Raw genomic sequence first — 57,671 nt, 5'->3', positions numbered from 1 at the left:
TAATTTTAATACAGCAAAAATTTAAATTCAATGGATTATTACTATTTCTTCTCTTCTTCTCCCTCTGAACTAGTTATTTTTTTTGTGCAATTTTCTGATCCCTTATTCTCTTTCAATTCTACCTTATCAGGATTAGGATTATTTAATATTCCTCCCATAACTAATATTGATAAAAATAAAGTTACTATTTCATTATAATTTGACGGCAAAATGCTCAAATTGAACCCTTCAAGTATTAAAGGTATTAAAGCAAAGATAGCTAACCATAATCTATAGTTCTTTAACATACTCCAATCATGCATATAATCGCTTCCTTTTATAATATTCTACAATTTATTATATTCTTAGCATGATTTTATGGTTATTATCTAAAAAATAAGAAAAATCTTTTTCTAACAAAAAAATCACCTTAATTTTATATCAAATTATACCATGATTAAATATGTAATCATGATGTTAGATTAACAAAATTAGGTGATTTAGCTTTATTTTTACTAAATATCAGCCATTATAAGCTTAGCGCTTTCTGTATTTGTAGCTAGTGGAACCTTGTAAACATCACAAAGTCTAAGTAATGCACTAATATCTGGTTCATGAGGTTGAGCTGTTAATGGATCTCTTAAGAAAATTACCATATCAACATCATGGTTTGCTACCATCGCTCCTATTTCTTGATCTCCCCCTAGTGGGCCACTTTTACATCTTTTAACGTCTAAAGATGTATTTTGCATAACTTTAAGTCCTGTAGTACCTGTTGCAACAAGTATATGTTTACTTAACTTATCTTCAAAATCTTTTGCAAGCTCTATCATTTCTTCTTTTTTCTTATCATGTGCTATTAATGCTATTTTCATTTGACTCTCCCCTTTTTTTCCCTAAACAAACAAAGTAACTATGTTTATTTTCGTAAAATTTCCTTTCTTTTTTAAACATTTACACAATTAATTATATCCTAAATAAGAACATATTGAAATAATAACTTAAATTAAACAATAAATTAACTTTTATAAATTTAAATAATCCTATATTGATATACTTACACCTAAATTATTTACATATTCTAAGAACTCTTTTTCATTTAATGCTTTTGAAAAATAAAAACCCTGAATAACATCAAAATCTAATAACTTAAAAAAATCATAGTATTCTTTGCTTTCAACACCTTCAATAACAAGTTCAGCTCCTAAAGTCTTAGCAAAATTTGAAATTGAATTTATTATGGCTATATATTTACTATTAGGTATATCTGATATAAAGTCCTTTGGTATTTTTATTTGATCAAAAGGTATCTTTAATACTCTATTTATAGATGAATATCCCTTTCCAAAATCATCTATAGATATTTTAAATCCATATTTTTTAAGCTTAATAATTTCATTTATAGCATTTCCGCTAACCTCTAAATCAGAATTCTCTAAAATCTCTAAGGTAATATTTTCTGGTTTAAGGTTATAATTTTTACTTATCTTATAAAGATTAGATCCTACCCCTCTATGTTTTAAGGTGTTTATTGATATGTTAACTGAACATTGTAACTCAATATTATTTTGAATTAACCTACTTTGAAATTCACAGGTTGATTCAAAAACATATAAATCTAAATCCTTAATAGCATCTATTTCTTCTAAGGTTTTAACTATATCACTAGCTGATATAGAGCCTAGAGTTTCATGATTCCATCTTATTAGAGTCTCATAACCTTTTATTTTATCATCTAAGGATGATATTTGAGGTTGATAAACAGTATATAACTTTTTATTTATCAATGAATCCTTAATATCTCTTATTATTAAATTATTCTTTTTTCTTATGCCCTTTAGTTCTTCTGTATATTCTATGACAGATATAAAAGCTTCTTTTTTAGCTCTTTCCTTAGCAAAAAACACTTCTTCAATTATTTCTTCAAAACTCTTATTTCCTAAATTTATAGAATATCCTATATTAAATTCCATTTTAATTTCTTTATTAAGGCTATTTAATCTTATTTTTTTCAAATTATCTAGCTTATTTAAAACTTCTATTATATCTTCTTTATTTCTACTATTAATTGCAACTAAAAATTCTTCTCCTCCATATACTCCATATAAATTTTTAGAAGCTAAGCTTTTTGATATATTATTTAATCCCTTACCAAACTCCCTTAAAACTTCATCTCCTTTATCTCTGCCTAAAGCATCATTTATCAAACTAAATTTTCTTAAATCAATTAGGAAAAGTGTATATTCTCCTTTCCACATTTCAATATTATTTTTAAATTCAAATCTAGTAAATACATTGCTTAGAGGGTCTAATTTCTCCTCTAACAAAACTTTATTAATAAATTTATTTTTATTCTTGTGTTCTCTACTAAAAATACTCCTATTTTTTATAGCTTGACCTAAGTTTATGTATTTAAGAAATTCCCTTGTTATAAATATTATTTCAAGATAAAAAATCAAACTTAAAATTAAAAGAACATTTTCACCATTATATCTTTCTATAAAAATTAATGTTACTAACAATATAAAACTTAAAAAAATTAAATTCCCCTTTAATACTTTATTCATATATAAATCCTTATCAAACAAATTATTTTAATATAAAAAGGACTGTACCATAAATATATCTAATATACTCTAAATCATATATATTAGATTAGATATTTTGATACAGCCTTTCTTAACTGATTAATTATGCTTCTTCAAAAAATGCCTTATAACATTTTTTAGTTTCATATAAATCTGCTTTAGATGCTACTTCTAAAGGCGCATGCATATTTTGTAATGCTACTCCACAATCTATAACTTCCATATTGTATTGAGCTAATATATAAGCGATTGTACCACCGCCACCTTGGTCTACTTTTCCAAGCTCTCCAGTTTGCCATACAACACCATTCTTATCCATTATATTTCTTAAATGAGCTATATATTCTGCATTAGCATCATTGCAACCTGCTTTTCCTCTAGCTCCTGTATATTTGCTAAATACTACTCCATGTCCAAAATAAGCTGTGTTTTTCTTTTCACATACAGAAGGATAGTTTGGATCAAAAGCTGCAGTAACATCAGCTGATAACATCATTGAATTTTGAAGACATCTTCTAAGTTTTAATTCAGAATATTCTCCTTTTCTATCCATAAGTTCTGCAATTATATTTTCAAAGAATCTTGATTGCATTCCTGTAGCTCCCACACTACCTATCTCTTCTTTATCAACTAATAATGCTACACATGTTTTATCAACATTTTCTAAATCCATTAAAGCCTCTGCTGAAGTATATGCACATATTTTATCATCGTGACCATATGCTAAAATCATACTTCTATCTAATCCATAATCTCTTGCCTTACCAGCAGGAACTACTTCTAACTCAGCTGATACAAAATCTTCCTCAGTTATGCCATATTTTTCATTTAATAAAACTAATATATTAGCTTTAACAGCCTCTTTTTCCTCAGTTCCTTTTAATGGCATACTTCCAACTAAAATATTTAGGTCTTCTCCTTCTACTACTTTAGCTCCTTTTTTATCTAATTGATCTGCTGATAAATGGATTAAAAGATCTGAAATTCCTAAAACAGGATCATTTTCATCTTCTCCTATTTTAATATCTACCTTAGTTCCATCTTTTTTTACAACAACTCCATGTATTGCAAGAGGTATAGTTACCCATTGATATTTTTTTACTCCTCCGTAATAATGAGTATCTAATAATGCTAATCCGGAATCTTCATATAATGGATTTTGTTTAACATCCATTCTTGGAGAATCTATGTGAGCTCCTATTATTCTTAATCCCTTTTCTAATGGTTCTGAACCTACTTTTATTAAAGTTATTGTTTTATCCATGTTTATAGAATAAAGTTTATCCCCAGCTGTCACTTTTTCTCCATTTTTAATAACTTCATAAAAATTTTTAAACCCTTTACTTTCTGCCATATGAGCTAAAACCTTAACGCATTCTCTTTCAGTTTTAGCAACTGACATGAACTCCCTATATCTATCACTTAATGAAAATACCTGTTTTAAATCTGCCTCTTCATATTTAGTCCAAGCATTTTCATATTCTTTTTTTAAAACTTTTACATCTTTCATAATATAGCCCTCCAATCTATTTTATCTTCTAATTCAATTCTATATTTTTGGTAATATTTTGTCAAACTATAGAAATTTTCTTATTTTAAATATTAGTAGCAAGATTATAGCCATTAAACTTAATATAAAAACTAAAATATAAAATCCATAAGGGCATGTTTTAAAGGGCATAGATTCAAAGCTCATAGAAAATATAGCCGTTATTAATTCTAAAGGTAAAAAAACTGCTGTTATTATTGTAAATACCTTCATTAATTCATTTGTCTTGTTGGCTAGTTCTGATTCATAGGCTTCTCTTACAATTGCTAACTCTTGTGATAAGGTATCTAAAGATGTAATTAACTTTTCTATTTTACTATTTATATTTTTAAAATAAACTTTATTCCCTTCTCCTATTACTTCATTTTCATCTATAACAAGGGTATCTCCAATATACCTAATTGGCTTTATAAGTTTTCTAAGTTTATAAGCTTCTCTTCTTATAAATAATAGGGAATTTAAATGCTTGCTTTCAGGATCTTTAAGGATTTCTAACTCAATCTTATCTCCTTCAGTCTCTAAATCAGATATTATATTATAGTTATTTATTATAATCCTATCTAAAATGTAATAAAGAATAATAGATGGACTCTTATCTACTTTAAATAACTGACAGTTCTTTTCTTCCTTTATGTCTTCAATTAAATCATATAGAAGTGAGATATTACTCTTATAAACAGTAACTATAAAACTTTTTCCTAAGAATATATCAAGTTCTTTAGAGATAATTTGCTTTTCAACTTGCTCTATTATATTAATTAAAATAAATGTATAATCCTTGAAACAGTCTATTCTTTGTTCCTGTTTATAGTCAATGCATTCATTTATACACTCATAAGAAAACATTTTTTCTAAAAGATTGACTTCATCTTCTTCCATTAAAATCCATGCTGGAAACTCATCCTTTTTCCATTCTTCAACTACTTTAAAATTTTCCTCAATATTAAATATAACCATATCATCACCTTTAATTCTGATATGGTTATAGTTTATACTTTTTATTAAATTTTACTCTCTTTTTCCATACTTTCAAGCATTCTTTTTTCAATTATATCAACTGGTGAAATGTCTGACATACGTTGATATCTATAATTAGCTGCGGCAGCTTCTATTATTACTGCTATGTTTCTTCCAGGTCTTATTGGAACCCTTAATTTTTTAACTTTAACACCTAATATATCTTGATATTCGTCGTTTACACCTAATCTATCATAATCTCCATCATCTTTCCAATGCTCAAAATGAATTATTATTTTTATTTGCTTAGAATTTAAAATTGAACTTAATCCATATAGTGCTGATACATCGATTATTCCCATACCTCTAACTTCAAGCATTCCAAAAGTTATCTCTGGCGATCTACCTATTAAATCTCCATCTATTTCTTTTATATCAACAGCATCATCTGTTACTAATCTATGTCCTCTTTTAATAAGTTCTAGGGCAGTTTCACTTTTACCTATACCACTTTCCCCTGTGATTAACATTCCTATACCATATACATCAACAAGAACCCCATGTAATCTTGTTTCAGGAGCCATTTTATCTGATAAATACATAGTGATTTTACTTATAAACTTAGTAGTTACCATGTCACTTCTAAGAATCCATAAGTTTCTCTTTCTAGCTGCTTTTAAAAGTTCCTCATGTATCTCTAAACCTCTAGTTATTATAAGACAAGATATATCAAAGGAAAAAAATTTATTTAATCTTTTCTTCCTAAGATCTGGAGACATATCTTCTAAAAAGCTCCATTCTGCTTTCCCTATAACTTGAATTCTTTCTGGAGCAAAATAGTTATAAAAGCCAGCTAATTGTAATCCTGGTCTATTTACATCACTAACATTTATAGGGACATTCTCTTCGCCAGTTTGAATTACCTCTAAACTAAAATCCTTTATTAACTTCTCTATTGTAACACCCACATAAATCACCCTTAATTTTTCTTATTTTTCGGCTCAATTCCTTTTAACTGTTCTCTTAAGTTGCTTTTGAATCTATTTATATATTCTTTTCTAAGTTCTTCTCTTTCTTTGTGTTCATCCTCTGATAAACCCTCTTCTTTATGCTTCTTGTGTAATTCATTTATTCTTTTTGTTAATTCATCTATATTCATGTTTATTCTCCTTTTTAGTATAACTTTAATTTGATTTAATTTATTTCTAATATTATTTTACATTTGTATCTATTTTTTAGCAACAATCTTTCTTACTAAATTCTTCATTAAATGAGAATTAAATTATAATATATATAAAAATTATATATATTATGTAAAAATCTTTGAAATTTTTCCCTATTTTAATTGTAATATATTTCAAATTCTTCGTTTTTATTTTATAATATTTTTAGAAACTTTTGTAATATGGCAAAGCTCACATTACTATTGACATAATTTATATTTGTATTAAGGGTGAGAAATTATGAGTAACAAAAAAATAAGCTTTAAAAATATGAACAATTCAGATAAGGTTAAATTAATAAATAACTCTTTAGTTCTAGATGGAATTTCTCTTAAAGAGCTTTCAAAAAAAATAGATATACAAAAGAAAGATATAATAAAATTTATGAATGAAGAAGGTTTTTTCTTTGATAGTACAGATGGTTATTTTAAAAAGGATAAAGAAGAATCTACTTCAATAGATATAAAGCCTTCAGTTGAAACAAGTAAATCCTCCCTTCCTAAAACACCAGAACGTGAGGATGTTCAATCTATAATAGATTCTATAAATGAAAAATTAAACATAAAAGATATTGAAACTACTAATATATTATTACCTGAAATTAAAACATCTGAAAAAGTTAGTGTTACTAAGGAAGATAATTCAAAGGATAATACTAAAACTTCTCAAAGTATGACTTTAGAAATTCCTAGAGTATCTAGAACAGCTAGAAGAAAAAAGAAGAAAAAGAAAACTCTAATTAAAAGGATGATTTCATATTTTAAAAATAGTTTTTCTAAAATATTTTTAATTAAAAAGAAAGAAAATAAACCTTCTTCTAAGATAGAACATACTGATAATTTTAATAAGAAAGAAATCAACATAAAAGCTACAAATAGTACTATATTAGAAGAAGTTGCTATAGAAAAACTTCCTGTGAATGATGAAATAGAAACAACTTCTCATGGTCTTAACAGTGAAAGCAAGTTACCTTTTGAAATAAAAATACCTAAAAACTTTAAAGGTAGAAGAAGAATTCCTAAAGTAGATTTTGACTTAAATGAAATAAACTTTTTAAATTCAAATGAATATTCCTTAGAAGACTTAAAAAAAGACTTTAGAGATTTAAAACTTAATTCAGATTTTATAAAAAATATAAACTCTGATTCCCTAGAAAGTAATAGGGATAAATCTTTAGAAGAACGTGTATGTAACCTTGAAAAGAAAATAAATGAACTTGAAGAATTTTTCTTAGAAATTTTTCAAGCAATGTCAAATAAATAATCACTAAAAAGTGGCTGTATCAAATATACTAATAAAACTTATTTTGATACATGCCCTTTTTTATTTTATTATTATAGAAATTCCTCTTTATACCTATACTATGACTAAGCACAATTTTAGGAGGAATTACAATGACAAATAAAAATCTACAATTAGAAGAACTAAAAAAAATATATGGAAAAATAAGTCCCTTTGAATTTAAAAATAAATTAATAGATTTAGCTAAGGACAAAAAAAGTGCCCATATTCTTTTAGATGCTGGACGTGGAAATCCTAACTGGACAGCATCTACGCCACGTGATGCCTTTTTTACCTTTGGTCATTTTGCTGTATCTGAAACAAAAAGAACCTTTGAATCTTGTGATTTAGCTGGAATTCCTCATAAAGAAGGAATATATAATAGATTCTTAAATTTTCTAGAAGAAAACAAAAATTTTCCAGCCATTGAATTATTAGAACAAATAATTGATTATGGCATAAATGAAAAAGGATTTAATCCTGATGATTTCCTCTATGAATTATGTGATGCAATCATTGGAGATAATTATCCCTATCCAGATAGAATGCTTCCTCATATAGAATCTATAGTTCATGATTATATTTTAAAAGAACTTTGCTATCTTCCACCTTCAAAAAAATTCAAACTTTTTGCTGTTGAAGGTGCTACTGCCGCTATGTGCTATATTTTTGATTCCTTAATAGCAAATGAGTTACTTCAAAGAAAAGATAAAATAGCTATAATGACACCTATTTTTACTCCTTATTTAGAAATTCCTCAACTCCCTAGATATGATTTAGAAAGTATATATATTCATGCTAGTGAAATAAATGAAGAAGGAAGCTATACTTGGCAGTATCCAGAGGAGGAATTAAACAAATTAAAAGATCCATCAATAAAGGCTTTATTTTTAGTTAACCCAAGCAATCCTCCTTCTATGTCCATTCATGATAAAAGTAAGGAGCTTTTAAAGGATATAGTTACTAACTATAATCCAAATTTAATGATAATTTCTGATGATGTTTATGGAACCTTCGTTAATAAGTTTCAATCATTAGTGGCTGATCTTCCTAATAACTCCATAGGTGTTTATTCATATTCTAAATACTTTGGAGTAACTGGTTGGAGACTTGGTACCTTGGCCCTTTATGAAGATAATATATTTGATAAACTAATAAGTGAACTGCCTAGTGAGAAAAAGGAAATGGTAAATAAAAGATATGAGTCTCTATCAACAGACCCAGAAAAAATTCCATTTATTGATAGAATAGTTGCTGATAGCCGCCAAGTAGCACTAAATCACACTGCTGGGCTTTCAACCCCTCAACAAGTACAAATGGCCTTCTTTTCTGCATTCTCTTTAGTTGATAAAGAAAATACATATAAAAATCAAACTATTGATATATGCCACAGACGTCAAAAATTATTATTTGAAGGACTAGACTTACCGATTAAAGAAAATCCATATGATGCATCATATTATGCTGAGTTTGATTTATTGCAATGGGCTCTTAAAAATTATGGTCCTGAATTTGCAAATTATTTAGAATCAAATTATAAACCTGTAGATGTTTTATATAAATTAGCTGAGGAATCATCTATTGTCTTATTAAGCGGTGGTGGATTCCAAGGGCCTGAATGGTCAGTAAGAATATCTTTAGCTAATTTAGATGATGATGCTTATTCAGAAATAGGAACTGTACTTAGAAAAATCCTTGAGGATTTTGTTCATTATTGGAAATCTTCAACTAAATAAAAAATAAAATATTATTGTAACCTAACTTTATTTATTACACCTAACATTAAACTTTAATTAATAAAAGCTAAAATAGTAGTTATTCTAAACTACTATTTTAGCTTTTCCATCCTATATCCAATTTCTTTATTTGCTAAATCATATCCTTCTTCTATCATTTCTTCTTCACTCTTTTCATTTCCTATAAGTGAATCTATGGTAATCTGCCCTCTATCCTTAAAATATTTATCTAAAAGCATATTTTCTATTTCTCTTTGATCACATATTGAATAATCATGAAGTATATGATTAACCTTAAATCCATATCTTTCTAATTCTCTTCCAACTAATATACTTCTATGACATCTTACAGGTTCCTGCATAGCACCTAATAAAGCTATTCTATATCCTTTACTTATTCCTAATTTAAGTCTCTCTATTCCATTTTTAAAAGATTCTTCATTAATAACCTTATGAAAATCAGCATAGCCTTCTTTATTGTAAGATATTTTGCTATCTCTCTTTGCAGCAAATTCCTTTGCCATATAGATATATGTAAATCCTAAGTCATTTAAAGTTTTTTGAATTGCTTCCTTATTGTATTGCACATTATATTTAGAATAAGGTATTCCCCTTATATCAACTACACAATTTATATTATATTTATTTAACATGTCAACAAGTCTACTTAAATCATAATTAGAATGTCCTATAGTATATATCTCCATATAAAACACCTCCAAAATTTAATTATAATACTAAACTAAAATCAATATTGATTTTAACTCTTTTAGAAAAATGGTTTATTTTAAAGTTTCTAACCCTCTTTAATAACAATATAGATTTTTCACTATATATTAAAAATTATACATACTTTCAATTTAAGAAGAATTTTTTATTATAAAAATAAAAAAGGTTGTAAGACTAATCTTACAACCTTATAATAAACAAATTATTATCTATTGTTTCTTTGAGCTTTTCTTGCTCTTCTGCAATCTAAGCATCTTACTGGATCATTTTCAAATCCTTTTTCTTTGTAGAAAGCTTGCTCTCCCTCAGTGAATATGAAATCTGCTCCACAGTCTTTACATTTTAATGTTCTATCTGCCATTTTGACATCCTCCTTAAATTTAAAGATTTAAATGGATTAATAAAAATTTTCTTTAAGTTTAAGGAAAATTTTATTCATCTTTTAAAGCTTTTTCTGTTATGTTCTAATTATACCACTAAAAAATTAACATTGCAAGCTTTTTATTAGCATTGTGTTAAAACCTCTTAAAATCAAATTATAGAGATAAGAATTTTTTAAATCTTTCTCTTACAGCTTCTTCTCCCATAATTTGCATTATTGTATAAAGATCTGGAGTATTAGCTCTGTGAGTTAAAGCTGCTCTTACAGCTCCTGCAACATCAGAAACCATTCCTTTATATTCTTCTGGGTTCTTTTTATATTTCTTTCTATCAGTAGCATATCCTAATTCTACAGCAACTTCTTTTAAATCTGAGAACCAAGTATCCTTATCTGTATTAAAGTTATATGCTTTTTCATAAGCTTCTATTATTCTCTTAGCTTCTTCTAATTCTAAAGTTTTTGGTAATTCAACATCATTAGCTGTTTCCTTATCAAATAACTCATCAAAGAAGTAGAATATTTTTTCTCTAACTTCATCCCATTTAGCAAAGTCTTTTCTTGGCTTTGGACCTTCTTTATCTATATTGAATACTTCTTTCATCATAGCTTCTTTAGAAGTAACTAAATCATACATTTCTTTATCATATTCTTTAGCCCAGTTTGTATATAAATCATAAACAACTTCTGGTTTCATTTTACAGATAACATCTTTACTTACATCATTTAATTTAACTAAATCAAATAAAGCTCCACTCTTACTCATTTTATCTAGTTCAACTTTGTAATCATGATAATCTGCATCTGGATTTTCTGCTCTCCACTCTTCGAAAGCTGAGTTTATTATATTTAAAAGATATTCAATAACTGATTGAGATGGATATCCTTTTTCACTGTAATAACTTACTGCACTTTCTGGATCTTTTCTCTTTGATAATTTTCTTTTTGAACTTCCATCCATTTTCATTATTGTTGGAATATGAGCATATTTAGGTGCTTCTACTCCTAAAACTTCAAACATTTGAAGATGTATTGGAAGTGATGATAACCATTCTTCTCCTCTTATAACATGAGTAGTTCTCATTAATGTATCATCTATTGCATGAGCAAAGTGATAAGTTGGAAGGCCATCACCTTTTATTATTACTACATCTTGAAGATTTTCTGGGAATGAAACCTCTCCTTTTATCATATCATGAGCAACAACTCTCTTTTCAGGATTTCCAGGTGACTTCATTCTTATAACATAGCTTTCACCAGCTTCAATTCTCTTTATAGCCTCTTCTGGTGATAAATCTCTATATTTAGCAAACTCTCCATAACATCCTGGAGTTAATTTTTCTGCAATTTGTTTTTCTCTTAAAGCTTCTAATTCTTCAGAAGTCATAAAACATGGATAAGCTAATCCTTTTCTTAAAAGATCTTTAACAAAAGCTCTGTATATATCAGCTCTTTGACTTTGTTTATATGGTGCATAAGCTCCCTTTTCTGAGTTTTCACCAGTTATTCCTTCATCAAAATCCATTCCGAAGTTATGCATAGTTTTTATAGTATCATCTATAGCACCTTCAACTTCTCTCTTTTGATCAGTATCTTCTATTCTTAAGTAGAATATTCCACCACTTTGGTGAGCTAATCTTTCATTTATTAATGAAGCAAAAACTCCTCCTATATGTTGAAATCCAGTTGGACTTGGTGCATATCTTAATACTTTAGCCCCTTCTTTTAAATCTCTCTTTGGATATTTTTCAAAATAATATTCCGGTGTTTTGTCTATGTTTGGGAATATTAAATTAGCTAAATTTTCATAACTCATTCTTTTCACTTTCCTTTCTAAATTTATGTAATAAAAAAAGTCCCTCGTCCTAAAAATTAGGACGAAAGACTTAACTTCCGCGTTACCACCTAAATTAGTTAGCTAAGCTAACTCACTCATAATCAATTAAGGGAATTACCCCTAGACCTACTCCTTAAAATTTAAGATTTTCAGTCTAAGCTCCGAAGCTTCTTTCTATAAGATTATTTTTTAGGCTCTCACCCTCCCTAAATCGCTTTAAAATAATTACTTATGTACTCTTCTTCATCATAGCAATAAAATATTTCATTTTAAATAACAAACTCTATTATATCAGATTCTTTAAAGTTGTAAACAAAAATATTACCACTCTTAAATATAATTATTTCATAAATTATTATATCATAAATAACATAATACTATTATTTAGTATATTTCACTTCTTATAAAATACCCTTATTAAAATTATTGATATTTAACTTTTATCTTTATATATTTTTATATTTAGACATAATGAATAGACTTATAATGTATTTATTATAAAGTTAATATAATAATATTAACTTTACTAAAGGCTCATTTATATTATTTTGTTAGCTTTATATATTATGTTGATTTATTAAATATTTTATATTATAACTAAAAAAATCATATTATAACCTTCATAAAATTAATAGATGCCTTATCTTATATATTCACCTTATTTTTTATGGATTGCTGTACAAATCCCTTCCAAATTCTAAGATTCTCTTTATCCTTTAAAAGTTTATATCTAATATTTTCATCTTGAGAAGAAACACTACATATATTACTTCTAATAATCCAAGCCTTTAATAAAAAGCTTAATTCCTTAGAATAATCCTCAATTTCCTTTGTTAAATAAGAATTATAAATATTAATATTTCTAAGGCTTATGATTTCCTCAATATTTTTGTTATATTCCCTAAGATCATCTTTAATATAATTTTCTTCTTCTCCTAAAAACCATGTCCACAAAATATACTCATATTCCTGTAAGTTACAAATAACCTCTTTATCATCTAAATGTTCTTTTAAGTCCCATAGAGGAATTATAATATTTTCAAATAAATATTTAGATGCAAAGCTATCACACCTAAAACCTAACAGATTATAAAAAAGATTTTGCATAGAAAAACTTTTGTCTTTGTTATTAATTAAATATTCTATTATTTCATGTTTATTACCACATGAATTCTTTAAAGTTTCTATAAAATATACTAATAAGGGAGCCTTTGTATAATGTAAAAACTCTATTTTACCATGACTTTTTATGCTTCCTTCTTCCATAGGAATTATTCTAAATCTGCTTGGCTCTTTTAAAGTCATATATAAATATCTTGTATATAAATTTGCCATTTCCTTTTTAAACTTTATATCTAGGCTTTCTTTTAATCCATCTTCTATGGATTCTAAAGCTAAGTTTTCATAATAAGTAGCTAATCCCTCTGTTAACCAAAGATTTGGAGGAAGATGATAAACTCTTGATTTTAAAAGATCATCCATAAAGGCATGAAAAATTCTATGGGATAATAATTGCCAATCTCTCTTTTTATTCATATCAAAAGTAGCACTTATAATATTTTTCCCACTTCCGCCTAATATATAAGAGTTCTCCTTTTTGCTCTTTCTAAGTAAAACTATATTCAAATCTTTCTTATTTAGAGAATCTATTTTAAATAAATCATAATAATAATCACAAATAGACTTTATATTTCTTACAAGCTCTTCATTACTACTGTCATTTAAAAATGTATTTTCAATACTACTATATAAATGTACTTCTCCATATTCTTTCTTTAAAACAACTTCTTCAAAAAAGCCAAAGGTATATGAAGACTTCATTATTTCATATAGGTCACTCCAAGTACCCCCTACACACTTTGACTTAAAATCATTTTCTTTAAAAGGTATTATACTTTTATAATCCTTTTCACTATAGACTTCACTCTTTATATCTTCTATAAGATTGGTAAAATCTATTTCTAGGATGCAATTTAATTTTAGGTCATCATTCATTGTAAGCATTTCAACTGGTAACATAAGTATTTGTTCACCCATAAAGCTTATTAAATCCTCTTCTATTTCTCCACCTTTTCCATGCTTTCCTAAGTTACCTATTAAAACCTCATATTCTAAAATCAAATCCCTGCTTTTATTATTAATATATATAAAGTTTGAATCGCAATAAAACTCCTCTTTACACTTTATATTGTTTATTTTTGTTTTACCCCTATAAAGCTGAATTTCTCTTAAATTAACATCTTTAATCTTAAGACTTATATTTAGTCCCTCTTCTGTATTTAAACTTTTCCTAACTAAAAATTTAATATCTCCATATTCCATTTATACCCTCCTAATCTAAGTCTCTGTATTTCTAATAACTTCTCCAGATTTATTTATATATAATTTTTCTAAAGGTTCAAAGATTCCTTCTTTTTTCAAAGTATTAGAGTATATATTAACTCCATAATAAATCTCATTATTAATTTCTTTTTCTCCCCATATGTCTACATCTAAATCTTTATTATTTAATTTTGCTTCATAATTTCTTGCAATATTCTCTAACTCCATAATCTCATTGTTGCTTATATTCAAATTTGTTATGAGACCCTCTATTCCACTTAAAGGTTCCCCATTTTCACCCTTTAAAACATTTCCCTTTTTATTTATAAGAATTCTATCTACTACTCCCGTTAAATCATTACCTTTTACACTTTTAGAATATAAGGTTATTTGATAGTATCTTTCCTTTCCTATTTCTTTAAATCCATCTATATTAGCGCCTAAATCTAAGAAAGTAGCCCTTTCCCTATATTTTAAAGCATAATTCTCTATTATCTTTTTTTCTTCATTAGTTAAAGGGGCTTTTTCCCCAGTATAATACAAGTCTTTATAGGATTCTTTGTCTAATGAAATATTGGTAGCATTATTTAAATCAACTTCTTTTTCTAAAAAAGTACTTCCATAAATTAATCCTTCACTTAAGAATAAAGTAGAAACTAAAATACTTACTATTAAAAACTCTTTCATTCTCTACACTCCAATCAACTTTATCTTAAGTATATTATTTACAAAAGTTTTATTTATTAATCACCTTATAATGTAGTTTCATTTAATCCTAATATTATCTAAGGAAAATTCAAAGTTAAATTCAAATTAACTATTTTAGTTTTATTAATTTTAATATTAGCTAACCCTTAATTCAAGTAAAAAAATTATTAATTATGTAGTTCATATCTTATATTTTTAAGTGAAATATATAAATAGTTATATAATAATCTAAAAAAAGTCACCTAAAAGTATTTTTCACTTTTAGATGACTCAAATTTGTTAATTATTTTTCTTATTTTACCTTGTTAAATATAAATATATTAGTTTTATGGTGTTTTCTAAAGCATCATAGTGAGTTCTCTCCATACCATGTGAAGCGTGAACTCCAGGGCCTATAAGGCCACCTTTTATATTATTTCCACCTCGTAAGGCAGCTCCAACATCTGAGCCGTATCTAGGGTATATATCTACTGCATAGCTTAAATTATTATTTTTAGCTAATTCTATAAGATCTGATGTAATTTTATAGTCATAAGGTCCCCCTGAATCCTTAGCACAAATAGAAACATCATACTCTGTGCAACTTAAGTCATCACCAATGCATCCCATATCTACTGCTATAAATTCAGTTATATCCTCTGGTAAATATGATGCTCCATGTCCTACCTCTTCATATACAGATATAAAGATTTTTGTTTTATATTTAGGCTTTATATTTTCTCTTTTTAATAGCTCTAATAATCCTATTAAAGCTGATACACTTCCCTTATCATCTATAAATCTTGATTTTATAAATCCACTTTCAGTTATTGTTGTTTTTGGGTCTATAAAAATAAAATCTCCATTATTTATTCCTAAGGCCTTTACATCCTCTTTATTTAAAACTCTTTCATCAATTCTGATTTCCATATTCTTAGGATCTCTAGGCTTGCTTGATGCATCATCAAATACATGTATTGATGGGCTTGTGCTTAAGAAAGTTCCAGTATACTCTTTACCTTCCCTTGTTCTTATTATGCAGTATTCTGAATCTAAAGTTGGTACTATTGGACCTCCTACTAAATCAAACTTTAAAGTTCCCTTTGGTGTTATAGATCTAACCATAGCCCCTAAAGTATCTACATGAGCAGCTAATCCAATAACCTTTTCATCACTTTCTCCAGGAATGGTTATTACTCCACATCCCTTGTTAGTCAATTCTAGATCATATCCTAGATTATTAACTATTCTTTCTACCTTTTCCATAATCTCAAAACAAAATCCACTTGGACTATGGAAGCTTAAAATTTCTTTTGCTACATCTAAAATAAAATCTTTGTTTATACTTACCATATATTTCGCCCCCTCTATTTATATATTAATTATAACATATAGGCCATATAATGCCATAAATTACTATTTCTATTTTTAAGAATCTTGTTACTTAATCTCTTAAAATATATAATTAATATTGAATATAGATTAGAGGTGTTTTAATGGAAAATAAAGAACTATTAGAAGAATGTACTCTTTGCACTAGAAACTGCAAAGTTAATAGATTTAAATCTCTTGGTGTGTGCAAGGCTAGTGAAAAAGTTAAGGTAGCTAGAGCAGAACTTCATCCTTGGGAAGAACCTCCTATTTCTTTTAAGAATGGATCTGGAACAGTATTTTTTTCTCATTGTAATTTAAAATGTGTTTTTTGCCAAAACCATGAAATAAGTCAAGATTTTAAAGGACTTGAAATATCAATTGAAAGGTTAGCAGAAATCTTTTTAGAACTTCAAGAAAAGGGAGCTGAAAATATAAACTTAGTTACTCCAACACATTATGCAGTTCAAATAATAGAGGCTTTAAAAATAGCAAAAGAAAAAGGCTTAAGTATTCCTATTCTCTATAATACTAATGGATATGATAGTTTAGAAACAATAAAGTTATTAGATGGTTACATAGATGTGTATCTTCCTGATTTTAAATATTTTAAGGATGATTATGCACTTAAATATTCAAAGATAAAAAATTATAAGGACAATTTAATTCCAGTATTAGATGAAATGTTTAGACAGGTAGGTTCTCCAAAATTTTCAGAGGAAGGTAAACTTTTAAAAGGCATGATAATTAGGCATTTAATGCTTCCAGGTCTTTTATTTGATTCAAAGAAAGTTATCGACACTATATTTTCTAAATTTGGAGATGATGTTTATATAAGCATTATGAATCAATATACTCCTATGAATAAGTCTTGTGATTATCCTGAAATAAATAAGCCTTTAAACCCTAAACATTATGAATCTCTTATAGATTATGCAGCATCTTTAGGAGTTAAAAATGCATTTATACAAGAAAGTGGAACTAACTCAAAAGCCTATGTTCCCTCATTTAAATATGAAGGAGTTATGAAAAAATAAACTTTTAAATAGAATTTTTTCTAAAAATAAAATAATTTCATAGGAATAAGTGTTTCCTATGAAATTATTTTATTTAATCTTTCTATGTCTTTTATTATTAGAGATTTATTTCCTCTAATTTCTATTAATCCTTCGTGCTCAAATATAGAGAGTTTTCTACTCATTGTTTCTCTAGTTATACCACAATAATTAGCCATATCTTCTCTATTAATTGGTAAATCAATAAATATTTCCCCATTTTCTATTTTGCCATATTTTCTCTTAAACTCTTTTAACATATATGCTATTCTAACTCTAACATCATTAGTTACTAATTTATGAGCAAATTCTTCAGTATCCTTTAAACGATTAGTTAAGGATTTCAAAACAACTATAGCTATTCTTGGATTTTCTTCTAAGACACTATCAACTTTATCCTTATCTACAGCACAAACTATAACATCATTTAAAGCAATAGCATTAAATAAAATTCCTCCCTCATTATTAAAGAGGCTTGTCTCTCCAAAATAGTCCCCTATAGAGAATATGTGCATTATTTGCTCTTTTCCTCCTTTTGTCAACTTTGATGTCTTTACACTTCCCTTACTTATTATAAATAGCTTCGAAAGCTTTTCACCTTCATAACATATATATTCCCCTTTATTAAAATGAAAACATGTCATTCCAGTAGCTAATTTATTAAATTCTTCCTCTGTTAAATCCTTAAATATAGTAAGCTCCTTGTTGCATAAACAACTTTTATAGCCCTTGCAATCACATTTTTTCATAGCTCTCTCCTAACTTCTTATTTATAATCCTATATCTTTAGTATTAATTATAATATATTTATTCATATTTTTTTACTATTAATTAATTTATTTTAATACTTGTTTATTTCCTAACTTATCCTTATAATATATTTATATTCAAATATTTTAATAGTCAAAATATTTGTTTTTCTAATTTTTTGACAGAAAGGATAGTTTCTATGAATATAAAACCACTTACAATTGGAAATTTAACAGCTAGATTACCTATTATACAAGGAGGAATGGGAATTGGAGTGTCCCTTTCAAATTTAGCTAGTGCTGTAACAAAAGCTGGAGGAATAGGAATTATATCCGGTGCTCAACCTGGATACTTAGAAGAAGACTTTAAGAATAATCCTTTAGAAGCTAATTTAAGAGCTTTAAAAAAACATATAAGAATAGCTAAAGAAAAATCACAAAATGGAATTATAGGCGTTAATTTAATGGTAGCTATGAATAACTACGCAGAGCATGTAAAGGCTGCTATAGACGCTGGAGTTGACTTAATAATTTCAGGAGCTGGCCTTCCCTCTCATCTTCCTAAATTTACGAAAGGTAGCAATGTAAAAATAGCTCCTATAGTTTCTTCCCTTAAAGCTGCCAAAGTAATTTTAAAACTTTGGGATAGGCATCATAAAGTATCTCCAGATATGATTGTAATTGAAGGACCAAAAGCTGGAGGACATTTAGGATTTACTAAAGAATCACTTGAAGATGAAAGTAAAAAGTTTGATTCAACAATACTAGATATAATAAAAGAAACTTCTATTTATGAAGATAAATATGAAAAGAAAATTCCAATAATAGTTGCAGGTGGAGTTTTTGATGGAAAGGATATTGCAAAATATTTAAAACTAGATGCAAGTGGAGTTCAAATGGCAACTCGTTTTGTGGCAACTTATGAATGTGATGCAAATATAAAGTTTAAAGAAGCATATATAAATTGTAATAAAGAAAGTATATCCATAGTAAAAAGTCCTGTTGGAATGCCAGGAAGAGCTATTAGGAACTCCTTTGTTCAATTTACAGAAACAGAAAAATCTAAGGTTTCTCATTGTTATAATTGCCTAATCCCTTGTAATCCTGCTGATACTCCTTATTGCATAAGTCAAGCACTTATAAATGCCGTAAAAGGCGATATAGATAATGGACTTATTTTTTGTGGTGAAAATGCCTCAAAAATAGATAAAATAGTATCTGTAGAGACACTTATGAATGAATTAGAAAAAGATTTATTAGAAGCATAAAATAATCTGTATAAAAGAGTATAAATACTAATTAATAGTTTAACTACTCTTTTATACAGATTTTATTTAATAATTTAATTCTAAAAGACAAAGTCCATGAGCTGGTGCTTTCTCTGAAGCTTTTGCTCTTTCCTTCGCTTCAAGTATATCATTTATATATTTTGGTTCAATTTTTCCAAGTCCTACATCTACTAAAGTTCCTACTATTATTCTAACCATATTTAATAAGAAGCCATTTCCATTTATCTTTATACTTAATATATTATTATTTTCATGAAATTCAATGCTATTTATGGTTCTTAAAGTTGATTTGTTCTTTGATTTTAAACTTGTAAAACTCTTAAAGTCATGAGTGCCTAATAAATATTTTGCTCCTTCTTCCATAGCTTCTAGGTCTAACTTTTCTTCAACATGCCATGCATATTTTCTTAAAAATACATCTTTGAACTTATTGTTATCAATAGTATATTCATAAGTTTTAGACTTAACATTAAATCTAGCATGAAATCTTTCACTTGCTTCTCTTATTTCCTTTACCCTTATATCTTCAGGTAAATATTCATTTATGTATTCAATAATTTGTTCTAGAGTCATAAGAGAATTTGTCTTAAAATTTGCTACATAATTTTTTGCATGTACACCACTATCAGTTCTTCCACAACCAATTAGTTGAATCTCTTCACTAGTCATTTTAGTTAGTACTTTTTCTAATTTATCTTGAACTGTGGAAACATTACTTCCCTTTTGGTTTTGCTTTTGCCATCCCTTGTACTTACTCCCATCATAATCTAAAGTAATTTTTATATTTCTCATTTTAATTTCCTTTCAAAAAAAATTTAAATATATAAATTTAAATTTTTAATTTTAATACTTAATCTAAGTTTTAATGTAACATGTTTAAATTGGAATATCAATTTAAATATCTGACAACAAATTTAATTTTATTCTAAAATTTTCACTCTTTTAATTTTCACCTTTTTATTATAAGATAATTAAATAAAGATTAAGAGGTGATTTTTATGAAAACCATGCAAAAATTATTAAGTAAAACTAGACAAGCTATAAAAGAATATAACCTTATTGAAGATGGTGATAAAATAGCCGTAGGACTTTCTGGTGGAAAGGATAGTCTAACACTTTTACATATATTAAAAAACTATCAAAGATTTTCTCCTGAAAAATTTGAATTAATAGCTATAACTTTAAATCCTGGAGGAGTTGATAACAGTCCATTACATGAGCTTTGTAAAAATATAGATGTTCCTTTTTATGAAATTCAAACAGATATAAAGGAAATAGTTTTTGATATAAAGAAAGAAAAAAATCCATGCTCCTTATGTGCAAATCTCAGAAGGGGTGCATTAAATGATAATGCTGAAAAGCTTGGTTGCAACAAAGTTGCCTTAGGACACCATAAAGATGATGCCTTAGAAACCCTTATGCTCTCCATAAGCTATGAAGGAAGAATAAACTGCTTCTCTCCTAAAAGCTTTATGCATAAAAATAATTTAACTCTTATAAGACCTATGGTGTTTATTGAGGAAAGTCAAATAAGAAAGGCAGTAGCAGAATATAATTTCCCAGTAATAAAAAATCCTTGTCCTGCAGATGGTAAAACTAAAAGAGAAGATATGAAAAATCTTATTAGAAGTTTAGACAAAACTATGCCTGGTTTTAAGAAAAATTTATTTAAATCTTTAACTAATACTGATCAAATGTTTGTATGGGATAAAGAAATAGTAAAGAAAATGTAAAAAGTGTACAAGTTAATACTTGTACACTTTTTTTGTAAATACATAATATAAATTTATATTATTAAAATTACTTATCGAATACTTTTTTCTTCAACATAAGCCCTGTTTTTGTAATAGCTACTCCTCCAAGTGCTGTTTCTCTTAAGGTCTCTGGAAGAGCCTTTCCAACTTGAGCCATAGCACTTACTGTATCATCAAAAGGTATTTTTGATTCTATTCCAGCCATTACAAGATCTGCTGCACATATAGCATTTACGGCACCTGAAGCATTTCTTTTAGCACAAGGAATTTCAACAAGACCTGCAACAGGATCACAAACAAGACCTAATATATTCTTTATTACTATTGCAGCGGCATTTAATGACATTTCTGGTGTCCCTCCCATAAGTTCTACAAGGGCACCAGCTGCCATGGCAGATGCTGAGCCACATTCTGCTTGACATCCACCTTCTGCTCCTGAAAATGTAGCATTTTTCCCAATTATAAGTCCAATAGCTGATGCTGCTAAAAGTCCATATAATAAATCTTCATCTTGAAGATTTAATCTTTCCTTAGCTGTTAACATTACCGCAGGAAGAATTCCACAAGAACCTGCTGTTGGACAAGCAATTATTTTTCCCATAGAAGCATTTACTTCAGATGAAGAAATAGCCATAGCCATAGCTAATATAGCTCCATTACCTGTGAAAGATTTTCCAGATTCTAAATACTTTTGAAGTTTAAAAGCATCTCCTCCTATTAATCCACTAAGTGAATATACTTCTTCTTCTCTTCCTTTTGATGATGATTTTTTCATAACCTCTAAAGTTTTTGAAAGTTTCTCTAAAACTTCTTCTTTAGAAAGATTTTTACTTTTCATTTCACATCTTAAGGCATATTCACTAAGCTTAATCCCTTCTTCTTTACATATAGCTAAAAGTTCTTCTCCAGTTTTTGCAACTCTCATATGTTATTTCTCCTCTTCTTCTAAATTTATAAGTATAACTTTTTTTATTCCATCTATTTCTTCCATTCTCTTTATAACAGATTCATCAATCTTATTATCTATTTCTAAAGTCATAGTAGCGTCCATTCCCTTCTGAGTTCTTGAAACGTTCATAAAAGCAATATTAATTTCATGTTCAAGAAGAAGTTTTGTTACTTTATTTACAGTACCAAATTTATCATCATGACATGTAATAAGTGTTGGATATGCTCCACTAAAATTAGCTTCATTTCCATTTACCTCAACTATTTCTATGCTTCCTCCACCTACTGATGACCCTAATACCTCGCAAACTTTTCCAGATTCACACTCCATAACAAATTTAACTGTATTTGGATGGTAATCTCCTAAATCTCTTTCTATAAATTCAAAGTTTAATCCTTCCTCTTTAGCAATAGCTAATGAACTTCTAAGCCTTTCATCATCTGGCTTCATTCCTAATATACCTGCAAGTAAAGCCTTATCAGTTCCATGACCTTTATATGTTTTAGCAAAAGATCCATGAAGCAAAAATTTAACATCTATAATTTTTTCTCCAGCAACTGCTCTAGCTACCTTTCCTAGTCTAGCTGCTCCCGCTGTATGAGATGATGATGGTCCAACCATTACTGGACCTAATATATCAAAAACACAAAGATTATTCATAACTATCCCTTCCTCTATTTATCCATCATTATTAAACTACTAAAACTTCTTCATCTTCAACATTTAAATTATTTTCAGAATCTTTATTATTTCTAATTTCATCTGCTTTCATTATTTTATAATTTCTAAATATTAAATATCCTATCATACCAGCAATAACATTAAGAACTATTATTATTGCCGCAGTAATTAAAACTTTAATAGCTGGGTTATATGCAAACATTACAGCAAAACCAGCTATTGGCGTAGCAGTTCCTGGTGTATTATTTGTAAGACCCATTAATGCAACAACTATTCCTGATAGAGCTCCCCCTATAAAATTAGTTACATACACTGGTATTGGATTTGCAGAAATTATGTCTGCTTGTGTAAGAGGCTCTATAGCAACTGCAATAGTATCTTTTTTACTTCCAAATTTCATTTTTCCAAAGAATACAAAATTCATAAATGATGAACCAAATACTGCTAATGCTCCAATTGCCATTGGAAGTCCAGTTAATCCTAACATAGCTGTTAAAGCCATTGAGCTTAAAGGTGCAGTTGCAACCACTGTTACTATTCCTCCAAGTATAATTCCCATCATTATAGGACTAGCTGTTGATGTAGCTGTTATAACTCCTCCAATATTTTGTAGAGTTGTTTCTACAAGTGGATTTGAGATTGCTGCTATTCCCCTTACAAGTGGAGCTCCAAGAACAATAATAACTATTAAATCAAGACCAGCTGGTATTTTTTTCTCTAAAAACTTTATAACAAATGAACCAAGATAACCTGCTATAAATCCTGGTAATATTCCAAATCCTGAACATGCAAGACCTGTTAATACTGCATATACAGGAGAAACTCCAAGTGCTAAAGGTACTAAAATTGCAGCTGCAACTCCTCCAAGACTTCCATTAGATGCACCTACTTGTGCTAAAAAAGGTATTTGAAATACATCTCCAAAAAATGCTAAATGAAAGGCTTCAACTAAAAAACTTGCACAGGCAGCATTTGCTAATCCACCCATAGCCTTCATTCCATGTGGTGCCTTATAACTAAATAATGTAAAGCCTCCTAATACTAATAATAATAATAATGTTCCAAATAAGATTTGCATAATAAAATCCCCCTATGTATTTTTTAAATTTAATAATAAAATCATTTTATTAGTAAAATCATTTTACAACAGCATTTCACCCTAGAAAAGGTTTTCATGGTATAATTTACAATTTATTTTACTTATTAAAAATTTGTATAATAAATAACATAAATGTTCAAATTTAAACTTTTAATAGTATAATAAAAAATAAAAAGCTGTATCAATTGATACAGCTTTTCTTCTAAAGGCTATAAATATCTGATAATTCCACTTTGTAAAGTTCTTCTCTATTTTCTCTTTCACAGGATGTTAAGGCTATCTCATCTAAAACTTCACTTTCAATCTTTTTAATTGGAAGTTTTATTATAAACTCTGTTCCTTCTCCTAGTTCACTATTAACTCTCATCTCACCCCCATTAATTTTTACAAGCTCCTTAGCTATAAAAAGTCCTATTCCACTTCCCTCATTAACCTTGGTTAATCTATTATTTATTTTTTTAAATCTATGAAAAAGCAAGTCTATTTTATCCTTTTGTATGCCTATACCCGTGTCTTTAATACTTATATTTGCATACCTTTCATCAAAACTCATATAGACATCTATATTACCATTTTCCCGATTAAATTTTATAGCATTGGATAAAATATTTAATAGTATCCTTTCTAAATGATTCAAATCAAAAGCAATTATTTTTTCTTCCTCTTCTGTATCAAAAGTTATGGAAATTTTATTTTTTTCAGCAAAACCACATATAGACATTGTTATATCCTCAACACAACTTACTATATCATGATTTTTAATATTAACATTAAAAAAGCCTGCTTCTAGCTTAGTACTATCTATTAAATTATTTATTAACTTTAATAATCTAAAAACATTCTGCTTAGCCATTTTAATATAATTAATATAACTCTCTTCATTCCTATCTATATTATTTTTCAACTTTAATTCTAAAAGCTGAAGTGCACTGTATATTAAATTTACAGGTGTCTTAAATTCATGAGATATATTAGCAAAGAACTCCACTCTAAGCTTTTCCATCTCATTACTTTTTTCTATAGTATCTGTAATATCATTTATAACTATGATTCTCCTTATAGATTCTCCATTTTCATTTTTTATGGAGTTTGCTCTAAACAAAACATTTCTAACTTCATTGTCTGCTCTAACAATTCTAGCCTTCTCCATAAAAAAATTCCCAAAATCAATATTACTAAACTTATATCTATCCTCTGGATGAATTCTATCTAATTTCACAATCATACTTTTTTCTTTATATAACTCTTTACAATTTAATCCATATAATTTTTCAAAGGCATGGTTTACATAAATAGTTTTTTCTCCTTCTTTTATAATTACAACATCATCTAAGTAATTAAAAACTTCAAAAAACATTTTATCATTTTTCTTAAGCCTATATTCTATAGCTTTTTTATAGGAAATGTCCCTTGTTAGTCCAATTATACCTTTAACTTCATTGTTTTCATCAAAATATGGGGATTTTACAGTCTCTTCTAAATACCCATCTTCACATTCAAATCCCCATTCTTCACCATAAACTTTCTTTTCTCTTGAATTAATAACCTCTCTATCTGTTTTAATAAATGTTTCTACCTTACTTGGATCATCAAAAAATATATCTTTATCAGTTTTTCCAATTATATATTTTTTCTCAATTCCAACTTTATTTTCAAAAGCCTTATTACAATTTATATATCTTCCATCAATGTCCTTAAAAAATACGTAATCTGTTAAAGAATCTAAAAATAAATCTAACATGTCTTTTTCTTTTTTTAGATTAATTTCTAGTTTATTATATTTCTCCAATAAATATTGACTAAACCAAATAATTACATAATCATTATTAAGAAGCTTTAAACTAAAGTTTTCATTTAAGTCTTTATAATACCCTTCTCCATGAATATTACTTTTACTAAATATAGTTTTAAAATCTATATCACTACCTAGTACTTCACTTAACAATTTGCTATTAAATTCTTTTATGCTAGACTTAAGTACAAATAAATCACTAGAATCTTTATTCTTTAGCTTCCCATAAATATAATCCATAGGACATGACTCTAATATTTCTTCAAAATTAAAATCCTTCATAATAGTATAACTCCCCTTTAAGTTATGAAAATCAATTATTTTCAAGTTAAAACATTCTTTCCCTTATTTTATTTTTATTATATTCATTTTGGAACTTTAAAACAATATATTAAGTTTATTTTAATTATGTAAAAATATGATAAAATAATATATTAAATATATTTTCTACATTAAATTTTATATTAAGTCAAGTTCAAATTATTTCATTTAAAGTTAATTAATAGTATATATATCTTTATTTAATCAATAATTCATTATTTTAATAATTTTTTCTAATTTTACCCCTAAATTACAAAAGAGTATAATTAATATAATACAAGTATTTAATTAATAAAATTTATTTATTAATATTATTAATTGTAAACTTTAACAATATAAAAAACTTAAGAGGAGGTAAAAAAATGAGTAAAAAGAAAAAAATTTCGTTCCCTACAGCCTTTACTGTATTATTTATTGTTTTAATTTTATCAGCTGTTTTAACTTATGTGATTCCAGCAGGATCATATTCAAAGTTGTCTTATAATGAAGCTGAAAATACCTTTATTGTTACAAATCCTCAAGGGGAAAGCACTAAGGAAGCTGCAACCCAAAATACCTTAGATAAACTTGGTATAAAAATAGACTTAAGTAAATTTACTGATGGAAGTATAAATAAGCCAATAGCTATACCAAATACTTATGAAAAGGTTGCTCAAAATCCTCAAGGTATTGCTCAAATAATAGAAGCTCCTATTCAAGGAACTTATGACACTATAGATATAATTATGTTCGTTTTAATAATTGGTGGAGTAATAGGAGTTTTAAATACAACTGGAGCATTTAATGCTGGAATTGCTAGCCTTTCTAAAATAACTAAGGGAAAAGAATATATACTTATAATATTATTATCAATACTTATTTCTCTTGGTGGTACTACTTTTGGATTGGCAGAAGAAACAATTGCTCTTTATCCAATTCTGCTCCCAATCTTCCTAGCTTCTGGCTATGATGCTATAGTTTGTATAGCCACAATATACATGGGTTCATCTATAGGAACAATGTTCTCAACTGTAAACCCATTCTCTTCAGTAATAGCTTCAACAGCTGCTGGAATAAGCTTTAAAGAAGGCCTTGATTTTAGGATGATAGGATTAGTTTTAGCTACACTTATAACAATAATTTATATACTTAGATATGCTAAAAAAGTTAAAAACGATCCTTCTAAATCCCTTGTATATGATCAAAAAGATGAAATAGATTCTAAATTCCTTCATGAATCTAGTAATGATGTGCCAGTATTTACTTGGAGACTTAAACTTATGCTTTTAATCTTCGCTGGTTCATTTATAATTTTAGTTTATGGAGTTTCAGCTAAAGGATGGGGATTTATACAAATGACTGCTCTATTCCTTGTAGTTGGAATAATTTTAGGATTCCTTTCAGGACTTGGAGAAAAGAAATTTGTTAATACCTTTATAGCTGGTGCTGCTGATTTAGTAGGAGTTGCCTTAGTTATAGGTGTTGCAAGATCTATAAACTTAATACTTGAAAATGGTAAAATATCAGATACTTTACTTTATGTATCCTCAAATGGAATTCAAGGTATGGATAAAAATATATTTATAATATTAATGCTTGTTATATTCATAATCTTAGGATTCTTTATTCCATCTTCATCTGGTCTTGCTGTTTTATCAATTCCAATAATGGCACCACTTGCAGATACAGTTGGTTTACCAAGGGATGTTATAGTTAGTGCTTACCAATTTGGTCAAGGATTAATCTCCTTTATAACTCCAACAGGATTAATTTTAGCTACCCTTGCTATGGTTGATGTAACCTATAATAAATGGCTGAAATTTATTATGCCTTTAATGGGAATTATAGCAGCCTTTGCAGCCTTACTATTATTAGTACAGGTACACTTTTAAAACATTTAAAATATTAGTGTATTAAAATCACTTTTTTATAAAACTTACAAACAATATGAAAATTATATAGATAAGCTTTGGAATTTAAATTCTTAGGAAAATCTATTAATTTTCTAAATATGTTTGTAAGTTTTTTTATTATAAGAATACTAAACTATAAAATTATTATAGGAATATTATTTATTCTCCTTTGAAATAATAAGTTTATATTATTTACTAAGGAGGAATTTTTTTGGACTTAACATCAAATTTTGATAAAAATATAAATACTTTATCTAAAGCTTTAAGGGTTGGAAAAAGTTTTGATATAATTGAGCGTTCAATAATAATTGGGGATAAAAAAGCCACAATGTATTATATTGATGGATTTGTAAAAGATGACGTAATGGAATTAATCATGAGTGACTTCTTTTCCTTAAGCAAAACTGAAATGAACTTAATAAAATCACCTAAGGATTTTATGAGAAGACAAATCCCTTATGTAGAAGTAGCTGAAGAAGTATCCATAGATAAAATAGTATCTCAAGTTCTCTGTGGACAGACAGCATTAATTTTAGAAGGATTCTCCAGTGCAATAATGATAGATTTAAGAACCTATCCAGTTAGAGGGCCTCAAGAACCAGAAACTGAAAAAGTATTAAGGGGTTCTAGGGATGGCTTTGTAGAGACCATTGTATTTAATACTGCATTAATTAGAAGAAGAATAAGAGATCCTAGACTTACCTTTGAAATGATGTCTATAGGAAATGTATCAAAAACAGATGTGGTTATATCATTTTTAGACGAGGTAGTTGATAAAAAAACTCTTAATCTAATAAAAAAGAAATTTGAAAACTTAGATATACAAGCATTAACCATGAGCGAACAAAGCCTTGTTGAATCTCTTTCAAATGCCTCATGGTATAATCCATTCCCTAAGGTTAGATATACAGAAAGGCCTGATGTTGCAGCTGCCCATATAACTGAGGGAAAGATAGTTGTTATTATAGATAACTCTCCTTCAGTTATAATTTTACCAACTACTATCTTTGATTTTATACAGGATGTTGATGATTATTATCTTCCTGTAATAACAGGTAATTTTATTCGTTTAATAAGAAATTTTATACTAATTTCTACTATTTTTATAACCCCACTTTATTTGCTTTTAATCCAAAATGCCTATAGAATACCTGATTACTTAAAATTTTTATTACCTGTTGATGGCTATAAAGTTCCATTGATAGTTCAATTTTTACTTCTTGAAGTTGCAGTGGATGGATTAAAACTTGCCTCTTTAAATACGCCAAATGCCCTTGGCATGTCCTTATCTGTTATTGGAGGATTAATACTTGGCCAATTTGCTGTAGATACTGGGTTGTTTTTACCACAAACCATATTATATATGGCTATAGTTACACTAGGAAGCTTTTCTCAACCTAGTTTAGAACTTAGCTATGCCTTAAAGTTTTGGAGAACTCTTTTGCTTATATTAACAAGCCTATTTAATGTAATAGGATTTTTTGTAGGATTAATAATAGGAATAGTTTTAATTGCAAGTAATAAAACTTTAACTGGTGATTCCTACCTGTATCCTCTTATTCCCCTTGACTGGAAAGCACTTAAAGCACTTATCTTTAGAGTAAGATTAGTACCTAAACAAAAAGAAGAATAATCAAAATTTAATTACATTATATTAAATTTCTTAATTTTTCATTTAATAAATAAGAATATTTAATAAAAAAAGAAGGATTTTGTTAAATATTGTAGTAATTAATACTCTATAGGAGTAAGGAGGACAATAAATGAAAAATTTAAGAAAGATTTTAAGTATAATGTTAATACTATTATTTTTAATTCCATCCACAACAGTTCTTTGTCGTGCCGGCGGTGGTGGCGGAGGTGGCGGTGGTGGCGGTGGCGGCGGTGGTGGAGGATCTTCTTCACATAGCTCCCATGGAAGCAGCTCAGACTCCCCTTATGGAAATATGATTGATTTCTTGATATTAGGTTCATTCATAGGAATAAATTTCTTGTTTGTGAAAAACGGAAGTGTATCTAGATATAAAGTTTATTCTAAAAAAAGAGAAGCTATGTCTACTCTAAAAGACTTTGAGATTGAAAATCCAGCATGGAATTTCTATGAAATAGAAACTCAGATTGAAGAATCCTTTCCTATAATTCAAGAGGCTTGGATGAATAGGGATTATTCACCTGTAAAACATTTAATGACAGATAACTTTTTTGATACTCATACTGTAAAAATGAATTGGATGCTTTTAAAGAAGGAAAAGAACATCTTATCTGATGTAGAATTAAAGAAGGTAACCCCTATATTAGCAGTAGAAAATGATGAAAATGGAGAGGATTTTATTTGGGTTTTATTAAAGGCTAAAATGATTGATTACACTATAAATGAAGAAAATAATTGCATAATTGATGGAGACTATTCAACAGCAAATTCTTTTGAAGAATTTTGGAAATTTATAAGAAAAGAGGATAAATGGTTAGCTGATACAATACTTCAAGTAGATGATATTGAATCTCTTGACTACTTTGATAAATTGAAGCCTTAATAAAATTAAACTTCACTAAAATAATTTATAAATAATAATTATAAAAACATTATGAGGATTTCTAAACTGCAAACTAAAAAACCAAGCTAAAGCTTGGTTTTTAATTTTTATAATAATTTTTAATTTTCATCCTTTAATTCATTCATAAATTCTTGAGCTTTTATTTTTAGTGGGCTATCATCCTTAAGCTTTTGTAATCCAATACTTAACCCTTCTTTATCTATTACTAAGCCATCAGTAGGAATATACCATTTTACCCTTCTACAGTGCTGCATAGGCAATTCATCTAGTCCTACTTTGTTAAATACAGGTTCAAATCTATATGGACTTGTTACTTTACCAGCTGCTACAATAGTAAAGCTTCCATCCTTTGAATTTATCTGTTTTAAAATAAGTACATCTCCTACCTTAACTTCTTCAGCAAATCTCTTTATAACTATTCCCTCTTTGCCTAATATATCGTACTCTTCTTTATTGTCAAAATAATCTCCTTTGTCTCCAGGGCCAACAATTGCTACTCCTAAATCAAAGAATATATCTATTAAATTTGTGTTACCTATCTCTGCTGATATTTGCCAATAATTCATAATTATTACCCTCTTTCATTCTATTAGTATAAAAATAAAGTTATCAACAAAGTAATTATTACTTTATAATTTATTATACTCTTTAATTTTATATTTGTTTAGCCTTTAAAAGTCCTCTTAACCCCTTAAATATGAGCACATATATACTATAACTTCTCTTATTCTATTAAGCTCGCTTTCTTTATTATATTTTCTCCATATTGATGTGTAATCATAAAACCAAAGCTCTAAATCCTTAGCTAAGTCTTTTTTATCTATATCTAATAAACTTTTTTTATTAAACTCTCTTTCAAGTAATACCATGAAGAATTTATCTATAAGCTCCCATCCCTTTGAAGACACAATAAAGCTTTGAATAGCTTCTTTATCCTCTGTATTTTTAAGTAATTTAATAAACTCTCTTCTTACCTCTGAAGCAACCTTATATCCTTCAAAAACTTTTAAAGTATCTATATTCTTAATTTCTTCCTTAGTTTCTTCTCTTTCATTAAACTTTTCTTTCCATCTAACAAGTTCTCCCCAACCTGCAACTTGATTTTTAGAAAGCTTATCCATTAAAGAAACCACCTTCATAGATTCATCACCAAATTCCATAAGGGATATAGACTTAAAAATTTCATTAAACTCCTCTTCCTTTGGATTCCATGAAATTCCTGCTCCATAAATCATAGATGGCATTGAATTAGCTAATAGATTTATATTTCCATAGTCTCCCCAGTTTGTATTTAAAACACCTATAGCTCCATATTTCATTCCATGGTTAACCATTCTTCTTATATTACTAAAAGAGCCTTCTATAAGATTCATCATCATATTCCATCCACCTACACCAGGGCAAACATATTGTACTTTATTGTTCTCTGCTATAATTTTTGTGGCTACATCATTAGCCTGTGGATGATAGTTCCAAGTTAAACAAGTTAAATCCTCTGGTATATCACTTAAAAGCTCTGGATATCCAACTATTATATCTCCCCAGAACATAACATTTTTATTGAACCTTTTTACAATGTTGTATACCTTATTTAAAAACTCTGTATATATTTTACCTACTCCTAATTTTTCAGCCTTCTCTCTACTCTTTCCTTTTCCTAAATCAAAGGTTTCATCACAGCAAATATTAAACTTATCTGAACTGAATAAAGGAATAAATTCTAAAAGCATTGATTCAACAAAGTCTAAACTTTTAGGATTAGTAACATCTAAAGTATGATGTGCCATTCTATCTACAAAAGAATATTCTTCATCTCCTATTTCTAATTCACAAAGTTCTCTAAAGGATTTACTTCTTAAAGCTTCATATAGATGACCAAAAGTTGATAATGATGGTACAAGTTCCACATGTCTCTCTTTGCAATACTTGTCTAAAATCAATATTTCCTCCGCTGTTAAAGGATCCTTATCCATCCAAACTTCACTCATTCCCTTAAAAGCAAAGGTATGCTCTATATATAGTTGCAACTGATTTATTTTATAAAAAGCTGCCTTATCAACTAATCTTTTTAATGTATCTAAGGTTGGTACCATTCCCCTTGTTACATCATGATAAAATCCACGATATTTAAAATATGGAGAATCTTCTATTGTTAGATTTGGAATACATGCTCCAAACTCTCTTACAAGCTGTCTAAAGCTCTGACATCCATAGAATAATCCAGCACCAAACCCTTCTATTATTACCTGATTCTCCTTTATTTCTATTTTATATTCCTCTTCATTTTCAAATTTAAATTCTCTTAAAATTATTGAGTTACTATATTTCTTATCCATAAAAAGTTTATTTATGTTAAGTTTAAAATCTAATACTTTTTCTATTTCCTTTTGAATCATAATTGCCAAATTTAAATCTTCAAAGGATAATTCACTACTTAATATAATTTCAGTATCTCTTTCTATAAAAAATTCACCTTCATGATTAATTACACTTTTTGGTCTTGGTATTAAATGCATATCTCTTCCCCCTAATAATCCTTTACTTTCTACAAAAATTTGCTCATAATGGTAATAAACAATTTAAATGTTTACTATTATTATATAAAATTATTTTATTTATTTAAGTAAGTATTTTGCTGTTATTTAACACAATATTGCTTTTTATATAGGAGGAATTATGAGTAATTACATATATGAAAATCACTTTCATAGGGATCCTAATTTCCCAGTAATATTTCATTGTGATATTTTAAATAAAAATAAACCTAGTTTTTTGATGCATTATCATGAAAACATAGAACTTCTCTACTTCTTAGATGGACATGCTAAGGTGGTTTGTGATAATAAAATACTCCAAGCTAAAGCTGATGATATTATAATAATTAATTCAAAGGAGCTGCATTCTATAGAAAAAATATCTGATTACTGTAAATATTACTGTCTTATTATAGATAAAGATTTACTTAATGATAATTTAAATAATTTTGATAATTTTAGATTTAAAAACTTAATTAAGGATTCATTTTTAAAGATGAAAATTGAAGAAATAAATAGGGAATTAAGTAATAAAAATGATTATTTTAAAGAATTTATAAAATCGGATATACTTCAAATTTTAATTCATATTAAGAGAAACCATATTGAGCAAAACTCATCATTAATAAAAATAAAAGATAATAATAAAATACTAATGGTAAAAGAAATAATAAATTATTTAAAAGAAAACTATAAAGAACAAATTTCAATTGATCATATATGTAACCATGTTGCTTTTAGTAAATATTATACCTGTCGTACCTTTAAAGAGGTAACAGGGCAAACTATTCTAGATTATATTAATCATATTAGATGTATTAATGCTAGAAATTTAATCCTCTACAATGGATATACTATATCTGAAAGTGCTTATAAAAGTGGCTTTAATAACTTATCTTATTTTTCAAAAACATATAAAAAGTATATAGGATTACTTCCATCTGAAGAAAAAATTACATAATTTAAGCATTATAAAGTAATCTCAAGATACTCCTATCTATTATTAATAGAATAATAATTTCTGTTAATAATTTTTATAAATTAGTTTGCTTAATTTTCTTTTTAAGACTACAATTATTTTATAGAAATAATAAAAAGAGGTGTACATATATGTTAAGTGAAAATTTATTACAAAAACTTAATGAACAAGTTAATTTTGAATTTTATTCATCATATACTTATTTAGCTATGGCTGCTTATGCTGAATCTGTTGACTTAAGTGGTTTTGCTAATTTTTTTAGAGTTCAAGCTCAAGAAGAATTATTCCATGCAATGAAATTTTACGATTATATATTCCAAAAAAATGGCGTTGTTGAATTAGAACAAATAGATAAGCCTAAATTTAATTTTTCAAATATAATTGAAGCCTTTGAAAAAGGTTATGAACATGAACAATTAGTAACTCGTAAAATATATGACCTTGCAGATGTTGCTTTTGAAGAAAAAGAACACGCAACTATGAGTTTACTTAAATGGTTTATAGATGAACAAGTTGAAGAAGAAAACAACTTCCACTCATTATTAAAAAAAGTTAGAAGATCTGAAGGTAATCCTGCTGCTTTATATATGATGGATGATGAATTAGCTGCAAGAGTATTCACTCCTCCAACAACTACAAAATAGATTTAATTTAAAGTTATCAATAAAAAGGGCGTGTATCAAAATAACTTTTGATAAAGCTTACAAACATATTTCGAGAATTACTAGATTTCACTAAGAATTTATAATCATTACTTCGAAGATATCACTAAAGCTTCGAAACTTGCTTCGCTTCGAACAGTCTCAGCTTTATAACGTGATATCTTCTACGTAATAATTTAAATTCTAAAGTTCATCTAGATATTCTCTTCATACTGTTTGTAATCTTTATTATATTTTGATACAGCCTTTTTTATTTTACTAGATTACTTTAATACTCATCAGGAATTCATTATAATTTTTTCAAAAAACTTATATATTTTTTAATAAACTTTTCAATGTAAAAGTTTTAATAAAATAGAACTAATTTCTTTTTAATTTATAACTTTACATCATTTCATAATGGTGCTAGTATAAATTTTATTAGATTTTAATTTTATGTGTACACATTAATAATTTATTAATATTTTTCAACTTAATAATTAACTTATGATAATAAAGGAAGAATAGATATGAGTACTAATAAAAGTTCTATTGAAAAAATTACTTTAGGAAGCTTTTTAATAGCCTTAGGAGTTGTTTATGGAGATATTGGAACTTCTCCTCTTTATGTTATGAAATCAATAATAAATGGCAATGGAGGTTTAGAAAGCATTACTCCTGATTTTATCCTTGGAGTATTATCTCTTATTTTTTGGACTATGACTTTATTAACAACAATAAAGTATGTTCTTATAACATTAAAGGCTGATAATAAGGGAGAAGGAGGTATATTTTCTCTTTATACCTTAGTTCGTCGTCGTGCTAAGTGGCTTATTATCCCTGCCATGGTAGGAGGTTCTGCTCTGCTAGCTGATGGAATGCTAACCCCAGCAGTAACTGTTACTTCATCCATTGAAGGTTTAAAAATCTTGCCTAGTTTTAATGATATATTTGGAAATAATCAAGATATAATTATAATCATTGTACTAGTAATACTAAGTTTTTTATTCTTTATTCAACATTTTGGTACAGAAATAATAGGTAAAATCTTTGGACCAGTTATGTTTATTTGGTTTGCATTTTTAGCCATATTAGGAATTGTAAATTTATCAGGAAATTTGTATCTTTTAAAAGCACTTTCTCCTCATTATGCAATAAAAATTTTATTTAGTCCAAATAATCATTTAGGTTTTTTTATTCTTGGAGGAGTATTTTTATCAACAACTGGAGCTGAAGCTTTGTACTCTGATCTTGGTCATGTTGGTAGAAAGAATATCTATCTTACTTGGCCTTTAGTTAAAATATGCTTACTATTAAATTATTTTGGTCAAGCTGCTTGGATATTATCACAAAAAAATAATACTAAATTATATGGAATTGAAAGCTTAAATCCATTTTTTCAAATGATGCCTAGTTGGCTTTTACTATTTGGAGTTTTAATTTCTACATTAGCAGCTATTATAGCATCTCAAGCTTTAATTTCAGGTTCATATACCTTAGTTTCAGAAGCTATTAAATTGAATTTATTCCCTAGATTACAATGTCTTTACCCTTCTAATTCTAAGGGACAAATTTACATGCCAGCTATAAACAGAATACTTTGGATAGCTTGTATAGCTATAGTTTTATATTTTAGAAGTTCAGATAATATGGAAGCAGCTTATGGATTATCAATAACTGTAACAATGCTTATGACATCCATACTTTTATTCAATTATCTATTAAAAATAAAAACTCCATTACCAATTGCACTAATTATACTAGTCTTCTTTGGCTCTTTAGAATTTTCATTCTTAATTTCAAGTGCAGTTAAATTCGAAAAAGGTGGTTTTGTTTCAGTATTAATAGCTTTATGTATTTTAAGCATAATGTATATATGGATAAAAGGTCATTATATAAAAATGAGTCTATTAGACTATATTCCTATTGAAAATTATAAAAATCAATTAAAAGAATTAAAGAATGATGTAGATAGACCTAAATATGCAACAAATCTTGTTTATTTAACAAGTTCAGAAAAATCCAAAAGAATAGAAAGAAAAATAATGTATTCTATATTAGATAAAAGGCCTAAAAGAGCAGATGTATATTGGTTTGTAAATGTAATTGTAACTGATGAACCCTATACAGCTGAATATACTGTAAATACATTTGGCACTGATTATATGGTTAAGGTGCAACTTAAACTTGGTTTTAGGGTTAACCAAAAACTAAATGTATTTTTACGTCAAATAGTATGTGAACTTATAAATAATGGTGATATTAAGGTTCAAAATAGAAAGTATACTACACTTCCTAACAGAAATGTAGGAGATTTCAGATTTATTCTTATAAATGAATGTTTATCATCAGAAAGCAAGCTTAAATCATGGAATTCAATGATAATTAAAGCTAAGCTTTTCATAAAAAAATTCACAGTTTCTCCAGCTAAATGGTTCGGCCTTGAATCTAGTGAAATTGAAATTGAAAATGTTCCTTTAATATTAGGATCTACTGAACACACTACTTTAAAACGTGTTTATAAATAAAGGACTTTCATCAAAATAACTTTTCATAAAACTTACAAACAGTATTTTTTCATATTGTTTGTAAGTTTTATTATTATTTTTTGATAAAAGCCCTCTCTTTATTCTAAAAAGATTTTAACATCTCATCTCTTCTTCTTTTGTTAACATAATTTGCAAATCTCATTTTAAATCTTTCAAATTCTTTAAGCTTATAAAAGTTATTTAAATCAAAGGTAAGGAATAATGTATCAACAATTAAATATTTTAAATCCTGTAAATTATCCTTATTTTCTTCCTCAACCTGAAGGTCATCAGCCTTTACTTTTAAATCTCCAATGAAATTTTGAAAGTTTTCTAGATTGCCCATTACAAAATCTTCGCTGAATCCTTCAAAATTTTTATTTACTAGTTCCTCTATAAAATCAACATAATTTTTATTTACTTCTCTATATTCATCATAAATATTTACTAATTCCATTTCTTCACCTCATAGAAAATTAATTCATCTTAAATAGTTTAAACTTTCTCTATAAATTATAACTAAGCTATATATTTTTGTCTAATCAATATAATTTAGTTAAATTTTAATTTCATAAATTTCTTTAAAGTTTATACAAAGCCATATTAAAAACAAAAATTTCTCTAAACTAAACAATGCATATGTTCTTTTGCCTCTTCTCCTTTAACTAAATAAGCTTGACCCTTTGAACAAAATATAGAAGTAGAAGTATAATCAATGTCTGCATTTCTATCATATGCCCTCTTTTCAATAATCTCTTCTTCATTATGACATAAATCATACCCATGAAACTTAAGAGAAAGTCCTCCCTTTCCCTTAGTAAATGACTGAAACTCCATACCATAATTTGTAAATGTAGAAACAGGCCCCTTTCCTTCTATGGTTGCTCTCTCTCCATCTATAATAGGATCCTTAAACTCTCCATTCATCCTTTGTATATCATTCATTACTCTTCCTATTAGGTTAAGATCCACATCTATTTTAAACTTATAATAGGGCTCCAAAAGTTTATTTTCCCCACTTTCTAATCCCTGTCTTAAAGCTCTCTTGGTAGCTTCTCTAAAATCTCCACCACTTGTATGTTTATTGTGAGCTCTTCCTGTTAATAAGGTTATTTTAAGATCCGTAATAGGCGAACCTGTTAATATTCCCTTATGCTCACATTCAAATATATGAGTCCTTATTAAATTTTGATTTCCTGGTGTAAGATCATCTGCATGGCACTTATTTTCAAATACTACTCCTGAATTTCTTTCCCCAGGCTCAATTTTTAAGTGAACCTCACTATAATGTCCTAAAGGCTCAAAATGGCCATATCCTATCACTTCTTCATTTAATGTTTCCTTATATAATATCTCTGGAGTTCCAAATTCTATTTCTTCATTAAATCTATTTTTCATAACTTCTTTAAGAACTTCCAATTGAACTTTTCCCATAATATTAACGTGAATTTCTTTTAATCTTTCATCCCAAGATACACTTAAAGTACTCTCTTCACTTTCTAAAATTTTAAACCATGAAAGTACTTCCTTTGGATTTAACCCTTCTCTATAAACCACCTTAGACTTCAAAGTAGGAATCATATCATATGAATCAATATTTTCTATAGCAATCCCATCACCTGATTCTAGTCCTTTAACTCCTACCACCGCAAATATATCTCCTGCCCTGACTTCATTTACAAGTTCATATTTACTTCCATTATATATTCTAACTTCATTTACTTTCTCTAAAGACTCTTTTCCTTCTTTTAAATATGTCAATTCTTCCTTAGTTCTTAAAGTTCCACTTAGAGCTTTTATAAAAGTTAATCTATTTCCCTTTTCATCATGTCTTACTTTAAAAACTCTTCCTCTAAAAGAATCTTCTCTTTCCTCATAGTTAGTAAATGATAAGTTGTGAAACCACCTTATAAAATCTTCTATGCCCTCATCTAGTAAAGCAGAACCACATAAGCAAGGAAAAATTTTAAGTTCCTTTATCATGCTTGGTATTTTATTTAATAATTCTTCTTCACTTAAATTTCCTTCTAAATATAAGTTTAGTAAGTCCTCATCGCTTTCAACTACTTCTTCTATAGTCCCCTCCTCTAGTTTACTTGAAAAGAAAATAATATCTTCACTAAGTTTGTGTTTCATTTCATTTATAGCTTTATTTACTTCTGCTCCTTCTCTATCAATCTTATTTATGAAAATAAAAGTAGGAACCTTATACTTATTTAATAATTCCCATATTGTTTCACTATGTCCCTGAACCCCTTCTACTGCACTTATAATCAAAATAGCATAATCTAAAACACTAATAGCTCTTTCCATTTCTGGTGAAAAATCTATATGCCCTGGAGTATCTATAAGATAATATTCTTGATTTTCTATAGAAAATTTCCCCACCTCAGAATATATAGTTATCCCCCTATCCCTCTCTATTTCATTATTATCTAAATAAGAATTTTTATGATCAACTCTTCCTCTATTTCTTATACTCTTTGTATGATATAAAAGTTGCTCAGAAAAAGTGGTTTTTCCTCCATCAACATGAGCTAATATACCAATAGTCTTCTTCATCTTTGTCCTCCATTAAAAAAATCTAAACGTTAAAAATTATATATGTTTTTTATTTTATATTCTTTACTATTTTTGTTTTATATGGTATAACAAATAATATTTAATCTTTAATATTATTTATAAAAATTGTTAATATATCTTATATCATACAAATAAAACGTAAAATTAACAATATACTCAAGTCAGAGGGGGCTTTAAAAATGAACAAATCTATTGCATATATAGGTACTTACACAAATGGGGCTAGTGAAGGTATCTATAGATTATGTCTAGATACTGATAAAGGAAATATTGAAGATTTATCCTTAGTAGCTAGATTTGGTAATCCTACTTATTTGTGCATACATAACAATAAACTATATACAGTTGGGAACCCATTTTCTCTAGATACCCTAGGTGGTGTTGCTTCTTATAATATAGAAGAGGATTATTCATTAAAATTAACAGGTGCTAGTTTACTTCAAGGTAAAAAACCTTGTCATATTAATATAATTGCAGATAAATCCTTAATAGTTTCAAGTAATTATCATGAAAAATCAATTAATACTTATTCATTAAATGAGAATTTTGATATAGATACTTCACTAAGTGCATTTTCTCATAAAGATGATTCAAAAATGCATTTTGCATCAATAACTCCAGATAATAAATTTATATGTGCTGTAAATTTAGGTATGGATAGAATAGAACTTTTTAAAATTAATTCTAATAATACCTTAAGTTACATTGAAAATCTAAGTTTTTATTGTGCTAAAGGATGCGGTCCAAGGCATATAGAATTTTCAAAGAATGGAAAGTTTGCATATGTTATATGTGAAAATAGTTCTGAAATCATTATATTAAAATATTTAGGAGAAGAAGGATTTAAATTAGTTCAGTATATTCATGTACTTCCTAATGGCTTTGGAGGACAAAATTTTGGTTCTGCAATAAAAATAAGTCCTTGTAATAAATTCCTATACGTTTCTAACAGAGGCTTTAATGGAATATCAGCCTTTAGAATAAATGAAGAAACTGGTTCTTTATCACTTATAAATCACTATAGTTCACATGGTGATTTCCCTAGGGATTTTGAAATCAGTCCATGTAATAAGTTCTTAATCATTGCAAATGAAAAATCAGATAACCTAACAATTTATCTTAAAAATCCAGATGGAACACTAAAACTTTTAAAAAATGATATATTTATTCCATCTCCTACATGTATAAAGTTTAAATAGCAAAATAATGGGCTGTATGAAAATATAAAAATAAAACTTACAAGTATTATGAATATAATGTCTATGAAAATATATTTGTAAGTTTTATTAAAAATTATTTTAATACATGCCTTTTTTATTATTACCAAAAAACGTATATAATTCACCCTTTTGCCTGTTATATGAAATATATAAATGGATAAGCTATTATCAAGATTTAAAATCTTAAACCTATATTGATTTTTAAACCATAATTAAGTTCTGCTTTAATGGTATTTTAATTTAAAAGTCAATATTAAATAAAAATATAGCTAAATATTAAGGAGGTAATAAAAGGTGGATAATAATAAAAACAGATTAAAAGATAGACCTAAATCAAATGCTGAGAAAAGAAAAATGTATTCAGAAGCTGGTTCTGAAATAGGAATTGAAAATGGTCATAAAAAAGGTTCCCATTCAAGTGGTAAAAAATATACTAAAAGATCAAAACTTTCTCACAATAAATAGGAGGCCAAATCATGAGTAAAAACTGTAAGAAACATAAAACTGATTCCATCTCACCATGTTCAAATAATTATAATGAAAAAGTTAAAAATAAAGCTAATGAAAACACTCCATATGAATCCAATGAGCCATCAAGTAAAACAACATATAAATAAAAAATAGGAGCTTAACTAAGCTCCTATTTTTTTATTTATTAAATTCTAATCTATCTATAATAGTTAAATCATGTTCTTTAGCAAAGTTTAACCCCATATCTAAATCATGCATTTCTTCTGGATTATGAGCATCAATTCCAACTATTCTTTTAACATTGTATTCCTTAGATAATTCCCAAAACTCTTTTATTGGATATTGATATCTTTCTCCATTATTATAAGAAAGTTTATTTCTTCTCATTCCATTTATATTTATTTCTATAGGCATATCCATTTCTTCTGCAGCTTTTAAAATTCTTTTTGAGGCCTCTTCTGCATGTTTATCCCAATTTCTATATGTCATTCCAAATAAATCTGGATGAGCTAAATATGAAAAATATCCACTCTTAATTGCTTCCACTACAAAATCAGCATAAATCATTAGGATTTCTGGCGTTAATTCTATTGTTCCAACATACACCCATTCTCCTTTATAAGGGAAAAAATGTACTCCTAAAGCTAAATAATCTGCCTTATATTTCTCCTTTAGCTCTTCATAAAGCCATCCGAAGTCTGGGAAATACTCGCATTCTATGGATCTTTTTATTGATATTTTATCTCCATACTTTTCTATAGCTTCTTCTATCTTTCCAAAGTAATCCTCTAAATCTTCATAAGCCATTCTGTGATAATTATCTATATTCTTACCTGGATGTGGTAAGTGATCAGAAATTCCAATTTCATCTATATTAGCTTTTATAGCTTCTTTAACATAATCTTCAATAGTTCCTGTGGCATGATTACATCTATATGTATGTGTATGATAATTGCTTCTCATTAAAACTCCTCCTATGTATTTAAACATTCATTTACTATTGTATCTAATTATAAAAATTTGACCAACATTAAATTTCCATTCTATAAATCTATTATCTCTTCTTTAGTTTAATTTACATAAAGTATTTTCAATTAACTAAGAATTCCTCACCCTAAATTTTACCTTGCCCTATTTAAGGTAAAATACTATACTGATAATTGTAAATTTAAATACTAAATTTTTATGAAAGAGGAGAAAATGAAAGAACAATATTTTGAAAAATTACTAAACATAAAAACTTCTGGAGAACAAAAAATATTTAATGAATCTCTACATTACAATAGATATGAACCTACATCTTATGATGTATTAGAAGCTATGTGTTCTCAATATGAATTTTCTAAAGAAGATTCCTTAATCGATTTTGGCTGTGGTAAAGGAAGACTTAATTTCTATTTAAATTACTTTTTAAATATTAAAGTTACAGGAATAGAGATGAATAACTTTTTTTTTAATGAATGCTTAGGAAATAAAAAATCTTATTTATCACAAAATAAAGTTAAGGAAGATAAATTAAATTTTATAAATTGTTTTGCTGAAAGGTATCCTATAGATTCAAAGGATAATAAATTTTACTTTTTTAATCCCTTTTCAGAGCAAATATTTATAAAAGTTGTTGGAAATATTCTTGATTCTGTATCTAATCATGAGAGACCAGTAGATATTATACTTTATTATCCCTCTGATGATTACATATACTATTTAGAAAACTACACTCCATTTTCTTTAAAGAAGGAAATAAAGATTCCTAATAAGTATGAATATGACTCAAGAGAAAAAATCCTTATATATGAACTTAGTTATTTAAATTTAATATAAAATACTAAAGAAAAGAGAGGATTTATTTATGAATGAAACTATAAATTATGATTCATTGTTAATCTTATCTGTAGTAGCCTTTTTTACTCCATTTTTAGTTTCAAGGCTAAAAAGAGTAAATATCCCTTATCAAGTAGGGGAAATATTTATAGGTATATTATTGGGTAAAAGTTTTTTAAACATAATTAAACCAGATATTTGGATTTTATTTTTATCAAACTTAGGATTAGCTTATTTAATGTTTTTAAGCGGTCTTGCTATAGATTTTGATGAGCTTAAACCTAAGGAGGGAGAACTTTTAAAGGATTCTAAGTTATTCACTAGTATAAAGATGTTTATTGTATCTATAATAACAGCTATAATTTTATCATTTACATTAAAATTTGCAGGTATTTCAGAAGGGTATATATTCTTTGCATTGCTATTTACAGCTGCTGCTCCTGGATTACTTGTACCTATTTTAAAAACAAAACACATAATAAATAGTAGTTATGGTCAAACTTTACTTGTTTTTGGAATAATAACTCAATTAGTAAGTTTAATAGGTGTTACTTTTGTGGCCTCTGTTGCAGTAAATGGTATTACCTTAAAGAGTTTTACTTTCTTAATAATATTTGCAGTGGCTATAGTAGTATATTTCTTATCAAAGATTATATTTAAAGTTCATGATTTTTCTACTATTGCCTTTAAAAACCTTCACCTTAGCGTAAGAGGTGCCTTTGTTCTTGTTTTGGTACTTGTTGCTGTTGCTGAAAAAGTAGACTCTGAGATAATTCTAGGCTCATTCTTAGCTGGTATGGTATTTTCATTAATAGTTGGGAAAGCCAAAGAAGAAATTTCTCACCAATTAGATGTGGTTGGGTATGGTTTTTTAATTCCTATATTTTTTATAATGGTAGGAGTTAATGTTGATTTAAAGGCAGTTGTTGAAAATCCTCAATCAATTGCTAAAATACCTTTGTTTATACTAATTTTCTTCTTAGTAAAATTCATTCCATCACTTTTACTTAAAAAGAAATATGGAAAGAGAAATTCCTTAGCAGCATCTATGTTATTAACAGCCCAGCTTAGTTTAGTTATAGTTGGTTCTCAAATGGCATTGAATTTAGGATACATAACTGCTGCAGACTACTCTGCTTTCGTAGTTACCACAGTAATAACTTGTATCTTCTTCCCGATACTATTTGAAAAATTAATTACACTTAATGGAGATACTAATGATACTGTAGAAGAAGATGAAAAAATAATAATCCGTGAAGTACTTGTTAGTAGCCAATGGTATATAGGTAAAGCCTTAAAGGATTGTAAGTTACCTACAGGATGTAGGATTTTCTCAATGGTAAGAGATGACCATGAGTTTATGCCTAATGCTAATACAATTCTAGAGGAAAATGACCTAGTAATCCTTGCTGGAGTTAAGCATGATGTAAATGAAACCCTTAATATGCTTTCAACCTGCGATTTAACTTTGCCAGAAGAATAAAAAAGGCTGTATCAGAATAACTTTTTATAAAACTTACAAACAGTATGAAGAGAATATCTAGATGAGCTTTAGAATTTAAATTATTATGGAGAAGATATTACGTAAAAAAACTGAGACTGTTCGAAACGAAGCAAGTTTCGAAGTTTTAGTAATATCTTCGGAGTAATAATTATAAATTCTTAGCGAAATCTAGTAATTCTCGGAATATGTTTGTAAGTTTTATATTATATTTTGATATATGCCATTTTTATTCTTTACATATTAAATCACTTAACTTTCTCATCTCTTTTATCACATAGAAAAGCTTATAAAGCAATACAAGTATTAATCTCTCTTCTTCTGTTTTTGCCTTCTCTAAATCTTCTATTGCTAAATCTTCAAAGTCTTTTTTCTTAGTATAATTTTTAAAGTCTTCAAAGCTCTTTTTAAATAAGCTTTTATTATTATGTATCATAGGGCTTTTTATTAAGAAGTTTACATCTGATACAAAATCATTTTGCAATATCAATAACTCTTGAATTTGCTCTGATTTCATCTCTTTATTGTTATAATTTATCTTCTTCCATATTCTATAACTTTCAAAAAAAGATAATATTAATTTTTCCTTATCTGAATTTTCTTCTATTAAACCATCTAGTATTCTCTCATTTAAATAAACATATAATTTTATTGCTTTATTAGTTTCATCCTTCATTTTATAAGGGAAAATATAATTCATTACTATAGCAACAATTATAGATGCTATTAAGATAAAAAATACCCTATATTCACTTAGCACATAATAAGGAGTATGTGATGGGTCCATTACCCCAGCCATTAATAATGCATTTAATGTTATAAATATACATCTAATTTTATAAGAAACAACAGACATACTTAAGTATATACAAACAACTATAAAAGCAAATATCAGTATTACATTTGACTGAATAAAATAAAAAATTACATTAAATAAAATTGCTCCTATTATAGTTCCTAAAACCCTTGCCTTTGCCTTCTTATTACTTTGTTCCGCATAGGGAATTAATAATAAGGAAATAGTGAATAATGCCCACTTACCTTGAAAAATTTCAAAGTAATTTACTATAAATACTGAAAAAGCCAATGTTATGGCTGCTTTTACTGCCAAATTAAATCTTAGGGATCTTATGTTTAGGCTTTTTCTAAAATTATTTGAATTAGATTTTAAAGCTTTTAAAAAATTTGCAATATAATTTGAATAGCTTTCAATCTGATTTTCTTTCACATTAAGTCCTTGTAAAAACTCCTTTACACTTAATTTAGCATTGTAATAGCTATACCTATCTAAATCATCTCTTAATTTAAAAGAATCTAAATAATTATAATATTCATTTAGTATATTTTTTAACTTTTCCTTATTTCCATCCTCTATAAAGTCTTGCACATTTTTAAGTAATTCAATGGTCTTTTTAATAAGTTCCTTATTAACATCTCTCTTCATGGCTTCAGATGAAAGACTTGATACTCTCTTTAGAAAAACTACTATTAAATCTTTTGAATATATAGAATAAACTTGATTTTTATCTAATTCCAATCTTTCATAAACCTTTATCTCAAGTTCTTTAATCATTAAAGCTACCTTTTCACTATTATTTTTTTCTATACAACCAGTATTTATCAATTCATTTAAGTTCTCAATTAATGAATTAATACACCCTTTTATTGATTTGTTAAATATATTATTAAAATTATATCTAGCTAAGATATAGTAAAGTGTCATTATGACTATACCACCAAAAACTAAAGCAAATACTCTTTTTGGTAATTCGCTAGTTGTAACTGGTTCATATAATAAAAATAAATATAACTGTATAAATCCTAAGGCTTTAGTAGGCTTTGTATCATAAGTAAAAGAAAAGTATATAAAGAATGATACAATTAAAGTCATTATGGCCCCTAAAATAGGATTTAATCCTGCAAAATATGCTCCTAAACCTACAAAAAGTTCAACTCCAGTAAAGTATAATGTATGATGTATTGGATTTATTGTATAATCCTCTCCAAACATTGTAGTAACTGTAATAACAGCGGCTAATCCAATAAAAAGATTTTCTTTTCCAAATAATAAAACAAATATTAGTATAGAAATTACCACTATCAAAAACATTTTAAGATACATAATTTGTTTCTTCCACATGTTTTATCACCTCTTGTCAAAAACTTATACTATTTTTATAGTAAATTCTAGAATAATACTATAATTAAGTTTTATATTTATATTATAAGCTAAAAATATACTTATAAAAAAATAAACAATAATAAATTAATTATTATTGTTTATTAGAGTAAACACTTTATTTATTTTTCTTTATCTTTTCTAAATAATCCCTTTCGCTAACTATATTCTTTTCAAAACTCTTAACCGCTCCCTTTGTATAATTTCCTAGTGCAAATTTATTCTTTACATTACTCACTTTTATCACTACTCCTTATCTTTCACAATTTAAAATAATTCTTTCATAGAATTTCCTAATCAAAGAATTATTAATTGTATTATTAGCTGATAAAAATGAGCTTATACTTTCATCCTTTCTCCATGACATAATAGAATTATGATATTTATTTTCTCTTAAATTTATTAACTCCTCTAATTCTTCTAAAAGAACTAAAAATTCATTTTTTAAGCAATTAAAAATCTTGTTATTAATATCATTCTTTCCTTCATTGATGTTTAAAAGTATTCTAAATAATTCATTTCTTATGGAATTTATTTTAGCTAATATTTTTTTATTACTCTTTATTATGTCTAAAAAATCCCTATCAAAATATTGATAAACATCAGTTCCTATCATAATAAATCTATCTATGCTATTTAATATATCTAGAAGAATGTATATATACTCCTCATTTAATATATTGGAATTATTAGAAATATTGATAAACAACCTTTTTTTAAGTTCCTTTAAAATGTATTCTATTTGCTCCCTTTGATTATTACTCCTGTAATTTATTATTTCTTTATTTATAAAATCAAAGATTTCTGATTCCCATAATTTATAATTACAATCTTTGTCATTCATTATTTCATAGGAATTTACATTGTTTGCTATACCATTATTATTTAAACTTCCTGAAGATACATAACAAATTTTATCCGTTAAGATAAAATTAGAATCATTTACTGAATTTAATATAATTGCTATATTATTTTCAGGGAAATTTTTCATAAATTTAATTTCATTAACTATCTCTCTTTGATTTCTAAACCTATAGTTAAAGGTAAGTATTAAAATCTTAGGACAATTAGCATTGTTTAAAGCTTTCAAAATTCTTTCTGTAAAAGGAATTTCACTACACCCTAAAATAATATATTCTGGATTACAATTTATTATATTAACTATACTTTTCTCTAAATTTTCATCTAAACTTTTTATTCCTAAAGCAGCAACTGTACGATTATTTATTTTATTAACTCTGCTTCGCATAAATACTTATCAACCTATTTAAAGCTGATAATTACCTCCTTTCATAAATATAAAACTAGTATAAAATATTCATATTAATCTTCATGTTTTAAAGTTAAATTCTATAAATAATTATAAAAATATACACTTATTTATAAATTCTCTTACTATTTATTTTAGTCAAATCTTGTATTTTTGTGAATTTAAACACATTATTTATTAGTTTTTAAAATTACACAAATTATATATCTATTGATTTAAAGTGATTATTTTTACCCCCTTAATTTCATGTATAATCCCTATTATTTAATTAAAAATAAAAAGGCGTACTATAAAAGTACACCTTTTTGTATTATAAGTTCTTTTTCTTTGCTATACCTGTCAGCATAAGAGCTATTGCTCCATCACCAGTTACATTACATGCTGTTCCAAAACTATCTTGAAGAGCAAATATTGTTAACATAAGAGCTGTCCCAGCCTCATCAAAGGCTAATACACTAATTATTAAACCTAATGATGCCATTACTGTCCCCCCAGGGACTCCTGGTGCCCCGATTGCAAACACCCCTAATAATACTATAAATAATATCATAGTTGGTAAACTCGGAATCTTACCATATAAAATTTGAGATACTGTCATTACAAAGAATACTTCTGTAAGAACTGAACCACATAAATGTATGTTTGAACATAATGGTATTGCAAAATCCACTATATCTTCTCTTAAAGCCTTTGATTTCTTTGCAGACTCTAAAGCTACTGGTAATGTTGCTGCACTTGACATTGTACCTACTGCAGTAAGATATGCTGGTCCATAATACTTTACAACTTCCCATGGATTTTCTTTTGATATTGCTCCACCTATTAAATATAAAATTGTTAACCATATAAAATGACCAAATAATACAATTAATATAACTTTAAAGAATACAGGAAGTTGATTACTTAATCCTCCTTCATAAGCTAAAGCTGCAAAGTTAGTTGCTATGAAAAATGGTAATATTGGTATTATTATTTTATTTACAATACTAAGTACTATAGCTTGAAATTGATCTAAAAGCTTTTCTACTAAATCAGCCTTTGTCCATCCAACAGCTAATCCTAAAAGTAATGCTAAAGCTAACGCACTCATTACACTCATAACTGGTGGTATATCTAATTTAAATATAAGTTCTGGTAATTCCTTTAATGATGCTATATTAGATACTATAGATAATTTAGGTATTAATGCATATCCTGCAATCATTGAAAGAATAGCAGCAAAAACTGAAGATAAATAAGCTATTAAAACAGCATATCCTAATAGTTTGCTTGCGTTATCTTTTAATTTAGCAATAGATGGAGCTATAAATCCTAAAATAATAAGTGGAACAGAGAAAAATATAATTTGTCCCAATACATACTTAATTGTCACAATTGTTGACATAAGCCCCTCTGAAGAGTATGTGCCTATTATTATTCCTAATATAACACCTAAAACAAGTTTAAAAATAAGATTATTAAATAATTTCTTCACAATTTATCCCCCCTTTTTATTTAATACTTTCATGTAAAGAATTATTTATAAATAAAAAAACTTCTACCCCCTATACAGAGGCAGAAGTAAAATTCCACGGTTCCACTCTGATTTTAAGTAGTAAGCTAAATTAAACTACAAAATCTCTTTAGGTACAAATATACCACTCTGCTATAACGGGCATACCCGCATTCCCCTACTCTAACCTAAGATTATTTCTGGAAACAAGCTCATAGATGCACTCATGAAAAAATTCTTTAAAGTCTTTTTCAGCCTAGAAGACTCTCTCTGAATAAAGAAATTAATTCTACTTTTCTAATCACAGCTTTTCATATTATGAAAGTTAATTCTTAGTATTCTTATATGAATTAACTTTATTATATTTTAAACTCTGCACTTAGTCAACATAATTTTTAAAAAAATGTAAATAAAAAGGTAATATATTAATAAATATTACCTTTTTAAATGCTAAATATTTTGTTGTATTTTAAATATAATCTATTAGTATAAATTTTGCTGTATATAAATGTCGAATATTATAGTTTAACTGTTGCTACATCTTTTTTAAATATATTTGGAACATAATTTAACTTTAAATCCTTAGCTCCTATAGGTTCTTGAACTACTATAGTTCCTGTAACCTCTTCTCCTGGTGCTAGTGTTCCCTTATCTAAAGCTTCCTTACCATCAATCGCAGTAAATGTTCTATCTTTTATTTCGCCTTTGGCATTTTCAATTTGGAAACTATATGGATTATAATTTAATTCTGAATCTCCATTATTTTTAAGAGTTAAATTTAAAATAAGAAACTCATTTCCCTCTTTTGGTTTATCATTTCCTTCACCCATACTTGTTTTAACACTATTTACTACTAAACTTTGATCCTTAATTTTTACTGTATCACCTATATTATAAGCATATTCACTGCTATGTTTACTTAAGAATATTTTGCTTAATCCTCCAACTACTAATAATGCTAATAATATGGTAAATATCACTTTTACTTTTTTCGACATTTTATCACCTTACCTATATATTTTTTCTCAATGACGTATTTGATTATATAAACCTGAATATACTAAGTCAATTAGCTTAATTCCCAATTATCCTAAGATAAAAACATTTTCATCTTTAGTATCCATTAATTTCATTTAAAATATACCATAATTTAAATTCTAAAATTTTCCTTTAATTTCATTATTAAACTTAAATTTTTATATAAATTATCAAAAAAATATTATCAAAATACAAAAAAGTTAACCATTCATCAATTTTATTTTAGTAACTTTAATGTTAACTTTTTATCACTTTTATGACTTTTTATTAATTTAGATTATATAAAAAAGCCTTTCTAAAATTTAGAAAGGCTTATTAAAAACTAAAATTTTAATTATTTATTTTTTCTTCTTAATAGTTTTACTCCTGCTAAAGATGAAATAATTCCAATAATAGCAAAGTTAATAACACTTTGTCCTGTATTTGGTAATCCCTCAGAATCTTCTGGCTTATTATTTTCATCTAAGTCATTATCATTTGGTTTTTCTACATCTCCAGGCTTCTCATCATCTTCTGTAGAATTTCCATTTAATTCAAAGTTTATTTTATAAGTTTTCATAGTGCTTGCCTCTGAAATAACCTTAATATAACTTGTGCCAGGAATACTTAATGCATCTTCAATAAACACTTTTGAATTTTCATTCATTGCAATAGCTTCAATCTTAGGTATATGAGAATCCTTTGAAAGGTTCACATCATATTCAAAAGTATTTGTGTTAAACCCTTTTAAATTTTCTCCATTTACTTTTAAAGCTTTTAAGGAAGTATCTTTATTTGCCTCAGCTTTTATAAATTTAGCATCAGCCCAATTTCCATGATCATACTTAATATTATTGTCATAGTCATCAATATATAATGCTAATTTTTCAGCACCTTTTAAATCTACTTCAACCTTATGACAATTAGAAGTACTATATATTTTCTCACTATTGAATACCTCCTTGCCATCAACCTCAACTCTAGCTACTATAGAAGATCCATATCCACTTACTCCTCTATCCATGCCAACATAAGCTTCAAATTTTTCATAACCTTTTCCTTTTAAATCAACTACTATTTCTGAGTTTGAGTTTACTCCCACACCTTTATCAAAAGTTTTTATTTCTCCATCAATTTTTAACACTAATGGATTATTAACTACAGACCTATCTTTTACAGGTTCATACATGCCAGAAGTTGCGCTTTTCCAACTTATATCTGAAAGATATTCCACATTATGTGTTCCAAAATTTATAACATATTCTTTAGTATAAATTTTATTTAAAAGCTCATCCTTATGATTAACCTTAATGGTTGCTTTTCCTGGTATTGTATATACATTTTCTACCTCTACATCTATATTATCATTAGCTTTTACAACTTCTATTACTGGAGGTTTTTCCAATGTTTTCTCTAAGTAATCTATGTTATACTCTGTAATATTTTCATTAAAGCCCCTTAAACTAACACCATCAATTTTAATATCCTTAATTAAATCTTCCTTTAAATTCTTTTTACTTATTTCCATTGGAGAAGAACTTTTGTCGATACCTTTAATTTTAAAAGAATAATTATATATTTTACCAGATTCATTCATAAATTCTCTATGTGGAGTTGCTCCCCAGCTGTTATCTCCTCCAACACCCATTTGTCTATGATTAATTCTTAAAACTATACTATCTTCTTTTGCTAACTCATGTGGATGACGTTTACCGGATGAAAGTTCTTCTGGAGTATACTGTAATGCATTAAATTCTATACTAGGTATTCCAGATGCCATTAATCCTACTCCATTATTATTAGTTAATGTTACCCATCTTGTATCTGTTCTATTTCCTGTTTCGGATGGTTCTAAGTATGGGAAGAAGAAATCTTTAACATTCTTGTTATAAACACCAATATCATACCCAGTATTTCTATCTATATAATTTTCTTCTGGTCCTCTTCCATACCAAGTAATACTATCAAATTCTTTAGGAAGTTTAAGCATCATTCCTATTTCTGGTATTTCTGAAAGACCTTTAGAAGCATTAAGTGTATTATTTACAGAAACTTCTCCATTTCCATAAACAATATATTCAACATTAAGTTTAGATTCTATATTAGTTGGTAATATAAAGTCTACATTTACTTTTACAGCCTTATCTCCTACTTCTATAACTTCTAGATTTTCTACTTTAGCATTTGCACCTGCATATCTCCAAGTATCAAATCTTTCTTCAGCACCAAATCCTTTGTCATTATCATTAGGTGCTCTCCAATAATTAGGTCTTATAGGTTCTTCTATAAGCTCAATTTCATTCCCTTCTTTATCTATTTTATATGATTCTAAAGCACCAAGTTTCTTATCAAAAGAAACCTTAAATCCATCACCTATAATTTGCACATTATTTTCATCATTTTTAAGTTCTATTGAATTCATTGAATTTAAATCAATTCCTTTTTCCATTTCATTATCAAAAGGAAGTTTAAATTGTTCTTTTGATATTACATATCCTTTTTCAGCCCAAGGCTCATCATCCTTTAATTCAAAACTTATATTTAACCAATACTCAACCCCTGGACTAAGTTCTGGCTTTTTAAATGGAATCGTAAATTCCTTGCTACTTAATGGATCAACAGAAATATCTAACTCCCCATTTTGTAATATATTATCATCGGCTCTTAACTCCCATTTTCCTTTGTATTTATTTAAATTAGTAAATAAATGTTCATTTACTATCTTTACTTTACCATTTAAAATATCAATATCCTCTATCTCTATTTCTTGATAAACCTTTTTTACTTCTTGAAGTTCAGGTTGAACTGTTCTATCAGCTGAAACTAAGCCATTAGCACAGAAATTCCCATCCGTAAATTCACTATCTCCCCAATCGCCACCATAACTTAGAAATTCTTCACCTGTGTTTTTATCTTTCATTCTTATAGCTTGATCAGCCCAATCCCATATAAATCCACCTTGCATTATATCGTATTTATCAAAGACATCCCAATATTTTTGTAAATTACCTATACTATTTCCCATTCCATGAGCATATTCACATTGTATATATGGCTTTTTATTATCAGGATCATTTGCATAGGCTTCCATTTCTTCTATAGTTCTATACATTCTACTATATACGTCTCCTACAGTCCTCTCCGCTTCATAATGAACTAATCTAGTAGGATCATTTTCCTTTATCCACTTTGCAGCTATTTCAAAATTTTCCCCTCCACTTGACTCATTTCCTAATGACCACATTATTATACTTGTTTCATTTTTTGATCTCTCTAACATCGATCTCTGTCTATCTATAACCGCCTCGGTCCATTCTGGTCTACTCTGAGGAATATCATCTAATCTTCCATGAGTTTCCAAATTAGCTTCATCCATAACATATAGTCCATACTCATTACATAAATCGTACCATCTTGGATCATTAGGATAATGAGATGACCTTACTGCATTTATATTATTTTTTTTCATAAGCTTTATATCTTCTATCATACTTTCTTCCGTAAGTGTTCTACCAGTATCAGGTAAAAATTCATGCCTATTCACTCCTTTAAATGATATAGGCTGTCCATTTATACATACTTGATTATTTTTAATTTCTATTTTTCTAAATCCAAACTTGTTACTTATAGTTTCTACCACTTCACCATTTTCATTTTCTAAAGCAATTACATAAGTATATAAATTAGGAGTTTCCGCTGTCCATTTTTTAGGATTTTCAACTCTAGTATTAATAGAAACTAATACATTTTCTTCATCATTTAATTCAAATTCACTAATATCTTCATTTACTATTTTTTTATTTTCATCATATAAAATACCTTTTATTTTATATTTTCCAGCTTTAATACCATAATTAGAAATATCAATTTCAACATTCAAATTAGAATCTCTATATTTATCATCTAAATCTGTAACTAAAGTATAATCTCTTATATGAGCTTTAGGTGTAGAATATAAGAACACATCTCTAAATATCCCACTAAGCTTTATCATATCTTGTGATTCTAACCAACTTCCATCACTCCATCTGTGAACTTTTACAGATATTTCATTTTCTCCCTCTTTTAAAAACTTTCCTATATTAAAATCGTGTCCAGTAAATGAATCCTCACTATAACCCACATATTCTCCATTTATATATAAGTAATATGCAGATTCAACTCCTTGAAATGATACAAAAACTTCTTTATTATCCCATCCTTCAGGAATAGTAAATGTTTTCTTATAATATCCAATTGGATTATAGTCTGTTGGTACATCAGGCGGTTCTGGTATATTATCTTGATATTCCCAAGGATAAGCTGTATCATTATACCTTGGCTGATCATATCCATGCAATTGCCAACTAGATGGAACAGGTATAGTATTCCATGAACTAGAATCAAAATCGGTTTTATAAAAATCTTTTATATCTTTATCATAAGTTTCTACTAAATTAAATTTCCATTCTCCATTTAAAGACATATAATTCTCTGAATTAGAATAATCAGAGTAGTTAGGATTATTTAATGCTTCTTCAATACTATTAAAAGGCATTAAAGTAGCATGTGCTTTTTCCCGATTGTCTTCAAATTTTTCAGGATTATTTGCCCAAAAAACACCATCTTCAATTTTTACTTTTTTTACATTTGCTAAAACTTCGTTAATGCTAAAATTATTAATTACAATATTTGAAAATAAAGCAATACTTAATATATTAGCAATAGTCTTTTTGCTAAACATAAAATTCCCCCCTTAGCTTAACTCCTTCATTATTTTACCATTTATTGGTAATAATGTAAACAATATCAAAAGTGAGTTTAATGTTTTTATATTTAATGATTTATTCATCTTATATACATTTATTTAATATTTATGGTATACTTTTTTTTGTTATATGTTAATGAAAAACATAAATTCTAACTTTTACGAAATTTAGGAGCATTTATGAAAAATAGAAAAAAGAAATATTTTTTAATTTTATTAATTTTTTTAATAGTTATTAATTTATTTATATTTTCTTTTTATAAATTTAAAGTAAATAAAAAAAATGAAAAATATATAAAAAAAACTAATGTAATTTTATATGAATCTAAATTAGAGATGAAAAAAAGAAATTTTAAAGATTCTGAAAATAAACTTTATTCAATTATAGATAATAAAGATATGTTTTATAGTTTACCTGATAATTTAAAGTTCGAAATTTATAATTATTTAGCTATAATAAATCTTCAACAAGAAAAATTTTTAAATGCTTTATCTTATTATGAAGAAGCCTTTAAATATGCTGATAAAGAGTCAAAGATAATTATTAAACTAAACATGACATCTGCTTATAGATATATGGGGGCCTATGTTACTGCTACTAATATTTTAGATAAAATGCTAGATTCATCATTATTATTTAGGAATGAAGATTCTTACCTTAAAGAATATACTTTATTAAACTTAGCTGAAACTTATTTTGCTGTAAATGATATGACTGATTTTAACTCTACAATAGCAAAGGCATCTAACTCTTATTATTATGGCCCTGAAAATGATTTAGAAGACTTAAAAATCCTTTTAGATTCCTATTTAATAATAAAAGCAATATCAGAAAATAATCTTGATTTAGTACCAAACTATATTTCTGAAATAGAAGAATTAGAGATTAAAAATAAAGATGTTATATATTCTGAATTAGAAATGATTAAAACTCGTTCTTATGGTATGTACTATAAAAGTATTGGAGATTTTGATCTAGCATTAGACTACTTTTCAAAACTAGAAAAATTAGCTGATAATGAAGGTGCTTCTTATGTTTCACTTTTTTCTATCAGCGAAAGAATATCAATTTATAGAAAACTAAATGATAATAAGCAGGTAGATTCTTTAATAAATAAATATTATGAAAAACAAACTTCAATAAATGATATAAATAACTATGAATTTAAATATTATATAGATAATAAAATTATAAACAATCACGAATTACCATTTTTAAAAGAGACCATTATTATTTTGATAATTCTATTTTTAACCTCTATTCTATTAGTGCTTTTTTACTTAAAAAAAGCTAGGGATTCAAAATTAGATTCTTTAAAAGATGGGCTTTGCAATATTTATAACAGGCGTTTTTTAGACTCTTACATAAATAATTTAAAAGAAAAAGATTTGCCTATTTCTTTTCTAATGATAGATGTAGATTATTTTAAACTTTATAATGATAATTATGGTCATCAAGCTGGTGATTTTATACTAAAAAGTATAGCCTCTGTACTTGAAAAAAACTCTCGTAAAGAAGATATAGTTGCACGTTATGGAGGGGAAGAATTTTGTGTTTTACTAAAAGGTGCTTCTAAGTATTCTTCTATTAACTACGCTAAAAGAATCAAAGAAAATTTAGATAATTTAAATATAAAACATAAATATTCAAAGACTTCAGACCATGTAACCTTTAGTATTGGAATATATACTACATATACTAAAAATGATCTGAAAAATGCAATTAAATTTTCTGATAAAGCACTATATATATCTAAAACAAGAGGAAGAAATACCTATACTTATCTAGAAGATAACTCTTCTGATTCTTCTAATTAACTTTAATATAAGGAAAGGTAACTTACTATAAGTTACCTTTTCTTATATGATTAAGGATTACTATTAATTTTTTTGGAGAGAACTCTTAGTCTACTT

At 27.1% G+C, this 57,671-nt stretch carries 47 protein-coding genes and 1 other annotated feature (1 of these 48 running past the window's edge); of the genes, 17 read left to right on the top strand and 30 right to left on the bottom strand.

What is annotated here, in order from left to right; translation table 11 throughout:
* Positions 1-41 precede the first annotated feature (41 nt).
* The 7 genes from CPF_RS06180 to CPF_RS06150 form a co-directional block, all read right to left on the bottom strand.
* On the bottom strand, positions 42-302 hold the full coding sequence (locus CPF_RS06180) for a hypothetical protein (RefSeq protein ID WP_003458618.1): 261 nt from the start codon (positions 300-302) through the stop codon (positions 42-44).
* Between the two features lie 192 nt (positions 303-494).
* A complete protein-coding gene (locus tag CPF_RS06175) occupies positions 495-854 on the bottom strand; it encodes a methylglyoxal synthase (protein ID WP_003476019.1) in 360 nt (119 codons plus the stop codon).
* Positions 855-1,022: 168 nt separating this feature from the next.
* Positions 1,023-2,546, bottom strand: a complete 1,524-nt coding sequence (locus CPF_RS06170) for an EAL domain-containing protein (RefSeq protein ID WP_011590639.1) — start codon at positions 2,544-2,546, stop codon at positions 1,023-1,025.
* 124 nt (positions 2,547-2,670) lie between these two features.
* Complete coding sequence (locus CPF_RS06165; RefSeq protein ID WP_003472255.1) at positions 2,671-4,077, bottom strand: aminopeptidase; 1,407 nt, start codon at positions 4,075-4,077, stop codon at positions 2,671-2,673.
* A gap of 66 nt (positions 4,078-4,143) precedes the next feature.
* Entirely contained in the window at positions 4,144-5,073 is a 930-nt protein-coding gene (locus tag CPF_RS06160; RefSeq protein ID WP_011590638.1) for a magnesium transporter CorA family protein, read from the bottom strand.
* 44 nt (positions 5,074-5,117) lie between these two features.
* On the bottom strand, positions 5,118-6,041 hold the full coding sequence (hprK, locus tag CPF_RS06155) for an HPr(Ser) kinase/phosphatase (protein WP_003448672.1): 924 nt from the start codon (positions 6,039-6,041) through the stop codon (positions 5,118-5,120).
* A gap of 11 nt (positions 6,042-6,052) precedes the next feature.
* Complete coding sequence (locus CPF_RS06150; protein WP_003448677.1) at positions 6,053-6,232, bottom strand: DUF896 domain-containing protein; 180 nt, start codon at positions 6,230-6,232, stop codon at positions 6,053-6,055.
* Between the two features lie 304 nt (positions 6,233-6,536).
* On the opposite strand from CPF_RS06150, the gene CPF_RS06145 reads away from it, so the two are divergent.
* Entirely contained in the window at positions 6,537-7,559 is a 1,023-nt protein-coding gene (locus CPF_RS06145; RefSeq protein ID WP_011590637.1) for a hypothetical protein, read from the top strand.
* A 131-nt stretch (positions 7,560-7,690) separates the two neighbouring features.
* On the top strand, positions 7,691-9,313 hold the full coding sequence (aspD, locus tag CPF_RS06140; protein ID WP_011590636.1) for an aspartate 4-decarboxylase: 1,623 nt from the start codon (positions 7,691-7,693) through the stop codon (positions 9,311-9,313).
* Positions 9,314-9,405: 92 nt separating this feature from the next.
* Here the strand turns inward: aspD and CPF_RS06135 are convergent, their stop codons facing one another.
* From CPF_RS06135 to CPF_RS06110, 6 genes are all read right to left on the bottom strand, one after another.
* Positions 9,406-10,020, bottom strand: a complete 615-nt coding sequence (locus tag CPF_RS06135) for a DUF488 domain-containing protein (RefSeq protein WP_003472308.1) — start codon at positions 10,018-10,020, stop codon at positions 9,406-9,408.
* A 227-nt stretch (positions 10,021-10,247) separates the two neighbouring features.
* Positions 10,248-10,403 (bottom strand): zinc-ribbon domain-containing protein, encoded by a 156-nt coding sequence (locus CPF_RS06130; protein WP_003481131.1) that lies wholly within the window; start codon positions 10,401-10,403, stop codon positions 10,248-10,250.
* A 175-nt stretch (positions 10,404-10,578) separates the two neighbouring features.
* On the bottom strand, positions 10,579-12,237 hold the full coding sequence (gene gltX, locus CPF_RS06125; protein ID WP_011590635.1) for a glutamate--tRNA ligase: 1,659 nt from the start codon (positions 12,235-12,237) through the stop codon (positions 10,579-10,581).
* A 54-nt stretch (positions 12,238-12,291) separates the two neighbouring features.
* Positions 12,292-12,517: a binding site (T-box leader), on the bottom strand.
* 386 nt (positions 12,518-12,903) lie between these two features.
* Complete coding sequence (locus CPF_RS06120; protein WP_011590634.1) at positions 12,904-14,580, bottom strand: hypothetical protein; 1,677 nt, start codon at positions 14,578-14,580, stop codon at positions 12,904-12,906.
* A gap of 15 nt (positions 14,581-14,595) precedes the next feature.
* A complete protein-coding gene (locus tag CPF_RS06115; protein ID WP_011590633.1) occupies positions 14,596-15,267 on the bottom strand; it encodes a hypothetical protein in 672 nt (223 codons plus the stop codon).
* A 318-nt stretch (positions 15,268-15,585) separates the two neighbouring features.
* On the bottom strand, positions 15,586-16,620 hold the full coding sequence (locus CPF_RS06110; protein WP_003477685.1) for a M42 family metallopeptidase: 1,035 nt from the start codon (positions 16,618-16,620) through the stop codon (positions 15,586-15,588).
* Between the two features lie 143 nt (positions 16,621-16,763).
* Between CPF_RS06110 and CPF_RS06105 the strand changes: the two genes are divergently transcribed.
* Positions 16,764-17,675, top strand: coding sequence for a radical SAM protein (locus CPF_RS06105; protein WP_003481127.1), 912 nt, complete (start codon positions 16,764-16,766; stop codon positions 17,673-17,675).
* Between the two features lie 56 nt (positions 17,676-17,731).
* Here CPF_RS06105 and CPF_RS06100 read toward each other — a convergent pair whose 3' ends face one another.
* A complete protein-coding gene (locus tag CPF_RS06100; RefSeq protein WP_011590632.1) occupies positions 17,732-18,442 on the bottom strand; it encodes a Crp/Fnr family transcriptional regulator in 711 nt (236 codons plus the stop codon).
* A gap of 200 nt (positions 18,443-18,642) precedes the next feature.
* Between CPF_RS06100 and CPF_RS06095 the strand changes: the two genes are divergently transcribed.
* Positions 18,643-19,710, top strand: a complete 1,068-nt coding sequence (locus CPF_RS06095; RefSeq protein WP_011590631.1) for an NAD(P)H-dependent flavin oxidoreductase — start codon at positions 18,643-18,645, stop codon at positions 19,708-19,710.
* A gap of 66 nt (positions 19,711-19,776) precedes the next feature.
* Here the strand turns inward: CPF_RS06095 and truA are convergent, their stop codons facing one another.
* Positions 19,777-20,523 (bottom strand): tRNA pseudouridine(38-40) synthase TruA, encoded by a 747-nt coding sequence (truA, locus tag CPF_RS06090; RefSeq protein ID WP_011590630.1) that lies wholly within the window; start codon positions 20,521-20,523, stop codon positions 19,777-19,779.
* 215 nt (positions 20,524-20,738) lie between these two features.
* Between truA and CPF_RS06085 the strand changes: the two genes are divergently transcribed.
* On the top strand, positions 20,739-21,464 hold the full coding sequence (locus CPF_RS06085; RefSeq protein ID WP_041702749.1) for a tRNA 2-thiocytidine biosynthesis TtcA family protein: 726 nt from the start codon (positions 20,739-20,741) through the stop codon (positions 21,462-21,464).
* 67 nt (positions 21,465-21,531) lie between these two features.
* Here CPF_RS06085 and sdaAA read toward each other — a convergent pair whose 3' ends face one another.
* From sdaAA to CPF_RS06065, 4 genes are all read right to left on the bottom strand, one after another.
* On the bottom strand, positions 21,532-22,410 hold the full coding sequence (sdaAA, locus tag CPF_RS06080) for an L-serine ammonia-lyase, iron-sulfur-dependent, subunit alpha (RefSeq protein WP_011590629.1): 879 nt from the start codon (positions 22,408-22,410) through the stop codon (positions 21,532-21,534).
* Positions 22,411-22,413: 3 nt separating this feature from the next.
* Positions 22,414-23,094, bottom strand: coding sequence for an L-serine ammonia-lyase, iron-sulfur-dependent subunit beta (gene sdaAB, locus CPF_RS06075; RefSeq protein WP_011590628.1), 681 nt, complete (start codon positions 23,092-23,094; stop codon positions 22,414-22,416).
* A gap of 31 nt (positions 23,095-23,125) precedes the next feature.
* Positions 23,126-24,193, bottom strand: a complete 1,068-nt coding sequence (locus CPF_RS06070) for a PTS sugar transporter subunit IIC (protein WP_003460396.1) — start codon at positions 24,191-24,193, stop codon at positions 23,126-23,128.
* Positions 24,194-24,416: 223 nt separating this feature from the next.
* Positions 24,417-26,288 (bottom strand): sensor histidine kinase, encoded by a 1,872-nt coding sequence (locus CPF_RS06065; protein WP_011590627.1) that lies wholly within the window; start codon positions 26,286-26,288, stop codon positions 24,417-24,419.
* 401 nt (positions 26,289-26,689) lie between these two features.
* Between CPF_RS06065 and CPF_RS06060 the strand changes: the two genes are divergently transcribed.
* The 3 genes from CPF_RS06060 (at position 26,690) to CPF_RS06050 (ending at position 30,753) form a co-directional block, all read left to right on the top strand.
* The gene (locus CPF_RS06060; protein ID WP_003448442.1) at positions 26,690-28,198 is read left to right on the top strand and encodes a YfcC family protein; all 1,509 of its coding nucleotides are present in this window, start codon (positions 26,690-26,692) and stop codon (positions 28,196-28,198) included.
* 232 nt (positions 28,199-28,430) lie between these two features.
* Complete coding sequence (locus CPF_RS06055; RefSeq protein WP_011590626.1) at positions 28,431-29,852, top strand: spore germination protein; 1,422 nt, start codon at positions 28,431-28,433, stop codon at positions 29,850-29,852.
* Positions 29,853-29,982: 130 nt separating this feature from the next.
* Entirely contained in the window at positions 29,983-30,753 is a 771-nt protein-coding gene (locus tag CPF_RS06050) for a Tim44 domain-containing protein (RefSeq protein ID WP_011590625.1), read from the top strand.
* Between the two features lie 119 nt (positions 30,754-30,872).
* On the opposite strand, the gene CPF_RS06045 is transcribed toward CPF_RS06050, so the two are convergent.
* Positions 30,873-31,340: a hypothetical protein gene (locus CPF_RS06045; protein WP_011590624.1), complete on the bottom strand. Its 468-nt coding sequence runs from the start codon at positions 31,338-31,340 to the stop codon at positions 30,873-30,875.
* A 117-nt stretch (positions 31,341-31,457) separates the two neighbouring features.
* Complete coding sequence (locus CPF_RS06040; protein ID WP_011590623.1) at positions 31,458-33,290, bottom strand: beta-N-acetylhexosaminidase; 1,833 nt, start codon at positions 33,288-33,290, stop codon at positions 31,458-31,460.
* Positions 33,291-33,450: 160 nt separating this feature from the next.
* Here CPF_RS06040 and CPF_RS06035 point away from each other — a divergent pair, with 160 nt between their 5' ends.
* The 3 genes from CPF_RS06035 to CPF_RS06025 all read left to right on the top strand — a co-directional run bounded on the left by CPF_RS06035 (position 33,451) and on the right by CPF_RS06025 (position 37,456).
* Positions 33,451-34,269 (top strand): AraC family transcriptional regulator, encoded by an 819-nt coding sequence (locus CPF_RS06035; RefSeq protein WP_011590622.1) that lies wholly within the window; start codon positions 33,451-33,453, stop codon positions 34,267-34,269.
* Positions 34,270-34,418: 149 nt separating this feature from the next.
* Positions 34,419-34,931, top strand: coding sequence for a ferritin (locus CPF_RS06030; RefSeq protein ID WP_011590621.1), 513 nt, complete (start codon positions 34,419-34,421; stop codon positions 34,929-34,931).
* Between the two features lie 527 nt (positions 34,932-35,458).
* On the top strand, positions 35,459-37,456 hold the full coding sequence (locus tag CPF_RS06025) for a KUP/HAK/KT family potassium transporter (protein ID WP_011590620.1): 1,998 nt from the start codon (positions 35,459-35,461) through the stop codon (positions 37,454-37,456).
* 103 nt (positions 37,457-37,559) lie between these two features.
* Here the strand turns inward: CPF_RS06025 and CPF_RS06020 are convergent, their stop codons facing one another.
* On the bottom strand, positions 37,560-37,913 hold the full coding sequence (locus tag CPF_RS06020; protein ID WP_011590619.1) for a hypothetical protein: 354 nt from the start codon (positions 37,911-37,913) through the stop codon (positions 37,560-37,562).
* 164 nt (positions 37,914-38,077) lie between these two features.
* Positions 38,078-40,018, bottom strand: coding sequence for a GTP-binding protein (locus CPF_RS06015; RefSeq protein WP_011590618.1), 1,941 nt, complete (start codon positions 40,016-40,018; stop codon positions 38,078-38,080).
* A gap of 200 nt (positions 40,019-40,218) precedes the next feature.
* Between CPF_RS06015 and CPF_RS06010 the strand changes: the two genes are divergently transcribed.
* The 3 genes from CPF_RS06010 to CPF_RS14980 all read left to right on the top strand — a co-directional run bounded on the left by CPF_RS06010 (position 40,219) and on the right by CPF_RS14980 (position 41,876).
* Positions 40,219-41,238: a lactonase family protein gene (locus CPF_RS06010; protein ID WP_011590617.1), complete on the top strand. Its 1,020-nt coding sequence runs from the start codon at positions 40,219-40,221 to the stop codon at positions 41,236-41,238.
* 315 nt (positions 41,239-41,553) lie between these two features.
* On the top strand, positions 41,554-41,724 hold the full coding sequence (locus CPF_RS14985) for a hypothetical protein (protein ID WP_011590616.1): 171 nt from the start codon (positions 41,554-41,556) through the stop codon (positions 41,722-41,724).
* 11 nt (positions 41,725-41,735) lie between these two features.
* Complete coding sequence (locus tag CPF_RS14980) at positions 41,736-41,876, top strand: hypothetical protein (protein WP_003456369.1); 141 nt, start codon at positions 41,736-41,738, stop codon at positions 41,874-41,876.
* A 31-nt stretch (positions 41,877-41,907) separates the two neighbouring features.
* On the opposite strand, the gene CPF_RS06005 is transcribed toward CPF_RS14980, so the two are convergent.
* Positions 41,908-42,693, bottom strand: coding sequence for a histidinol-phosphatase (locus tag CPF_RS06005; protein ID WP_011590615.1), 786 nt, complete (start codon positions 42,691-42,693; stop codon positions 41,908-41,910).
* A 237-nt stretch (positions 42,694-42,930) separates the two neighbouring features.
* On the opposite strand from CPF_RS06005, the gene CPF_RS06000 reads away from it, so the two are divergent.
* Both CPF_RS06000 and CPF_RS05995 read left to right on the top strand, forming a co-directional pair.
* The gene (locus tag CPF_RS06000; protein ID WP_003474694.1) at positions 42,931-43,551 is read left to right on the top strand and encodes a methyltransferase; all 621 of its coding nucleotides are present in this window, start codon (positions 42,931-42,933) and stop codon (positions 43,549-43,551) included.
* Between the two features lie 28 nt (positions 43,552-43,579).
* The gene (locus CPF_RS05995) at positions 43,580-45,034 is read left to right on the top strand and encodes a cation:proton antiporter (protein ID WP_011590614.1); all 1,455 of its coding nucleotides are present in this window, start codon (positions 43,580-43,582) and stop codon (positions 45,032-45,034) included.
* A 247-nt stretch (positions 45,035-45,281) separates the two neighbouring features.
* Here CPF_RS05995 and CPF_RS05990 read toward each other — a convergent pair whose 3' ends face one another.
* The 5 genes from CPF_RS05990 to CPF_RS05970 form a co-directional block, all read right to left on the bottom strand.
* The gene (locus CPF_RS05990) at positions 45,282-47,192 is read right to left on the bottom strand and encodes an FUSC family protein (RefSeq protein WP_003456307.1); all 1,911 of its coding nucleotides are present in this window, start codon (positions 47,190-47,192) and stop codon (positions 45,282-45,284) included.
* 292 nt (positions 47,193-47,484) lie between these two features.
* A complete protein-coding gene (locus tag CPF_RS05985; RefSeq protein WP_011590613.1) occupies positions 47,485-48,480 on the bottom strand; it encodes a hypothetical protein in 996 nt (331 codons plus the stop codon).
* A 331-nt stretch (positions 48,481-48,811) separates the two neighbouring features.
* Complete coding sequence (locus CPF_RS05980; protein WP_003464716.1) at positions 48,812-49,975, bottom strand: dicarboxylate/amino acid:cation symporter; 1,164 nt, start codon at positions 49,973-49,975, stop codon at positions 48,812-48,814.
* Between the two features lie 536 nt (positions 49,976-50,511).
* Positions 50,512-50,991, bottom strand: coding sequence for a DUF4352 domain-containing protein (locus CPF_RS05975; RefSeq protein ID WP_003456222.1), 480 nt, complete (start codon positions 50,989-50,991; stop codon positions 50,512-50,514).
* Positions 50,992-51,365: 374 nt separating this feature from the next.
* Positions 51,366-55,733 carry a glycoside hydrolase family 2 TIM barrel-domain containing protein gene (locus CPF_RS05970; protein WP_011590612.1) on the bottom strand — a complete coding sequence of 1,456 codons (4,368 nt, stop codon included), beginning with the start codon at positions 55,731-55,733 and terminating at the stop codon, positions 51,366-51,368.
* A gap of 204 nt (positions 55,734-55,937) precedes the next feature.
* Here CPF_RS05970 and CPF_RS05965 point away from each other — a divergent pair, with 204 nt between their 5' ends.
* Entirely contained in the window at positions 55,938-57,575 is a 1,638-nt protein-coding gene (locus tag CPF_RS05965) for a GGDEF domain-containing protein (RefSeq protein ID WP_011590611.1), read from the top strand.
* Between the two features lie 90 nt (positions 57,576-57,665).
* Here the strand turns inward: CPF_RS05965 and CPF_RS15195 are convergent, their stop codons facing one another.
* Positions 57,666-57,671: the final stretch of a CPC_1213 family protein gene (locus CPF_RS15195; protein WP_003456254.1), read on the bottom strand. The gene runs 117 nt beyond the window's last position; the window shows 6 of its 123 coding nt (coding positions 118-123); its start codon lies off the right edge, out of view; its stop codon occupies positions 57,666-57,668.

Source organism: Clostridium perfringens ATCC 13124 (assembly GCF_000013285.1).
GTDB classification, from domain to species: Bacteria; Bacillota; Clostridia; order Clostridiales; family Clostridiaceae; genus Sarcina; species Sarcina perfringens.
This window is presented reverse-complemented; position numbering and strand designations above follow the sequence as displayed.

Excerpts from the sequence above, each read along its gene's own strand:
- CPF_RS06150 (WP_003448677.1), bottom strand. The coding sequence starts at position 6,232 with ATGAATATAGATGAATTAACAAAAAGAATAAATGAATTACACAAGAAG.
- CPF_RS06120 (WP_011590634.1), bottom strand. The coding sequence starts at position 14,580 with ATGGAATATGGAGATATTAAATTTTTAGTTAGGAAAAGTTTAAATACA.
- CPF_RS06165 (WP_003472255.1), bottom strand. The coding sequence starts at position 4,077 with ATGAAAGATGTAAAAGTTTTAAAAAAAGAATATGAAAATGCTTGGACT.
- CPF_RS06020 (WP_011590619.1), bottom strand. The coding sequence starts at position 37,913 with ATGGAATTAGTAAATATTTATGATGAATATAGAGAAGTAAATAAAAAT.
- CPF_RS06130 (WP_003481131.1), bottom strand. The coding sequence starts at position 10,403 with ATGGCAGATAGAACATTAAAATGTAAAGACTGTGGAGCAGATTTCATA.
- CPF_RS06170 (WP_011590639.1), bottom strand. The coding sequence starts at position 2,546 with ATGAATAAAGTATTAAAGGGGAATTTAATTTTTTTAAGTTTTATATTG.
- CPF_RS06110 (WP_003477685.1), bottom strand. The coding sequence starts at position 16,620 with ATGGTAAGTATAAACAAAGATTTTATTTTAGATGTAGCAAAAGAAATT.
- CPF_RS06145 (WP_011590637.1), top strand. The coding sequence starts at position 6,537 with ATGAGTAACAAAAAAATAAGCTTTAAAAATATGAACAATTCAGATAAG.
- CPF_RS06180 (WP_003458618.1), bottom strand. The coding sequence starts at position 302 with ATGCATGATTGGAGTATGTTAAAGAACTATAGATTATGGTTAGCTATC.
- aspD (WP_011590636.1), top strand. The coding sequence starts at position 7,691 with ATGACAAATAAAAATCTACAATTAGAAGAACTAAAAAAAATATATGGA.
- sdaAA (WP_011590629.1), bottom strand. The coding sequence starts at position 22,410 with ATGAGAGTTGCAAAAACTGGAGAAGAACTTTTAGCTATATGTAAAGAA.
- CPF_RS06105 (WP_003481127.1), top strand. The coding sequence starts at position 16,764 with ATGGAAAATAAAGAACTATTAGAAGAATGTACTCTTTGCACTAGAAAC.
- CPF_RS06005 (WP_011590615.1), bottom strand. The coding sequence starts at position 42,693 with ATGAGAAGCAATTATCATACACATACATATAGATGTAATCATGCCACA.
- CPF_RS14980 (WP_003456369.1), top strand. The coding sequence starts at position 41,736 with ATGAGTAAAAACTGTAAGAAACATAAAACTGATTCCATCTCACCATGT.
- CPF_RS06045 (WP_011590624.1), bottom strand. The coding sequence starts at position 31,340 with ATGAATTATTGGCAAATATCAGCAGAGATAGGTAACACAAATTTAATA.
- CPF_RS06050 (WP_011590625.1), top strand. The coding sequence starts at position 29,983 with ATGAAAAATTTAAGAAAGATTTTAAGTATAATGTTAATACTATTATTT.
- CPF_RS05970 (WP_011590612.1), bottom strand. The coding sequence starts at position 55,733 with ATGTTTAGCAAAAAGACTATTGCTAATATATTAAGTATTGCTTTATTT.
- CPF_RS06085 (WP_041702749.1), top strand. The coding sequence starts at position 20,739 with ATGCAAAAATTATTAAGTAAAACTAGACAAGCTATAAAAGAATATAAC.
- CPF_RS06070 (WP_003460396.1), bottom strand. The coding sequence starts at position 24,193 with ATGCAAATCTTATTTGGAACATTATTATTATTATTAGTATTAGGAGGC.
- CPF_RS06000 (WP_003474694.1), top strand. The coding sequence starts at position 42,931 with ATGAAAGAACAATATTTTGAAAAATTACTAAACATAAAAACTTCTGGA.
- CPF_RS06035 (WP_011590622.1), top strand. The coding sequence starts at position 33,451 with ATGAGTAATTACATATATGAAAATCACTTTCATAGGGATCCTAATTTC.
- CPF_RS05990 (WP_003456307.1), bottom strand. The coding sequence starts at position 47,192 with ATGTGGAAGAAACAAATTATGTATCTTAAAATGTTTTTGATAGTGGTA.
- CPF_RS06040 (WP_011590623.1), bottom strand. The coding sequence starts at position 33,290 with ATGCATTTAATACCAAGACCAAAAAGTGTAATTAATCATGAAGGTGAA.
- CPF_RS06095 (WP_011590631.1), top strand. The coding sequence starts at position 18,643 with ATGAATATAAAACCACTTACAATTGGAAATTTAACAGCTAGATTACCT.
- CPF_RS06015 (WP_011590618.1), bottom strand. The coding sequence starts at position 40,018 with ATGAAGAAGACTATTGGTATATTAGCTCATGTTGATGGAGGAAAAACC.
- CPF_RS06060 (WP_003448442.1), top strand. The coding sequence starts at position 26,690 with ATGAGTAAAAAGAAAAAAATTTCGTTCCCTACAGCCTTTACTGTATTA.
- CPF_RS06115 (WP_011590633.1), bottom strand. The coding sequence starts at position 15,267 with ATGAAAGAGTTTTTAATAGTAAGTATTTTAGTTTCTACTTTATTCTTA.
- CPF_RS06135 (WP_003472308.1), bottom strand. The coding sequence starts at position 10,020 with ATGGAGATATATACTATAGGACATTCTAATTATGATTTAAGTAGACTT.
- CPF_RS06010 (WP_011590617.1), top strand. The coding sequence starts at position 40,219 with ATGAACAAATCTATTGCATATATAGGTACTTACACAAATGGGGCTAGT.
- CPF_RS05965 (WP_011590611.1), top strand. The coding sequence starts at position 55,938 with ATGAAAAATAGAAAAAAGAAATATTTTTTAATTTTATTAATTTTTTTA.
- gltX (WP_011590635.1), bottom strand. The coding sequence starts at position 12,237 with ATGAGTTATGAAAATTTAGCTAATTTAATATTCCCAAACATAGACAAA.
- CPF_RS05995 (WP_011590614.1), top strand. The coding sequence starts at position 43,580 with ATGAATGAAACTATAAATTATGATTCATTGTTAATCTTATCTGTAGTA.
- CPF_RS05985 (WP_011590613.1), bottom strand. The coding sequence starts at position 48,480 with ATGCGAAGCAGAGTTAATAAAATAAATAATCGTACAGTTGCTGCTTTA.
- truA (WP_011590630.1), bottom strand. The coding sequence starts at position 20,523 with ATGAGAAATATAAAAATTACTTTAGATTATGATGGGAGTAAGTACAAG.
- CPF_RS06175 (WP_003476019.1), bottom strand. The coding sequence starts at position 854 with ATGAAAATAGCATTAATAGCACATGATAAGAAAAAAGAAGAAATGATA.
- sdaAB (WP_011590628.1), bottom strand. The coding sequence starts at position 23,094 with ATGAATAATCTTTGTGTTTTTGATATATTAGGTCCAGTAATGGTTGGA.
- CPF_RS06160 (WP_011590638.1), bottom strand. The coding sequence starts at position 5,073 with ATGGTTATATTTAATATTGAGGAAAATTTTAAAGTAGTTGAAGAATGG.
- CPF_RS06065 (WP_011590627.1), bottom strand. The coding sequence starts at position 26,288 with ATGAAGGATTTTAATTTTGAAGAAATATTAGAGTCATGTCCTATGGAT.
- CPF_RS06030 (WP_011590621.1), top strand. The coding sequence starts at position 34,419 with ATGTTAAGTGAAAATTTATTACAAAAACTTAATGAACAAGTTAATTTT.
- CPF_RS06025 (WP_011590620.1), top strand. The coding sequence starts at position 35,459 with ATGAGTACTAATAAAAGTTCTATTGAAAAAATTACTTTAGGAAGCTTT.
- CPF_RS05975 (WP_003456222.1), bottom strand. The coding sequence starts at position 50,991 with ATGTCGAAAAAAGTAAAAGTGATATTTACCATATTATTAGCATTATTA.
- CPF_RS06100 (WP_011590632.1), bottom strand. The coding sequence starts at position 18,442 with ATGAAAAAATGTGATTGCAAGGGCTATAAAAGTTGTTTATGCAACAAG.